Genomic DNA, 55281 nt, shown 5'->3' with positions numbered 1-55281 from the left:
ACACCACGTCGACGGTTTTATTCTTCTCTTCAGCCGCCGCCTGTTGCGTAACGCCAAACAGGCTGAGACTGAAAATCAGGACGAGTAATTTTCTCATTGAATTAAATCTCTTGTGTGTAAATTCTACTCATTGCAGGTGAAAGAATTTAGCGGGAGTTACCCTGGAAATAATGAAGCCGACCGCCCGGCGTGAGCCGATAGGCAGCAATAATGCCTTTTTGTTAATAGGGTTTTTAACGAAAAGTGAACTATTGCAGGCCGTCCGGGTGCAAATTGATCGGTTCACGTTACTGGCGGGGTATTATTGTTTGCGAGAATGTTAAAAACTACTTTTGTAACTAAAAAAAATGAATATAAGCAAAAATAGGCCGGTTGCTGTCGTAGTAATAAACAAAGAGGGAAGAAAGGTCGTATAACCGCGTTATTTTCGGGGGTTAATTGTCGCGCAATTAAACGTTATTTCGTTATCACACAATAATTGCGGTTAAATTGCAAATACCTATCGGTAACCAATAATAAATGGCCGCCGTTGCGGGCGGCCATCGTGCAGAAGGCGGTTACTTGATGCCCATCGCATCGCGCATGGTGAAGAACAGATCGGTCTGATCGGTCAATCCCACCACGTTGGCGGCGTGCGGGCCGTAGGCCGCGACGCGCAATTGGGTGCCGGTGTGCCCCTGCGACTCTTCTTCCGAGTTGCCGTAGCTGAGGGTCATCGGCGCGCCGTCTTTGGTGGTCAGCATCTGGGTCAGGCCCGGCGCTTTGGCGTCGGCGGCGACGATCTGGCTGGAGTGTGCATGGTCGGCGGTGACGATCACCAGCGTGTTGCCGTCGGCGCGGGCGAAGGCCAGCGCTTTTTGCACCGCTTCGTCCAGATCGACGGTTTCACCAATCTGCCCGCACGGGTTAGCGGCGTGATCCTGCTTATCGATCGACGCGCCCTCTACCTGCAGGAAGAAGCCGTTCGGGTTATCTTTCAACAGTGCGATCGCTTTTTCGGTCATCGCCGCCAGCGTTGGCGTGGCCGCGGTGCGCGCCGGGTTGTTTTCGCAGGTTACCGCCGGCTTGTCGAGGTTGCCGTGATAGCTGGCTTTCGGCCCCAGCCAGCGCACCGGCATGTTGCCGTCGGCGAACAGACCCAGCAGCGGTTTTTGCTGGTTGGCCAGCGTAACGGCCTGCAGCTCATCCGCGTTGCTCACCCACTGGTAACCTTGCGCCGCCGCCTGATCTTTCAGCGATTTTCCTCGCCATTCGCCGCTTTTCGCCAGCTGGTTGAAGGACTTCGCGCCGCCGCCCAGCGTGACGTCGGCGCGGGTTTTCAGCAACTGCTCGGTGATGGAGCCGCGGCCGCCGTTTTCCAGCGCGTTAGCGGCGCATTTCTCGCTGGTTTCCTCCGGGCCGTAGCATTTGCGCGAGGTGACGTGCGACACCAGCGCCGCCGGCGTAGCGTCTTGCAACTCGGCGGTGGAGACGTTGCCGGTGGCCTTGCCGGCCGCCTTGGCGATCTCCAGCAGCGTCGGCTGATCTTTGCCGTTCACGTCCACGCCGAGCGCGCCGTTATAGGTTTTCACCCCGGTGGTCCAGGCGGTGGCGGAGGCGGCGGAATCGGTCACGTAATCCGGCTTGTGGGTTTTCTTGTCCAGCGAGTAGTGGGTGTATTGCCCGGTCAGCGGCAGGGCGTCGATGCCCTTGAAGTAACCGCCTGCGCCTTCAGCGTAGTTGCGCGCGGCGGTGATCTCGGAATCCCCCATGCCGTCGCCGATCAGCAGAATCACGTTTTTCGCCGTTTTGTCCGACAGCGACGCCTTCAGCGCGGCGGTCTGATCGCCGGCCAGACGACGGGCGCCGCCCGGTTCGGCGAGGTTGCCGCGCGCGGCGCGTTCGGTCAGGCCATCGGCATTGGCCGAGGTTTCCGCCGCGATGGCGGAGGAACAGAGCAGGGCGGACAGCACGGCGCCGGCGATCAGGGATACAGCAGGTTGCATGGGGTAAGCTCCTTGTCGTAATACAACAATGTAAATAACATCAAATTGTTACGAAAGGAGAGTAGAGCAGAGGGATGACAATTTTATGACAATGAAAGACGGGATGGCCCGGCGGCCACCCCGTTTGACAATCAGGCCGCGCGCGCCGGAATAGCCAGCCCGCGCTGCACCGCCGGCCGCGCCAGACCGCGCTCCAGCCACTGCGCGACGCGCGGGAAACTGTCGAACGCCACCAGTTCGCGCGCCTCATAGAAGCCGATCAGGTTACGCACCCAGCCCAGCAGCGAAATATCGGCGATGGTGTAGTCCGCACCCATGATCCAGTCGCGGCCTTCAAGGCGCGTTTCCAATACGCCGAGCAGGCGTTTCGATTCGTTTTTGTAACGCTCCAGCGGCCGCTTGTCTTCATATTCGCGCCCGGCAAACTTGTGGAAGAAACCGAGCTGGCCGAACATTGGGCCGACGGCGGCCATCTGGAAGAACACCCACTGAATGGTTTCGTAACGCTGCGCCGGATCCTGCGGCAGGAAACGGCCGCTCTTTTCCGCCAGGTAGAGCAGAATGGCGCCGGATTCGAACAGCGGCAGCGGCCGGCCGCCGGGGCCGTCGGGATCGATGATCGCCGGGATCTTGCCGTTCGGGTTCAGCGCCAGGAATTCCGGCGTCCAGGTCTCGTTGTTGCCGATGTCGATCAGGTGCGCTTCATAAGGCAGGCCGATCTCTTCCAGCATGATGGACACTTTGACGCCGTTCGGCGTCGGCAGAGAGTAGAGCTGCAGCCGTTCCGGGTGCTGAGCCGGCCAGCGTTTGACGATCGGGAATTGGGTGGAATCGAGCATGGAAACTCCTCGGGTTGGCGGGGTTGCTTAAGCGTACCCCTTGAGTATTGCAGTAAAACTACCCCGCCGCCGGGTTACACCGTGAGGTCAAAATGTGCGGCCAGCGCTTTTTTACCGGCGGGGGGCAGCTGCAGTTCGCGGCTGTCGAGCCGGCGGACGATCCAGCCGCGTTGGATAAAGGCGGCTAACAGCGCGGCGCCCAGCGCGCCACCGAGGTGAGAGCGGCGTTCGCTCCAGTCCAGGCAGCCGCAGGCGAAGCGGCGGCGGGTGGGAGCGGGGGAGCAATCGACGCCCAGCCGCGCCAGCGCGGCCTGACCGATGTCGCTTAACCGGTAGTCTTCCTCGCCGGTCAGCCAGTTCAGCGCATGCAGCCGATCGTGCAGCTTCACCGCCACCTCGCCCGCCATATGGTCGTAACAGGTGCGAGCATATTGCAGCGAGGTGGGCGTGCTGCTTTTCACCGACGGGCGCGGCACGCCCGCCAGCGCCATCAGACCCTCCAGCGCTGCGGCCACCGGTTGCCCGGCCAGCCGAAAATAGCGATAGCGCCCCTGTTTGACGCAGGCAATCAGCCGCTGCTCCAGCAGCTTCGCCAGATGTGCGCTGGCGGTAGACGGGGCGACCTCGACCGCCGCGCTGAGCTCGGTGGCGGTGTAGGCGCGCCCATCCATCAACAGGCACAGCATGCGCGCCCGGGTGCGGTCGGCGATGGCGGCGCTCAGCGCCGCTAAACGATCTTCTATCTCGATGTTATGCATACTTCGAGGTTAGACGAAGTATGACGGCGCGTCCATCGCTAGCCTGTAGCTATCGCAGTCTGGTGCTGTGCGTCCGTGTCCGCTGGATATTGATGAGCGGGCGTTGAAATCGGTGCAGTGGCGCCGTTCACTGAATGCGCGCGTGCCGGAATTTTACCGTTGAGAGGAGACGAGGATGATTGCCGTGATTTTTGAACTGCAGGCCGCCGACGGGCTGCGCGATACCTACCTGACGTTGGCGGCGGAGCTGAAGCCGCTGCTGGCGCAGATCGATGGATTCATTTCCATCGAGCGGTTTCAAAGCCTGGCCGATCCTGCGCGCCTGCTGTCGCTCTCCTTCTGGCGCGACGAGGCGGCGGTGCAGCAGTGGCGCAATCTCGAGCAGCACCGGGCGGCGCAGGCGCGCGGCCGTGGCGAAGTGCTGGCGCAGTATCGGCTGCGGGTGGCGGAGGTGGTGCGGGACTACGGGCTGGAAAGTCGCGACCAGGTGCCGCAGGATAGCCGTTGTTATCACCGTACCTGAGAAAAAGCCCGCCGCCGGCGGGCTTTCACCCGCTATTTCGCCTCGCTGCCCACCTTCATCGCCCCGGCGTAGCTGGCGCCCATCCCCCAGGCGGCGCCGTGGTCGCGAGCGATCTGCAATACGCCCCCCGCCGTGGCTTTACGGCTCCAGTCCTGCTGCCATTCCAGCATCAACGCTACCCAGTTGATGGGCGTGGCGCCCGCCTGAACCAGACGCTGCATGGCGTTGTTTTGGCTGTCTGGCGTAATGTCGCCGGTGACGTCCGACAGGATATAAACCTCATAACCCTCGCCCAGGGCGGACAGCGCCGGCAGCATCACGCAGCTGGCGGTCCACAGCCCGCCGATGATGATTTTCTTGCGGCCGGATTGTTTGATCAGATCCACCACGCGCCGATCCTGCCAGACGTTGATGGCGGTGCGGTCGTACACCTGCAGGTCCGGGCGCGCCTGCGTCACCTGCTGGAATACCGGCCCGGCGAAGCTTTTGGCGTTGGCCGAGGCCAGAATGGTCGGCACGTTGAACACTTTGGCGGCCTTGGCGATGCCGGCGGCGTTATTCACCAGATTGGTTTGATCGATAGAGGAAATGGTCATGCCGAACATGTCCTGCAGATCGACCAACAGCAACAGGCTGTTGTCGGCGGTCAGCGGCTGCACATAACCCGCCTGGCGGCTATCGGCGGCGGGGGATTGCGCCAGCGCGGCGACGGGGGCGGTGGCGGCGCTCAGGCCGAGCATCAGGGCGAACAGGGTCTTTTTCATTATTAACTCCATTATTATCAGTAGATTAAATTCACTTACCACTCAGGGAAGCGGTTGGATAAAGTCTACTTAGGTTGTTGGGGTTAATAATCTGTGTTTTATTGAATTTATAATTAACTATCAGGACATAATATGGACGTGCTACTGACGATGCGCGCCTTTCGCCGCGTGGTTGAGCGCAACAGTTTCTATAAGGCGGCGGAGGATCTGGCGATCACGCCGGCGGCGTTGAGCAAGCAGATTAAGCAGTTGGAAAGTCGGTTGGGGACGCTGTTGCTCGTGCGCACCACCCGCAGCATGAGCCTGACCGAAGCCGGGCAGATCTATTACCAGGAAGCCTGTCGGTTGCTCGGCGAGTTCGACGCGCTGGAACAGACGGTTGCCGCCAGCGCGCAGCAGGTCTCCGGCACGCTGCGGGTCAATGCGCCGCTCTCATTCGGCCTGACGGTGCTGTCGCCGCTGTTGCCGCTGTTTATGCAACGTTACCCGCAGTTGCAGGTGGAACTGACGCTGGACGACAGGGTATTGGACGTAGTGGCGGCTGGTTTCGATATTTCCTTGCGCATTCGCCGACGGCTGCCGGACTCTTCCCTCAGCGCCCGGGCGCTGGGTGAAGTGCACCAGCGAATTTGCGCCGCGCCCGGCTATTTGGCGCAGCACGGCATGCCGCAAACGCCGAATGAATTACAGCGACACAGCTGTCTGGCCTATTCCCTGGCGGAAAGGCCGGGGCAGTGGCAGTTCACCGCCGGCGAGGAGAGCCTGAGCGTGGCGTTCACGCCCCGGTTGATCGCCAACAACAGCCTGATGCTGCGGGATATGTTGGTGGCGGGATTGGGCATCGGTTCGCTGCCGTCGTTCGTGGCGGATCCCGAGATCGCCGCCGGCAGGCTGGTGCGGCTGTTCCCTGAACAGATTGCCGACGTGCATCAGGTCTTCGCGGTTTACCCGACGCGCCGGCATGTGCAGCAGAAAGTGAGTTTATTCACCGAGTTTGTGCGAGAGCATGGATTGATGACGGCGAATTGACAACGGCGTACGGTTGTCATATTCATTAGCTATGAAAAAATCCTACCGCCCATTCGCGCAAATTATTATCACCCTTCTCCAGAGGGTGGGGTAGCGCGTGTGTCGCCAATAAAAACCCGCCGGCAGGCGGGTTTTTTTATCCCCTTCCGGCAACGACCGGAGAACGTCATGAAAACCTACCCTGCAGTTTTACACCTGATGTGCGGCAAGGCCGGCGCAGGCAAATCGACGTTGGCGCAGCGTTTGGCCCAGCAGCCGCAAACGCTGTTGCTGAGCGAAGATGCGTGGCTGGCGACGCTGTATGAACAGGAGATGGCCAGCCTGCAAGACTACGCGCGCTGCTCCGACCGGTTGCGGCGGGCGCTGGGCGGGCACCTCGTTCAGCTGCTGCGCGGCGGTTGGTCCGTGGCGCTCGATTTCCCGATGAATACGCCGGACAGGCGGCGCTGGGCCAAAGCCTTGGCGGAGGAGGCCGGCGTCGCGCACTGCCTGCACTTTCTCGACGTCAGCCATGCGCAGTGCCTGAACCGGATAACGCTGAGAAATGCGCGCGGCGAACACCCGTTTACACTGAGCGAGGCGGAGTTTGAGCACCTGGCGCAGTATTTTGTTCCCCCGGCGGAAGAGGAAGGGATGACTATCTTGCGTTATGGCGAACGGGACTGAAAACCGGCGCCATGACGGCGCCGGCAACAGGGTTAGGCTTCGGCGTTAAACGCGTTGTGGAATGCGACTTCCGCGCACGGCAGCGCGCCCTGGAAGGCGATGGCGCGGAAGTAGTCTTGTGGCACGCCCGGCAGGGTCAGCGCGTCCTGCGCCTGGAAGCCGAAACGGCCGTAATAGCTCGGCTCGCCCAGCACCACGCAGCCTGCGGCGCCGCGTTCCTGCAGCTCGGCCAGCAGCCGGCGAATAAGCCGGCTGCCGATCCCCAGGTTCTGACAGGCCGGCAGCACCGATACCGGCGCCAGCCCGAACCAACCGACGGCGCCGTTGCTGAGTGCGACCGGTGAGACGGACGCGTGCCCGAGCGGTGTGCCATTGTGCTCGGCGACCAGCGACAGGGTGAGGGCTCCCGCCGCGCGCAGCGCATTGACGATAAACTGCTCGGTGTGGCTGCTGTGTTCGGCGTGCAGGAATGCGGCGGCGGTCAGGGTGGCGATGGCGCCGACGTCGGCCGGCGTTTCGTGGCGTAACGTGATGTTCATGGTTGTATCCTGATTCAATAACGCTGTGCCGACCGGGCTGCCTGCCCGGCCGGTATCGATGATTAACGGTTATCCAGCTGCGCCCGCACGGCCTTGAGCCCGGCGAAGGTGACGCGATAAGGGCGCCCCTGGCGAGAGAGGATCAGGCGTTTGGTTTTGAGCTTGGTGAAAACGGCCAGCGAGCAGTCGGCCAGGCCGAGCCCTTCGCGGGTGTAGCATTCGACGTGGGTGACGCGACCGGCGTCGTTGCGGGTGAAGGCGATATAGCCGCCTTTGGCCAACACGTGCAGCACGCGTTGTTCCGCTTTGGAAATGTTCATGTTGGGAGATCCTGTAATAACCCCAGATACGCGCATCCCCGCGCAAACGCGCGTCGGATACGTCAGAGTCCCTCGCCATGCGGCAAGGAAGCGACTATCGGGTGGTTACAATCTCCAACATACAGGCCTCGGGCAGTGAAAAACGCCAGGACGGCGTTTAAGCGCAGTTAATGTAGCCAATGGCCGGTTGGCTGTCAATTTGCCGGCGACGCGGGTCGCCGGCGCAAGGCCAATCAGAAAGGTTTGGTCGGCAGGTATTTGCCGTCCAGGGTGATCACCGCGCGTTCGCCGCCGTCCGGATCGGCGACCTTCTTGATATCCAGCTTGAAGTTGATGGCGCTGATGATGCCGTCGCCAAACTGCTCGTGCACCAGCGCTTTCAGCGTGGAGCCGTAGACCTGCAGCATTTCATAGAAACGATAAATGGTCGGGTCGGTCGGCACGCCGCCGGGAATGCTGCCGCGCAGCGGGATGGTTTGCAGCAGCTGCACCGCTTCTTCATCCAGCCCCAGCTTGGCCGCCACGGTGCGCGCTGCCGGTTCCGGCAGCGCATGCTGCCCGAGTAGGGCGGCGGTGACAAACGCCAGGCTGAGGCCGGTGCCCTCGGCCAGCGCTTCGAACGTCAGGTTATGGCGGATCTTGGCGGCCATGATGGTGTCGGTGAGCGCTTCGCGCGGGGCGGCGTTATGCAGAGAGTGTGTCATGTTGGCTCCTTTTGTTGGCTTAAAAACGGGCGATCGCCGGCGTGGCGGTCACCTCGGGATGGGTGGCGAGCGGCACGAAGCGGCGGGTTTCGCCGTCCAGCGCCTCGATAGCGCCGCTGGCGATGTCATAGACCCAGCCGTGCAGCGTCAGGCGGCCCTGATCCAGCGCCAGGGCGACGGAAGGGTGCGTTTTGATGTTGTTGAGTTGGGCGATGACGTTCTCGCGCACCATCGACGCGACCCGCGCTTCGTCGCAGGCGTGCGGATAAGCCTGATTGACCGCCTTGGCGGAATCGGCGTAACGCAGCCAGCCGGCGACCGTTGGCAGGTGATCCAGACATTGGCAGGTGGCGATGGCGGTCATCGCGCCGCAGTCGGAATGGCCGCAGATCACGATATCTTCCACGCCCAGCGCGGCGACCGCGTACTCGACCGAGGCGGTCACCCCGCCGGGTTCGGGGCCGAAAGAAGGCACGATGTTGCCGGCATTGCGGATAACGAACAGATCGCCCGGCTCGCGCTGGGTGACCAGCTCCGGCACCAGGCGGCTGTCGGAACACGAGATAAACAGCGTACGCGGATTTTGGCGGGTCGCCAGCCGCTGAAACAGCGCCGTGCGTTCAACAAAGGCTTCGCGCTGGAACTTCAGGAAGCCCTCAATTACCTCTTTCATTGTTTTTCTCCCAGGGGGTAAGCGATGACGGCATGATGAACGCTTCTGGCTATAGGGTCTAAGACCCATTTATAATGCTGGCTATAGGTTTTACTAATAGTTGGGGCGCTATGCTGCTGCGACATATCCGTTATTTTCTGGCCGTGGCCGAACAGGGCAATTTCACCCGTGCCGCCGAAGCGCTGCACGTCTCGCAACCAACCTTGTCGCAGCAGATCAAACAGCTGGAGGATGCGCTGGGAGCGCCGCTGTTCGATCGCAGCGGCAGAAGGGTGCAGCTGACCGACGCCGGTGAGGCCTGGATGCGCTATGCGCGCCTGGCGCTGCAGGATCTGGACGCCGGCGCGCGGGCGATCCATGACGTGGCGACGCTGGCGCGCGGCCATCTGCGGCTGGCGATGACCCCGACCTTCACCGCCTATCTGGTGGGGCCGACGATCGATGCGTTCTACCGCCGCTACCCGGGGATTACGCTGAGCATTGAGGAGATGGCGCAAGAGCGGATTGAGGCGCTGCTGGCGCAGGATCGGCTGGATCTGGGCATCGCCTTTGAGATGGCGCAGTCGGTGGAGGTGGAAGCGACGCCGTTGTTCAGTGAGACGCTGGAGCTGATGGTCGGCGCCGAACATCCCCTGGCGGCGCGGCGCCGGCCGCTGACGCTGGCGGAATGGCGGCATCTGCCGCTGGCCTTGCTGAGCGGCGATTTCGCCACGCGCCAGTTTATCGATCGCTACTGCACGCAGCTCGGTTTCCGGCCGCTGGTGGCGGTGGAGGCCAATGCGTTGGGCGCTATCGTCGAGATCGTGCGGCGCGGGCAGCTCGCCACGCTGTTGCCGGCCGCCATTGCACGCGAGAACCGGCAGTTGAAAAAAGTGGCGCTGGACAACGCCATGCCGGCTCGGCAGGCGGTGTTGCTGCAGCGCCAAGGCGCTTACCGCAGCGCCGCCGCACAGGCGTTTATCGCCGTTTTGCAGCAACAGGGCGTTACGCCAACGCCCCCCAGCGCTGCGTCATCCCCAGCAGATGCACCAGCCCGAAGCCGAGGCAAATCAGCGAGCTGACGATGATAAAGCGTTGGCTGCGGCCGGTGTCGCGCAGGGCGAAAGGGCCGGCGACGCCGCGCAGCAGGTAGATAAAGGTGATGATAAACAGCGCGGGCCGCAGCAGCGGCAGCGGCGCGATCAGGCCCGCGCCGGACAGCGCATACAGCGCCCAAATAAACAGCACCAGCGCGATACCGGCGGTGACGACGGCCGGGAACTTTTTACCCGCTTCCGCCGCCTTAATGAAGCGATCGCCGGCGCCGCACAGCCGATAGCCGCCGGCGCCGCACAGCCGATAGCCGCGCGGCCCGGCGGTGATCACCCAAATATGCAGCAGGGCGGCGATGGCGCTCAGCGCAGCGCCGATCAGCAGCGCGGTGTTATAGAGGTGTGGCATGGTTCAGCATCCTTGTCATCAACATGTCTGGCATCAAGCGTAGACCAGAATGGGTAAGTCAGGCCGGGGGGAGCTCAACGGCCGACATTTGCAGCGCGTCTTCAGGCACCACGCGGGCCTGCGCATCGATAAATGCCAGCTGCACCGGCAGCCCGCTGTGTTTATCCACCAGTTGAACGTGGGGGCTGTCATGCAGAATATGCCGGTGGCCCCATGCCATCAGCGCAACCAGGATGGGCCCCAGGCTGCGCCCCTTGTCCGTCAAGACATATTCATGTCGCTCACGCTCGCCCGGCTCCCGGTAAGCGCGTTTGGCCAACAGTTCTTGTTCTACCATGGCATTCAGACGGTTGCTCAGCGCCTGGCGCGAAGCGCCGATATTCTCGCGCAGCTCTTCAAAACGGCGAACGCCGTAGAATGATTCGCGCAGGATCAGCAACGTCCAGCGATCGCCAAGCAGGTCCGCGGCCTGCGCCAGCCCGCACAGGGCAAGAGAAACGGTAGGGAGATCGGGAGATTTTGACATGGGCATTTTCCTTCGCTAGTCTAAGTCTTGTTTTTAGACTTATCTATATTCAAGGAGAGTATAATGCCATTTGTTAATGTGCAAACGGTGAAAGGCATGCTGGATGAACGGCAAAAAAGCGAATTGCTGTCCCGCATTACCGATCTGTTGGTGGAGATAGAAGGGCGAGGCGATCCGGCGTTCAGACAGTCGGTTTGGGTCAGAATCGATGAACATGCGCCCGAACAATGGAGCCTGGGCGGTGTGAAGCCGACGGCGGCGATGATTGCCGCGAAGTTCCCGCCGCGTTAATTCAACTATGCCGCCTGCGAAAAGGATAGGATGCCGCAGGCGCTCAAAATGTCACCGAAACTTCCCGCGATCTCTGTACCCCGTTGTGGCATAATGCGCGCCAAATCACATTCCCTATGTATAAAGAGCGAGCGCTGTGTTAAGCACTAACAACATCACCATGCAGTTCGGCAGCAAGCCGTTGTTTGAAAACATCTCTGTCAAATTCGGCGGCGGCAACCGTTACGGCCTGATCGGCGCCAACGGCTGCGGCAAGTCCACCTTTATGAAAATCCTCGGCGGCGATCTGGCGCCGAGCGGCGGCAACGTGTTCCTCGATCCGAACGAGCGCCTGGGTAAACTGCGTCAGGATCAGTTCGCCTTCGAGCAGTACAGCGTGCTGGACACCGTGATCATGGGCCACACCGAACTGTGGGCGGTGAAGGAAGAGCGCGACCGCATCTACGCCATGGCGGAGATGAGCGAAGAAGACGGCTATAAAGTGGCCGATCTGGAAGTGGCCTACGGCGAAATGGACGGCTACAGCGCCGAAGCGCGCGCCGGCGAACTGTTGCTCGGCGTGGGTATTCCGGTGGAGCAGCACTACGGCCCGATGAGCGAAATCGCGCCGGGCTGGAAGCTGCGCGTGTTGCTGGCGCAGGCGCTGTTCTCCGATCCGGAAATCCTGCTGCTCGACGAACCGACCAACAACCTGGACATCGACACCATTCGCTGGCTGGAAAACGTGCTCAACGAGCGCAACAGCACCATGATCATCATTTCGCACGACCGTCACTTCCTGAACATGGTCTGCACCCACATGGCGGATCTGGACTACGGCGAACTGCGCGTTTATCCGGGCAATTACGACGAATACATGACAGCCGCCACCCAGGCGCGCGAGCGTCTGCTGGCGGACAACGCCAAGAAGAAGGCGCAGATCAGCGAGCTGCAATCGTTCGTCAGCCGCTTCAGCGCCAACGCCTCCAAATCCAAGCAGGCCACCTCCCGCGCCCGCCAGATCGACAAGATCCAGCTGGAAGAGGTGAAAGCCTCCAGCCGCCAGAACCCGTTCATCCGTTTCGAACAGGACAAGAAGCTGTTCCGTAACGCGCTGGAAGTGGAAGCGCTCACCAAGGGCTTCGACGAAGGCCCGTTGTTCAGCAAGCTGAACCTGATGGTGGAAGTGGGCGAGAAGGTCGCGGTGCTGGGCGCCAACGGTATCGGTAAAACCACCCTGCTGAAAACGCTGGTGGGCGACGCGCAGCCGGACAGCGGTACCGTGAAGTGGTCGGAAAACGCCCGTATCGGTTACTACGCGCAGGATCACGAATACGAGTTCGACGACACCCTGAGCGTGTTCGACTGGATGAGCCAGTGGAAGCAGGAAAAAGACGACGAGCAGGCGGTGCGCAGCGTGCTGGGCCGTCTGCTGTTCAGCCAGGACGACATCAAGAAGAAAGTGAAGGTGCTGTCCGGTGGCGAGAAGGGCCGCATGCTGTTCGGCAAGCTGATGATGCAACGCCCGAATATTCTGGTGATGGACGAACCGACCAACCACCTGGATATGGAATCCATCGAATCGCTGAACATGGCGCTGGAGATGTACGAAGGCACGCTGATCTTCGTCTCCCACGACCGTGAGTTCGTCAGCTCGCTAGCGACGCGCATTCTGGAAATCACCCCGAACAAGGTGATCGACTTTACCGGCAACTACGAAGACTATCTGCGCAGCCAGGGCATCGTGTAAGCCTCGCGGCAACGCATCAGGGCGGGAATTATCCCGCCCTTTTTTTATCCGTCATTCCCCGCCGCACACCTCGCAGTGCGGATCCTTCGGCAGCTTTATCTCGCGGAACTGCATGCTCATCGCATCGAACATCAACAGTTTGCCGCGCAGCGGCTGACCGTAGTCGGCCAGCAGCTTGATGGCTTCCATCGCCTGCAGGGTGCCGATGGTGCCGACCAGCGGCGCCATCACGCCCGCTTCGACGCAGGTGAGGGCGCTGTCGCCGAACAGCCGGCTCAGGCAGCGGTAGCAGGGCTCGCCCGGCTGATAGGTGAACACGCTGAGCTGGCCTTCCATGCGGATCGCCGCGCCGGAAACCAGCGGTTTGCGCAGTGCGTGGCACAGGCGGTTCAGGGCGTCGCGCGCCGCCACGTTGTCGGTGCAGTCCAGCACCAGATCGCAGGCGGCGATCTCTGCCGCGACCGCGTCATCTTCCAGACGACCGTCGATGGCATCGATGCGGATATGCGGATTGATGGCGCTCAGCTCCTGCCTGGCGGAGCTGACTTTGCTCTGGCCGATGCGATCGTCGCGGTGCAGGATCTGGCGCTGCAGGTTGGAGAGCGAGACGGTGTCGAAATCCACCAGCACCAGATGGCCGACGCCGGCCGCCGCCAGATAAGGCGCGGCGGCGCAGCCCAGCCCGCCCAGCCCGGCGATCAGCACGCGGGCGGCCTTCAGCTTCTCCTGGCCGTCGAAGTCAAAGCCGCGCAGGACGATCTGGCGGTTGTAGCGCAGCGCTTCGGCGTCGGTCAATTCCGGCAACATGTTCAGCTCCTCAGCAGGGCGTTGAACGGCTCGATCTCCACCGTTTCACCCGCCGCCACCGAACCGCGTTCGCGCTCCAGCACGATGAAACAGTTGCCCTGGCTGTAGGAGCTGAAGACGTGCGAGCCCTGGTGGCCGGTGGTGCTGACCTCCAGTTCGCCCGCGGCGTTGCTGCTGAACACGCCGCGCTGAAAATCGAGGCGCCCCGGCGATTTCTTCAGCGGCGTCAGCGCGCGGGCGTGCAGGCGCGGCGGCAGGCGCCAGTCGCTGTGGCCGGCCAGCTTCGCCAGCAGCGGTTGCACCAGCTGGTAGAAGGTCAGGGCGGCGGAAACCGGGTTGCCCGGCAGGCCGCAGAACCAGGCGTGGCCCAGTTTGCCGAAGGCGAACGGTTTGCCGGGTTTGATCGCCAGCTTCCAGAAGCTGACCTGGCCCAGTTCGTCGAGCATCTGTTTGGTGTAGTCGGCTTCGCCGACCGAGACGCCGCCGCTGCTGATCACCACGTCAGCCTGGCTGTCCGCCTGTGTAAAGGCGGCGCGCAGCGCATCGCGATCGTCGCGGATAATGCCGAGATCGAGCACTTCACAGCCCATCTGCTCCAGCATCAGGCGCACCGCGAAGCGGTTGGTGTCGTAGATCTGGCCTGCCTGCAGCGGCTGGCCGACCGGCTGCAGTTCGTCGCCGGTGGAGAACACCGCGACCTTCAGCTTACGCATCACCTGCACTTCGGCGACGCCGAGCGAAGCCAGCAGCGGCAGCTGCGCGGCGCCCAGCTTCACGCCGGCCGGCAACACGCTGGCGCCTTGGCGAATGTCTTCACCCGCTAAACGGATATTCTGGCCGGCTTCTACCGGGGCGGTAAAACGCACGCCCTGGTCGCTTACTTCGGCCTGCTCTTGCATGACAACCGCTTCCGCCCCGGCCGGGATCGGCGCGCCGGTCATGATGCGCACGCAGCTGTTGGCCGGCCATTGGCCGTCGAACGGCGCGCCGGCGAAGGCTTTCCCGGCGACCGGCAACGGCGCATTGGCCGCCAGATCGGCGAGGCGTACCGCATAGCCGTCCATCGCCGAGTTGGCGAACGGCGGCACGTCGAGCGGTGAGACCACCGGCGCGGCGGTGATGCGGCCGGCGGCGGCGGTCAGCGCGACGGATTCGGTCTGTTGCAGCGGGGCGATCTGCCCGAGCATTTTTTCCAGCGCTTGCTCCAGGGAGATGAGATCGGAAGTATGGCAATGATCCATAAGGGGAACTCCGTAATCAGGGTGCGCAATGATAGCGACAAAGTGCGGCTATTATGGCAGAGAACGCCGGGGGGGAGAACGGGGTATGCCCGCCATCTTTCGCACTGCGCCGGAAGCGTGAACGGGTATAAACTGCGTAAAACAGAGGAGGATCATGATGCATAAACAGGTTATCGAGTTCTGGTTCGACGAGATCGAACCGGTGATGTGGTTCAAAAAGGACGATGATTTCGATCGTCTGCTGCATAGCCGCTTCGGCGAAATCTGGCGGGCGGCGGCGGCGGGGGAACTGGCGCACTGGCGCGACACCATCGAAGGGCGCCTGGCGGAGGTGATCGTGCTCGATCAGTTCAGCCGTAACCTGTTTCGCGGCACGCCGCAGTCGTTCGCCTGCGACGGCATGGCGCTGGTCCTGGCGCAGGAGGCGATCCGCAGCGGCGAGTGCGAACGGCTGAGCCGTGAGCAGCGCGGCTTCCTTTATCTGCCGTTCATGCATTCGGAATCACCGCTGATCCACCAGCAGGCGCTGGTGTTATATACCGAACTTAATAACGGCGACCAGCTGGAGTTCGAGCTACGGCATAAGGCGATCATCGATCGTTTCGGCCGCTACCCGCATCGCAACGCAATATTGGGGCGCATCAGCACGCCGGAAGAAGAGGCCTTTTTACGGCAGCCCGGCTCGGGTTTTTAATCGTCGGATCATCTGCGCCCGGCCGGGGAAAAAACAGCAGGTCGGGCGACACAATAAGCGTGACTCAGCGCGAACGTTTATTTCATTATGCCATGCCGCTATTTCCTCTTGCGAAATTACCAATAATCCCAGCCGCACTGTCAGCGGTTTGCCGCTTTTTATAACCTGCTGTTTTTATTCCAATAAGCTATTTCAAGGTGCGAAATGGTCTAAGCGCGCTACGCTAAAAGCGGGACGTGGACGTTATGCTGTACTTCCACTGTAGGACTAAATAGAGTCGAAAAAGACTGAATAATAATGATACCGCGCTCAGCTTATTCGCTGCGCAACGGCGGGATTAACACAGGGTGTCAGGCAAATGAGCAAACCAGTGATTGCCATTCATGGCGGCGCGGGCGCAATTACCCGGGCGGCGCTGAGTGCGGAAAAAGAACGGCAGTATATCCAGGCGCTGTCCGAGATCGTGGCCGCCGGGCAGGCGGTACTGGCGCAGGGCGGCAGCGCGCTGGACGCGGTGACCGAAGCGGTGCGGCTGCTGGAGGAATGCCCGCTGTTCAACGCCGGCAAAGGCTCGGTGTTTACCCATCAGGGCACCCACGAACTGGACGCCTGCGTGATGGACGGCCGCACCTGCGACGCCGGCGCCGTCGCCGGCGTCAGCCGCGTCCGCAACCCGGTGCTGGCGGCGCGCGCGGTGCTGGAAAACAGCGAGCACGTGCTGTTTGCCGCCGAAGGCGCCGAGAAGTTTGCCGCCGCCCACGGCCTGGAAATGGTTACTCCCGACTTCTTCTTTACCCAGGAACGCTTTGATCAGTTGCACCGCGCCCAGGCGGAGCAGGGGCGGGTGCTGCTCGATCACGACGGCGCGACGCAGGCCGGCGATCCGCTCGATCCCGATCGCAAATTCGGCACCGTCGGCGCGGTGGCGCTGGATGCGCTGGGCAACCTCGCCGCCGCCACTTCCACCGGTGGCATGACCAACAAGCAGGCCGGGCGGGTAGGCGACACGCCGATCATCGGCGCCGGTTGCTATGCCAACAACGCCACGGTGGCGGTCTCCAGCACCGGCACCGGCGAAATCTTCATGCGCGGCGTGGCGGCCTATGACGTCTCCGCCCTGATCGAATACGGCGGCCTCAGCCTGCAAGAGGCCAGCGATCGGGTGGTGATGGAGAAGCTGCCGGCGCTGGGCGGCAGCGGCGGCATGATCGCCGTCGATCGTCACGGCAATATCGCGCTGCCGTTCAACAGCGAGGGGATGTACCGCGGTTTTGGCTATGTCGGCGATGCGCCGTCCGTCGGGATTTATCGCTAAGCGTTCACCGGGAGGGTGTATGACCGACGTTTCATTTCGGCCCGTTGGCGATGGGTTGTCATTGCCGCCGCAGCGTGTGCTGTCGGTGCGCGATCTGAGCATCAGTTTTCCTCAATCGGAAGGTGCCGTGGAAGCGGTGCGCAACCTGTCGTTCGAGCTCGATCGCAGCGAGACGCTGGCGATCGTCGGCGAGTCCGGCTCCGGCAAATCGGTGACTTCACTGGGGCTGATGCGGCTGGTGGAGCAGGGCGGCGGGCGCATCGTCGGCGGCGCCATGACGCTGCGCCGGCGCGACGGCGCGCTGCTCGATCTGGCGCGCGCCTCGCAGAGCACGCTGCGCACGGTGCGCGGCGCCGACATGGCGATGATCTTCCAGGAACCGATGACCTCGCTCAACCCGGTGTTTCCGGTCGGCGAGCAGATCGCCGAATCGCTGCGTTTGCATCAGGGCATGGATCACCGCAGCGCGCGCCAGGAGGCGCTGCGCATGCTCGATCTGGTGCGTATTCCGGAGGCTAAAGAGGTGTTGGGGCGCTACCCGCACCAGCTTTCCGGCGGCATGCGCCAGCGGGTGATGATCGCCATGGCGCTCTCCTGCAAGCCGGCGCTGTTGATCGCCGATGAGCCCACCACCGCCCTCGACGTCACCATTCAGGCGCAGATCCTGCAGCTGATCCGCGTGCTACAACAGGAGATGCAGATGGGGGTGATCTTCATCACTCACGACATGGGCGTGGTGGCGGAGATCGCTGACCGGGTGCTGGTGATGCGCCGCGGTGAGCAGGTGGAGCAAAATCGGGTGCGCGAGCTGTTTGCCACGCCGCAGCAGGCCTATACCCAGGCGCTGTTGGCGGCGGTGCCGAAGCTGGGGGCGATGGCCGATCGGCCGCTGCCGGCAAAGTTTCCGCTGCCGGGTGGCGAGGGCGATGAAGCACCGCAGGATAACGTGCCGTTAAACGCCGCGCCGATCCTGCGGGTGGAGCATCTGGTCACGCGTTTTGATCTGCGCGGCGGGCTGTTCAATCGGGTCACTCGCCGGGTGCACGCGGTGGAAAACGTCAGTTTCGATCTTTACCCCGGCGAGACGCTGGGGCTGGTGGGCGAGTCCGGCTGCGGCAAGTCCACCACCGGGCGCTCTTTGCTGAAGCTGGTGGACAGCCAAAGCGGCACCATCACCTTCGCCGGGCGGCGAATCGATCGGTTGAAGGGATCGGCGCTGCAGCACCTGCGGCGCGATATTCAGTTCATTTTTCAAGATCCTTACGCCTCGCTCGATCCGCGCCTGACGGTCGGTTTCTCCATCATGGAGCCGCTGCTGGTGCACAACGTGATGCGCGGCCGCGAGGCGGAACGGCGGGTGGCCTGGCTATTGGAACGCGTCGGCCTGTTGCCGGAACATGCGCGCCGCTACCCGCACGAATTTTCCGGCGGTCAGCGCCAGCGCATCTGCATCGCGCGCGCGCTGGCGCTGAACCCGAAAGTGGTGATCGCCGATGAGGCGGTCTCGGCGCTGGACGTGTCGATTCAGGCGCAGATCGTCAATCTGTTGCTCGATCTGCAGCGCGAATTCGGCATCGCTTTCTTGTTCATTTCGCACGACATGGCGGTGGTGGAGCGGATCAGCCACCGGGTGGCGGTGATGTACCTCGGGCAGATCGTCGAGATCGGCCCGCGGCAGGCGGTGTTCGACAATCCGCAGCATCCCTACACCCGCAAGCTGATGGCGGCGGTGCCGGTGGCCGATCCCGCTCACGCCCACAAACGGCAGCCGCTGCCGGCCGATGAGATCCCCAGCCCGGTGCGCGCGCTGGGCGATGAACCCGTTACCGCACCGCTGGTGCAGGTTGGCGCCGGGCACTTTGTCGCCCGCCACCCGATCGCCGGTGCTTTTTAAAGACCTCAGGAGAGACAAGCGACATGAAGCACACATTCAAACGCAATGCGCTGTTGGCCGCCGTACTGCTGGCGGCGGGGACCGGCCCGGTCTGGGCGGCGAAGGACGCGGTGATCGCCGTGGCCTCCAACTTCACCACCCTCGATCCTTACGACGCCAACGACACGCTGTCGCAGGCGGTGGCCAAGTCTTTCTATCAGGGGCTGTTCGGCTTTGATAAGGACATGAAGCTGGTGAACGTGCTTGCGGACAGCTATGAGGTCAGCAAAGACGGCCTGACCTACACCGTCAAACTGCGCCAGGGCATTAAATTCCACGACGGCACCGCGTTCAACGCCGAGGCGGTGAAAGTCAACCTCGACCGCGCCAGCAACCCGGACAGCCACCTCAAGCGCTACAACCTGTTCAAGATGATCGACAAAACCGAGGCGGTGGACGCCAATACGGTGAAGATCGTGCTGAAGGCGCCGTTCTCGGCGTTCGTCAACAATCTGGCGCACCCGGCGGCGGCGATCATCTCGCCGGCGGCGCTGAAACAATACGGCAAGGAGATCGGTTTCCACCCGGTCGGCACCGGGCCGTATCAGTTCGTGACCTGGAACCAGACCGATTTCGTCAAGGTGAAGAAGTTCGACGGCTACTGGCAGCCGGGGCTGCCGAAGCTCGACAGCATCACCTGGCGCCCGGTGGTGGATAACAACACCCGCGCGGCGATGCTGCAGACCGGCGAGGCGACCTTCGCCTTCCCGATCCCTTACGAGCAGGCCAAGGTGCTGGAAGGCAACGCCAAGCTGGACGTGGTGGCCGCGCCGTCGATCCTGCAGCGTTACATCAGCATGAACGTCACCCAAAAGCCGTTCGACAACCCGAAGGTACGTCAGGCGCTGAACTACGCCATCAATAAGGACGCGCTGATCAAGGTGGCATTCGCCGGTTACGCGGTGCCGGCGGAAGGGCCGGTGCCGCCGGCCATCGATTTCGCCGCCCGCTACAAGCCGTGGCCGTACGATCCGGCCAAGGCGCGCGAGCTGCTGAAAGAGGCCGGCTACCCGAACGGCTTCACCACCACGCTGTGGTCTTCCCACAACCACAGCACCGCGCAGAAAGTGCTGCAGTTCACCCAACAGCAGCTGGCGCAGGTGGGGGTGAAAGTGACGGTGACGGCGATGGATGCCGGGCAGCGCGCGGCGCAGGTGGAGAGCGTCGGGGTGAAAGACACCGGCGTGCGGCTGTTCTATACCGGCTGGTCGGCCTCGACCGGGGAAGCGGACTGGGCGCTGTCGCCGCTGTTCTCCACCCAGGCGGCGCCGCCGAAGCAGTTCAACACCGCGTTCTACAGCAATCCGCAGGTGGACAAGGATCTGACCGACGCGCTGGCGACCACCGATCGCGCCGAGAAGCAGAAACTGTATCAGGACGCGCAGGATCGTATCTGGGCCGACGCGCCCTGGATCTTCCTGGCGACCGAACGTCTGTTGTCGGCCAACAGCAAACAGCTGAGTGGTTTCTACGTGATGCCGGATACCTCGTTCAACTTTGATAACGCCGATCTGAAATAAGGCGCCCATCCCCGCCCGTGGCCACGCGGCTGCGGGCGGGGGAAGGAATGAGATGCTCAATTATTTTCTGAAACGACTGCTGGGCCTGATCCCGACGCTGCTGATCGTGGCGGTGCTGGTGTTCCTGTTCGTCCACCTGCTGCCGGGCGATCCGGCGCGGCTGGCGGCGGGGCCGGAGGCCGACGAGGCGGTGGTGCAGCTGGTGCGCAAGGATTTGGGGCTGGATAAGCCGCTGCCGCAGCAGTTCGCGCACTTTTTCGTCAACGCGCTGCGGGGCGACTTCGGCATCTCGATGGTGTCCAAACGCCCGGTGAGCGAAGAGATCGCCTCGCGCTTTCTGCCGACCTTCTGGCTGACCGTCGCCAGCATGCTGTGGGCGGTGGCGTTCGGTCTGGCGATCGGCGTGGTGTCGGCGGTGTGGCGTAACCGTTGGCCGGATCGCCTCGGCATGACGCTGGCGGTATCGGGGATCTCGTTCCCGGCCTTTGCGCTCGGCATGCTGCTGATGCAGGTGTTCTCGGTCGAGCTGGGGTGGCTGCCGACGGTGGGCGCCGACAGCTGGCGGCACTACATTCTGCCTTCGGTAACCCTGGGGGCGGCGGTGGCGGCGGTGATGGCGCGTTTCACCCGCGCTTCGTTCGTCGAGGTGCTGCAGGAAGACTACATGCGCACCGCGCGCGCCAAGGGCGTGAGAGAAAGCGTGGTGGTGATGAAACACGGCCTGCGCAATGCGATGATCCCGGTGGTGACCATGATGGGGCTGCAGTTCGGCTTCCTGCTCGGCGGTTCGATCGTGGTGGAGAAGGTGTTCAACTGGCCGGGGCTGGGGCGCTTGCTGGTGGACTCGGTGGAGATGCGCGATTACCCGGTGATCCAGGCCGAGGTGCTGTTGTTCTCGCTGGAGTTCATCCTGATCAACCTGCTGGTGGATATGCTGTACGCGGCGATCAACCCGGCGATTCGTTACCAATGAGGATGCGGCATGATTAAGCATTGGCGGCGCAACGCTGCACTGAAGGCGATGCCGCTTATTGACCCCAACGCGGTACGCACGCCGTGGGGTGAGTTTTGGCGGCGTTTTCGCCGCCAGCGGGCGGCGCTGGTCGCCGGTCTGTTGGTGCTGCTGCTGATTGCGGCGGCGCTGCTGGCGCCTTATCTGGCACCGTTCGATGCGGAAAACTATTTCGATTACGATCGGCTGAACGAGGGGCCTTCGCTGATGCACTGGCTGGGGGTGGATTCCCTCGGGCGCGATATCTTCAGCCGCATCCTGATGGGCACGCGCATTTCGCTGGCGGCCGGGGTGTTCTCGGTGCTGGCGGGCGGGGCGATCGGCACCTTGCTGGGGCTGCTGGCTGGCTACTATGAGGGCTGGTGGGATCGCCTCACCATGCGCGTCTGCGACGTGCTGTTCGCGTTTCCCGGCATTCTGCTGGCGATCGGCGTGGTGGCGATCATGGGCAGCGGCATGGCCAACGTGATCGTCGCGGTGGCGATCTTCAGCATTCCGGCCTTTGCCCGCCTGGTGCGCGGCAACACGCTGGTGCTGAAGCACCTGACCTATATCGAGTCGGCGCGCAGCATCGGCGCCTCGGACTGGACTATCATTCTGCGGCACATTCTGCCGGGCACGTTGTCGTCGATCGTAGTCTATTTCACCCTGCGCATCGGCACCTCGATCATCACCGCCGCCAGCCTGTCGTTTTTGGGGCTGGGCGCCCAGCCGCCGACGCCGGAGTGGGGGGCGATGCTCAATGAGGCACGCGCCGATATGGTGATCGCGCCGCACGTGGCGATCTTCCCCAGCCTGGCGATATTCATCACCGTGCTGGCGTTCAACCTGTTGGGGGACGGATTGCGCGACGCGCTGGATCCGAAGCTGAAGGGGTGAGGGCATCGCTGAATTGGCATACCCCTGTTTTACGAGTATAATTGATGAAAATTTGACCCGTGTATATTACAGGGATGAGGAATGGATATGGCAAATAACAATGTGACGAAAAAGACAGTCAACGTAACCATCGATCGCGATCTTTTCCAGCGCGCAAAATCCCTGGGCGTCAATGTGTCATCCGTATTGACGGACGCATTGAGCGTTCGTGTCAGGGACATTGAGATTCAACAGTGGCGCGAGCAAAATCGTGCGGCGTTAGAAGAACTTAATCGTATCACTGAAGAAAATGGTTTGTTGTCTGATGAATATCGGACATTTTAAATATGCAGTTTACCGTATATGACAATACATATCCGGCATCAGCCTATCCCTACTTACTGGACGTTCAAAGCGATCTTATTGATGCCCTCTCGACCCGGTTAATGATTCCTCTTTATGCTTTGGATAACGTCAGGGTTAAAATTTCTGCACGCTTATGCCCGGAGATTGAGGTAAACGGCGAAAAGTTTCTCGTTATGACGCATGAGATGGCTGCCGTACGTATTTCACAGCTCGGGAAGGCCGTTGGTAATGCCAATGAGCACAGGAATCAAATTAAAGCTGCCATCGATTTTCTGATTGATGGCTTTTGAAGAAATCCGGGCGGTTTAACCGCCCGGACTTTTTTATCAGCGGAACAGGTGCTCGGCGTGGAAGCGCAGGTGATCTTCCACGAAGGTGGCGATGGTGAAGTAGCTGTGATCGTACCCCGGCTGAATGCGCAGCGTCAGCGGCCAGTCGCGCTGGCGCGCCAGTTCGGCCAGCCGCGCCGGCTGCAGCTGATCGGCCAGGAACTGGTCGTCGTCGCCCTGATCGATAAGGACCGGCATTTTCTCCGCGCCGCTGGCCAGCAGATGGCAGCTGTCGTACTGCAGCCACTGGCTTTCGTCGCTGCCCAGATAGGCAGTGAAGGCTTTGCGGCCCCACGGCACCTGGCACGGGTTGACGATCGGCGCGAAGGCCGATACCGAGCGGAAGCGCTGCGGATTGCGAAACGCCATCATCAGCGCGCCGTGGCCGCCCATCGAGTGGCCGAAGATCGACTGACGATCGCTGACGCTGAAGTGCTGTGCGATCAGCGCCGGCAGTTCGGCGCTGATGTAGTCGTACATGCGGAAGTGACGATCCCACGGCGCCTGGGTGGCGTTCAGGTAGAATCCGGCGCCCTGGCCCAGATCGTAGCCTTCATCGTTCGGCACCTCGTCGCCGCGCGGGCTGGTGTCCGGCATCACCAGCACCAGGCCCAGCTCGGCGGCGATGCGCTGCGCGCCGGCTTTCAACGTGAAGTTCTCGTCGTTGCAGGTCAGCCCCGACAGCCAGTACAGCACCGGCGGCGGGTTATCATCGCGCGGCGGCGGCAGGTAGATGCTGAATGTCATGTTGCAATTCAGGCTCTGCGCCGCGTGGCGATAACGCTGTTGCCAGCCGCCGAACATGCGGTGCTCTTCGAGAAGTTCCAATGACAACGTCATCTCTGCCTCCTGGCTTATTGGTCGAAGTGGATGACGGTGCGGATCGATTTGCCTTCGTGCATCAAATCGAACGCTTCGTTGATCTGCTCCAGCCCCATGGTGTGGGTGATAAAGTCGTTCAGCGCGAATTCGCCGTCCAGATAGCGCTCGACGATGCCCGGCAGCTGCGAACGGCCCTTGACGCCGCCGAATGCCGAGCCGCGCCAGACGCGGCCGGTGACCAGCTGGAACGGCCGGGTCGAGATCTCTTCGCCGGCGCCCGCGACGCCGATGATCACCGATTCCCCCCAGCCCTTGTGGCAGCATTCCAGCGCGGAACGCATCACGTTGACGTTGCCGATGCACTCGAAGGAGAAGTCGACGCCGCCGTCGGTCAGCTCGACGATCACCTCCTGAATCGGTTTGTCATAGTCTTTCGGGTTGATCAGATCGGTAGCGCCCAGCTTGCGCGCCAGATCGAACTTGCTGGTGTTGATGTCGATGCCGATGATGCGGCCTGCGCCGGCCATCTGCGCGCCGATGATCGCCGACAGGCCGATGCCGCCCAGGCCGAAGATCGCCACGGTGTCGCCCGGTTGCACTTTGGCGGTGTTCATCACCGCACCCATGCCGGTAGTGACGCCGCAGCCCAGCAGGCACACTTCCTCCAGCGGCGCTTCCTTGTTGATTTTCGCCAGTGAAATTTCCGGCACCACGGTGTATTCGGAGAAGGTGGAGGTGCCCATGTAGTGGAAGATCGGCTTGCCGTCCTTGAAGAAGCGGGTGGTGCCGTCCGGCATCAGGCCTTTACCCTGAGTGGCGCGGATCGCCTGGCACAGGTTGGTCTTGCCGGATTTACAGAATTTGCACTCGCCGCATTCCGGGGTATAGAGCGGGATCACGTGGTCGCCGACCGCCACGCTGGTGACGCCTTCACCGACCGCTTCCACCACGCCGCCGCCCTCATGGCCGAGGATCGCCGGGAACACGCCTTCCGGATCTTTGCCGGACAGGGTGTAGGCGTCGGTATGGCAGACGCCGGTAGCGACGATCCGCACCAGCACTTCGCCTTTTTGCGGTGGCATCAGATCGACTTCTTCGATCTTCAGCGGCTGGTTCGGGCCCCAGGCAACGGCGGCGCGGGTTTTGATCATCTCCATCATAGTCTCCTCAGTGGTTTTCTTTTAAATCAGGCGATATCGCTAACGTCTGATAAATCGTTGGGGGTGCTTTCATCAACAGCGGCGGTTTCCGTCTGTTCAATAATCAATTCTTTCAGCGCGCGCACGTTCGGCCCGAACGCGTCGCGGCGCCACAGCAGCCAGGTGGCGGTGTCGGCCACGTCCGGCGGCAGGGTATGAACCCGAACCCGCTCATGGCCCGGCAGCAGGCTGAGCACCGAATGCGGGATCATCGCCAGCCCGGCGCCGCTGGCGACGCAGGCCAGCATGGCGTGATAGGACTGGATCTCCATGATCTGCCCCGGCCGCGCGCCTTCGCGCTTGAACCAGGCCTCCAGCCGCAGGCGGTAAGAGCAGCTGGCGCGAAAGGCGAACAGCGTCTCGCCGTTGGCGTCTTTGGCGCTGTGGATCGGCGCGTGATCGAGACAGGAGATCACCACCATATGTTCAGGATAGGCGATACAGCCGTTCAACTCGTCATAAGGCACCGGGCCGTCGACCAGCGCCGCCGCCAGCGTGCCGGCGCGCACCCGATCGGCGATTTCGCCGGAGGTGCCGGTGGTCAGCGACAGTGAAACCTGCGAGAAGCGCTGGTGATAAGCCGCCAACAGCGAGGGCAGGCGGGTCGCGGCGGTGCTCTCCATCGAGCCGAGGGCGAAGTTGCCCGCCGGTTCGCCGGCGTGGGTGATGCTCATCGCCTCGTCGCTCAGCGCCAGGATGCGGTTGGCGTAGCACAGAAAGTTATGGCCCATCGGCGACAGGCGCAGGCGCTGTTTTTCGCGGATAAACAGATCGGCGCCCAGCTCCTGCTCGAGCTGGCGCAGCCGGGTGGTCAGATTCGACGGCACGCGGTGCAGCTGCTCGGCGGCGCGGGCGACCGAGCCGGTTTCCGCTACGCAGCAGAACATGCGAAGCTGGGTCAGATCCATAATGTTCTCGTTTCGTGATGAACTTGATTAGTATTATTCAGTTTTTGTGAGTTTAATACTGCGGCATGATACTGGCAACTTTCTTTTAACCTTTTGGATGCCGATATGGCTTTACGTATTGCCTTGAGCGGGTTTGCCGCGCTGATCGTGGCGATGGGCATTGGCCGCTTCGCTTTCACCCCTCAGGTGCCGCTGATGATCGCGGAACATCAGTTCAGCCTGACCGGTGCTGGGCTGGTGGCGGCGATCAACTATTTGGGCTACCTGTGCGGCGCCTACGACGCGATGCGCGCCACGCGCCACGTCGAGCGGCGCCTGTGGCTGGGCGTATGGGGCGCGATGGCGCTGACGCTACTGTCGGCGCTGGCGCAGGATGAATGGACGCACGGCGCGCTGCGCTTCGTCATCGGCTGGGCCAGCGGCTGGGCGATGGTGCTGGTGGCGGCCTGGACCAACGAGCGGTTGGCACACTACGGCCGGCCGGCGCTGAGCGCAGCGGTGTTCGCCGGGCCGGGCGCCGGCATCTTCCTCAGCGGCATGCTGGCGGTGGGCATCAACGCGCTGGGGCTGACGGCGGCGCAGGCCTGGTTGGTGTATGGCGGGCTGGCGCTGGTGCTGGTCGGGGGGATTAGCGCCTTTCTGCCGCGCAGCGGCGAGCTGCATCGCCCGGACGTGGCCCCGAAGCCGCTGCTGCTGACGCCGGCGCTCAAACGCCTGGTGTGGAGCTACAGCCTGGCCGGCTTTGGCTACATCCTGCCGGCGACCTTCTTGTCGCAGATGGCGGCGGCGCGCTTTCCCGCCAGCCTGTTCGCGCAGTTCGTCTGGCCGGTGTTCGGCGGCGCGGCGGTGCTGGGGATTGTCATCGGCATTCTGACCCGCCATCGGCTGACCACCCAGACCCGGCTGGCGATCACGCTGTGGATACAGGCGCTCGGCGTACTGAGCGCCGAAGTGGTGCCGGGCGTGGCCGGCCTGGCGCTCGGGGCGTTGCTGACCGGCGGCGGTTTCCTTTGCGTGGTGCAGCTTGCTCTTCAGCACGGGCGTGAGCTGGCGCCGCGTCATGCGCGTTACATGGCCGGATTGCTGACCACCGGTTATGCGATTGGCCAACTGGTCGGGCCGATGCTGTCGGCGCTGTCGACCGCCTTGACCCATCGGCTGGAGCCGGCGCTGTATGTGGCGGTGGCGGCGCTGTTGGCGGCCGGAGGGCTGGTGGTGAATACCCCGGCGCGGCGGTTGGCGCAAAAAACGGCGACTCGGTGATTAAAAACCATACAAAAAGCGTGGATACCCGCAGCCGGCCTGATTGTGCTAAATGCGAAGATTTCACCTCTGGATGAAGTACTATCACTGGATAATCGCCGCGCTCTCATCTACAGTGGGGGCAAAATCTTGACCGGGTTCACGTTATCCACCACGAAAACTCTGCCGTCACGAGAGCAAGCAATTCGCCGGCCGCACGCCCTATCAGGCCGCCGGCGGGTTCCGTCCGCAGGAGAACAAATACATGACATCATTAAGTAAAGAAGCCGCGCTGGTGCATGCGGCACTGGAAGAGCGTGGTCTGGAGACACCGCTGCGCGGGGAAGTGCTGGATCGCGAAACGCGCAAGCGTCGCATCAAAGAGCACATGACCGAAATCATGCAGCTGCTGAATCTCGATCTGTCTGACGACAGCCTGGCGGAAACGCCGCATCGCATCGCCAAAATGTATGTCGACGAGATCTTCTCCGGGCTGGACTACGCCAACTTCCCGAAAATCACCGTCATCGAGAACAAGATGAAGGTGGATGAGATGGTGACGGTGCGCGATATCACGCTGACCAGCACCTGTGAACACCACTTCGTGACCATCGACGGCAAGGCTACCGTGGCCTATATCCCGAAAGACTCGGTGATCGGCCTGTCGAAGATCAACCGCATCGTGCAGTTCTTCTCCCAGCGTCCGCAGGTGCAAGAGCGCCTGACCCAGCAGATCCTGGTGGCGCTGCAGACCCTGCTCGGCACCAATAACGTGGCGGTATCGATCGATGCGGTCCATTATTGTGTCAAGGCGCGCGGTATCCGCGACGCGACCAGCGCCACCACCACTACCTCGCTGGGGGGGCTGTTCAAGTCCAGCCAGAATACCCGCCAGGAGTTCCTGCGTGCGGTGCGTCACCACCAGGGGTGATGGCGTTGCGGGGCGACCCGCAAGACGACAACAGGCGCCTGCGGGCGCCTTTTTCATGAGCGGAAGACAGCGATAAAAAATGAACAGTCATCCTCTGCCGCGCATTGCCACGCTGGACTGCGTGCGCGGCATCGCCATCCTCGGCATTTTATTGCTGAACATCAGCGCCTTCGGCTTGCCGAAGGCCGCCTACCTCAATCCGGCCTATCTGGGGATGCCGTCATCGCGCGATGCCTGGACCTGGGCGCTGCTGGATCTCTTCGCCCAGGCCAAGTTCCTGGCGATGTTCGCGCTGCTGTTCGGTGCCGGGCTGCAAATGCTGCTGCGGCGCGGCAAAAGCTGGATCCGCGCGCGGCTGTCGTGGCTGGTGTTGTTCGGCCTCGCGCACGCCATCTTCCTGTGGGACGGTGACATTCTGCTGGCCTACGGGCTGATCGGCCTGGTGTGCTGGCGCATGATCCGCGAGGCCAAAGACACCTTCCAACTGCTGAAAACCGGCGTCGTGCTGTACCTGATCGGCGTGGCGGTGCTGCTGCTGCTCGGTTTTGTCTCGCACGGTGAGCCGGGCAGCTTCTGGCAGCCGGGCGTGGCGGAGTTGCAGTACGAGAAGTTTTGGAAGCTGCAGGGCGGTTTCGAAGCCTGGCGCAGCCGCGCCGATCTGCTCTCGTCCAGCCTGCTGGCCATCGGCGCGCAGTATGGCTGGGAGCTGGCGGGGCTGATGCTGTTCGGCGCCGGGCTGATGCGCAGCGGCTGGCTGCGCGGCAGCTATTCCTCCGGCTATTACCTGCGGCAGGCGGCGTGGCTGTTGCCGCTGTCCGTGCTGATCCAACTGCCGGCGGTGGCGCTGCAATGGCAGGTGCACTGGGACTATCGCTGGAGCGGTTTCCTGCTGCAGGTGCCGCGCGAGCTGGGCGCGCCGCTGCAGGCGATGGGCTATCTGGCGCTGTGTTACGGTTTCTGGCCCGCGCTGTCGCGCCTGCGCATCGCCCGCTGGCTGAGCCAGGTGGGGCGTATGGCGTTAAGCAACTACCTGCTGCAAACGCTGATCTGCACCACGCTGTTTTATCGCTTTGGCCTCTATGAGCAGTTTGACCGGCTGCAGCTGTTGGCGTTTGTGCCGCTGGTCTGGTTGGTCAACCTGGTCTTTTCCGCACTGTGGCTGCGTTACTTCGAACAGGGGCCGATGGAATGGCTGTGGCGCAAATTGACGCAGATGGCCGCCGGCGAAGCGGAATCCAAAGCGCTGAAGTGAGCGCCCGTCGGCAGGTTAAAAAAATGTATGTAAACGTTTTCTTTCCTGTGACGTAATTCACGCAGAGCAGCGGGCCAATCGGGGTAGGATAGCGCCACCGGCCACTACCCCGATTTCAGGATCCCGCATGCCTCCAGTTCATCCGATCACTATTCGCGACGTGGCGAAACGCGCCGGGGTCTCCGTAGCGACCGTCTCCCGCGTGCTGAACCACAGCGCGCTGACCAGCAAAGAGACGCGCGAGCAGGTGCTGCAGGCGGTGGCGGATCTGGGCTATCGCCCCAATGCCAACGCGCAGGCGTTGGCGACCCAAAGCAGCGATACGTTGGGCGTGGTGGTGATGGACGTGTCCGATCCGTTCTTCGGCGCGCTGGTGAAAGCGGTAGACACGGTGGCGCAGAAACACCACAAGTATCTGCTGATCGGCAACAGCTATCATCAGGCGGACAAAGAGCGCCACGCGATCGAAGTGCTGATCCGCCAGCGCTGTAACGCCCTGATTGTTCACGCCAAAGCCCTGAGCGACGCCGAGCTGATCGGTTTTCTGGAGCAGGTGCCGGGCATGGTGCTGATCAACCGGATTATCCCCGGCTATGAGCCGCGCTGCGTCGGGCTGGATAACGTCTGCGGCGCAGAAATGGCGATGCGTCTTTTGCTGTCGCAGGGCCACCGGCGCATCGGCTATCTGGGCTCCAATCACCCGATCGAAGACGGGCCGCTGCGCCAGCAGGGCTATGCGCAGGCGATGGCCGCCGCCGGGCTGGCCACGCCCGACAACTGGCGTGCCTACGGTTCGCCGGATCTGCAGGGCGGCGAGGCGGCGATGGTCGAGCTGCTGGGGCGCAACTTACAGCTGAGCGCGGTGTTCGCCTACAACGACGCCATGGCCGCCGGCGCCATGGCGGTGCTGAAAGAAAACGGTATCACGGTGCCGCAGCATTTCTCGCTGATCGGCTTCGACGACATTCCCATCGCGCGCTACACCAGCCCCAAACTCACCACGGTGCGTTACCCGATCGTTTCGATGGCCACGTTGGCGACCGAGCTGGCATTGCAGGGCGCAGCAGGCCTGGCGGAGCCGCAGGCCGCTCATCTGTTCATGCCGACGCTGGTGCGGCGCCATTCTGTCGCCCCCTGGCAAAGTGAGGCGACGGTCACTCTCTGACGATTTAATCTTGTGTAACCGTTTTCAATCTGTGAGAAAATTCACAGAATATTAACATCGCGCCGTCTATGCTCTAGGCGTTTTCCGGCGCAAAGGCCCTTGCCGCTGCAACCTTTATCTCGCGCTGACACAGCATTTCTCGGAAATAACAAGATCCACGGACGACAGGTGTTGAGTGGAAATCGCCAGGCCTGGGGTGTACGCACTGCCGGTGACCATTGGCTCAAAGACGAGTAATACCCTACACAGAACCGGAGACTGACAATGAATAAGAAGGTTTTCACCCTGGCCGCCATGGCCGCAGCCATGATGTTTGGCGCCGCAGCCCATGCTGATACCCGTATTGGCGTCACGATTTACAAATACGACGACAACTTCATGTCGGTGGTGCGTAAGGCGATCGAGAAAGACGCCAAGGCTTCACCGGACGTTACCCTGTTGATGAATGACTCGCAGAACGACCAGTCCAAACAGAACGATCAGATCGACGTGCTGCTGGCCAAGGGCGTGAAAGCGCTGGCGATCAACCTGGTCGACCCGGCCGCTGCGCCGGTGGTCATCGATAAGGCGCGCGCAAACGATATCCCGGTGGTGTTCTACAACAAAGAACCTTCCCGCAAGGCGCTGGACAGCTATGACAAGGCATATTACGTCGGCACCGACTCCAAAGAATCCGGCGTGATCCAGGGTGAACTGATCGCCAAACACTGGCAAGCCAACCCGGCCTGGGATCTGAATAAAGACGGCCAGATCCAGTTCGTGCTGCTGAAGGGCGAGCCGGGCCACCCGGATGCCGAAGCGCGCACCACCTACGTGGTGAAAACGCTGAACGAAAAAGGCATCAAGACCCAGCAGCTGCAGATGGATACCGCGATGTGGGATACCGCGCAGGCGAAAGACAAGATGGATGCCTGGCTCTCCGGCCCGAACGCCAACAAGATCGAAGTGGTGATCGCCAACAACGACGCCATGGCGATGGGCGCGGTGGAAGCGCTGAAAGCGCACAACAAGACCAGTATTCCGGTGTTCGGCGTCGATGCGTTGCCTGAAGCGCTGGCGCTGGTGAAATCCGGCGCGATGGCGGGCACGGTGCTGAACGACGCCGACAACCAGGCGAAGGCCACCTTCGAGCTGGCGAAAAACCTGGCGGCGGGCAAGCCGGCCACCGAAGGCACCCAATATAAAATCGAAAATAAAGTCGTGCGTATTCCTTACGTCGGCGTAGATAAAGACAACCTGTCTCAGTTTGTTAAATAAGAATTGAGATCCCGCTAAGACCCCGCCTGCGGCGCCAACACCAGGGATACCGCCGGCGGGGATGTTTACGACTGCAAGATCGTTAAGCCAGGTGTATTTATGGCCGATAGCTCACGCGAATTTTTGCTGGAAATGACGGATATCTGTAAGTCATTTCCCGGCGTCAAAGCCTTGGACAATGTCAATTTACGCGTCCGTCCGCACTCGATTCACGCCCTGATGGGGGAGAACGGCGCGGGGAAATCGACGTTGTTGAAATGCCTGTTCGGCATTTACAAAAAAGACAGCGGCAGCATTGTATTTCAGGGCCGGGAAATCGATTTCAAGAGCTCGAAGGAAGCGCTGGAACACGGCGTTTCGATGGTGCATCAGGAGCTGAACCTGGTGCTGCAACGCACCGTGATGGACAACATGTGGCTGGGGCGCTACCCGACCAAAGGCCTGTTCGTCGATCAGGACAAGATGTTCAAAGACACTCAGGCGATCTTCGACGAGCTGGATATTGACATCAACCCGCGCGAAAAGGTGGGCAACCTGTCGGTGTCGCAGATGCAGATGATCGAGATTGCCAAGGCGTTTTCCTATGACGCCAAGATCGTCATCATGGACGAACCGACCTCTTCGTTGACGGAGAAGGAGGTCAATCACCTGTTCACCATCATCCGCAAGCTGAAAGAGCGCGGCTGCGGCATCGTCTATATCTCGCACAAGATGGAAGAGATCTTCCAGCTGTGCGACGAGATAACGGTGCTGCGCGACGGCCAGTGGATCGCCACCCAGCCGCTGGAAGGGCTGGACATGGACAAGATCATCGCCATGATGGTCGGCCGCTCGCTGAGCCAGCGTTTCCCCGACAGGCAGAACACGCCGGGTGAGGTGATCCTCGAGGTGAAGAACCTGACATCGCTGCGCCAGCCTTCGATCCGCGATGTGTCCTTCGATCTGCATCAGGGCGAGATCCTCGGCATCGCCGGGCTGGTGGGCGCCAAACGCACCGATATCGTCGAGACGCTGTTCGGCATTCGTGAAAAGGTGGCGGGCACCATCAAGCTGCACGGCAAGGCGATCGACAACCACAGCGCCAACGAAGCGATCAACCACGGCTTTGCGCTGGTGACCGAAGAGCGGCGATCCACCGGGATTTACGCCTACCTCGACGTGGGTTTCAACTCGCTGATCTCCAATATCCGCAATTATAAAAACAAGCTCGGCCTGCTGGATAACGCGCGGATGAAGAGCGACACCCAATGGGTGATCGACGCCATGCGGGTGAAAACGCCGGGGCATCACACCCATATCGGCTCGCTGTCCGGCGGCAATCAGCAGAAGGTGATCATCGGCCGCTGGCTGCTGACGCAGCCGGAGATCCTGATGCTGGATGAACCGACGCGCGGCATTGACGTGGGCGCCAAGTTCGAGATCTATCAGCTGATGACCGAGCTAGCGAAGAAGGGCAAGGGGATCATTATCGTCTCGTCCGAAATGCCGGAGCTGTTGGGGATCACCGACCGTATTTTGGTGATGAGCAATGGTCAGGTTGCGGGCATCGTTAACACCAAACAGACCTCGCAAAATGAAATCTTACGTCTCGCCTCCCTGCACCTTTAAGGATCGGAATTATGAACGCGCTAAATAAAAAAACCTTATTTACCTATTTCAAGGAAGGCGGCATTTACGTGGTGTTGCTGGTGCTGTTGGCCATCATCATCATTCAGGACCCGACTTTCCTTAGCCTGATGAACCTGAGCAACATCCTGACGCAGTCTTCGGTGCGCATCATCATCGCGCTGGGCGTGGCGGGGCTGATCGTCACCCAGGGCACCGACCTGTCCGCCGGGCGGCAGGTGGGGTTGGCGGCGGTGGTGGCGGCCACGCTGCTGCAATCGATGGATAACGTCAACAAGGTGTTCCCTCACATGGAAACCTGGTCGATTCCCCTGGTCATCCTGCTGGTGTGTGCGGTCGGCGCGGTGATCGGCCTGGTTAACGGCCTGATTATCGCCTATCTCAACGTGACGCCGTTCATCACCACCTTGGGCACCATGATCATCGTCTACGGCATCAACTCGCTGTATTACGATTCGGTCGGCGCGTCGCCGGTCGCGGGCTTTGATCCGAAGTTTTCCACCTTTGCCCAAGGCTTCTTGCGCTTCGGCGATTTTAAGCTGTCGTATATTACCTTCTACGCGCTGATTGCCATCATTTTCGTCTGGATCCTGTGGACCAAGACCCGCTTCGGCAAGAACATCTTCGCCATCGGCGGCAACCCGGAAGCGGCCAAGGTCTCCGGCGTTAACGTACCGCTGAACCTGATCATGATCTATGCGCTGTCCGGCGTGTTCTACGCCTTCGGCGGCCTGCTGGAAGCGGGGCGTATCGGCAGCGCCACCAATAACCTTGGCTTTATGTATGAGCTGGACGCCATCGCCGCCTGCGTGGTGGGGGGCGTCTCCTTCGCCGGCGGCGTGGGTACGGTGTGGGGCGTGGTGACAGGGGTGATCATCTTCACCGTCATCAACTACGGCCTGACCTATATCGGCATCAACCCGTACTGGCAGTACATCATCAAGGGCAGCATCATCATCTTCGCCGTGGCGCTGGATTCGTTGAAATACGCCAAGAAGAAGTAGAGCTACCGCAGCACAGACGACAAGGCCGGCAAAATATGCCGGCCTTTCTTTTTGGGGCATTACCCGTCAGGGCTGTTTGGCTTTCTGCTTCTCTTCTTTCAGCTTGTGCTCCAGCTCAACCAACTGTTCCGGCGAGACGGCGGGATAGCCCTGGGCGTCTTCCGGCACGGTGTGCATGGCGGAGATCGGGATCAGCGGGCCGAGGAAGCGCGGTTCACGCTTGAGGATATACAGATCGGTCAGTGCGCCCAGGCGGGCGAAGATCTCGCGGGCGCGCACCGTCATCATGTCCTTCGGCGACGGCACCGCGTAACACTGCGCCTGAATGCCCATGTGCAGGGCGATGAACAGCGCGCGCTCGCAGTGGAAGCGCTGGGTGATGATGATGAAATCGTTGGTGTCGAACACCTTGCGGGTGCGCACGATGGAATCCAGGGTGCGGAAGCCGGCGTAGTCCAGCACGATATCGCTCGGCGCCACGCCGGCGGCGATCAGATCGCGCCGCATGGTCATCGGTTCGTTATAGCTTTGCTGGGCGTTGTCGCCGCTCAGCAGCAGGTATTTTACCTTGCCGCTGTTATAAGCGTTGATCGCTCCCTGAATGCGGTAACGGTAATACTGGTTGATCACCCCGGTGCGGTAATACTTGGCGGTGCCGAGCACCACGCCGACCTGGCGATGCGGCAATTCCTGCAGTTCGTCGTAGACGTAAGGCGCGGTTTTCCAACTGATCCAGCGATCGAGCGCAATAGCCGAACCCATCAACACCGCAATGATGATGAACAGGCTGATGATCAGGCGTTTCCACATGTTGTTGCCTTACGCGCGCCGGGCTGAAAAAGATGGATCAAGGCTACTTTACCTGACCGACCGACGCAAGACGCGAACCGCCTGAAGCACGCGCGCCGCCGCATTTTTCGGCGGTTTTGCCGCACAAAAAAGCCCGGCGGAGCCGGGCTGGGTCATTTCAGCTCACCATTCAGAACGAGGTGCGCTTGTAGCTGCGGTACTGCGGCCGCCAGAAGTTGTGCTCGATGGCTTTCGACAGCGCATCTTCGGAGGTGACGATCGCCACGCCCTGCAGCTGGGCGGCTTTACCCACTTCCATGGCGATGCACTTCGACACGCCCTGAATATCGTCGATATTCGGCAGCAGCGCGCCGTGGCCGTCGGTAGCCAGCGGCGAACAATCCGCCAGCGCGCGGCTGGCGGCCATCAGCATGGCGTCGGTGACGCGGGTGGCGCCGGAGGCCAGCACGCCCAAACCGATGCCCGGGAAGATGTAGGAGTTGTTGCACTGAGCAATCGGGTACAGCTGCTCTTTGTAGCTTACCGGCGCGAACGGGCTGCCGGTCGCCACCAGGGCGGCGCCGTCGGTCCAGTTGATGATGTCTTCCGGACGGGCTTCCACGCGCGAGGTCGGGTTGGACAGCGGCATCACGATAGGGCGCTCGCAGTGCTTGTGCATCTCGCGGATCAGCTCTTCGGTAAACAGCCCCGGCTGGCCGGACACGCCGATCAGAATGGTTGGCTTGGCGTTGCGCACCACGTCCAGCAGCGAGATGGCGTCGCTGGCGGTTTCCCAGCCGGCCAGGTTGTCGCTCTTCTGCACCAGCTTGCTCTGGAAGTCGAGCAGGTTCGGCAGTTTGTCGGTCAGCAGGCCGAAGCGGTCAACCATGAATACGCGGGCGCGCGCTTCGTCTTCGCTCAACCCCTCGGACTTCATCTGCGCGATGATCTGCTCGGCGATGCCGCAGCCGGCGGAACCGGCGCCGAGGAAGGTGACGGTCTGATCGCGCAGCTGGCTGCCGGCGGCGCGGCTGGCGGCGATCAGGCTGCCGAGGGTGACCGCGGCGGTGCCCTGGATGTCGTCGTTAAAGCAGCAAATCTCGTCGCGGTAGCGGTTCAACAGCGGGGTGGCGTTGTTCTGCGCGAAGTCTTCGAACTGCAGCAGCACGTTCGGCCAGCGGCGTTTGACCGCCTGAATAAACTCTTCGACGAAGGCGTGGTACTCCTCGCCGGAGATACGTGGATGGCGCCAGCCCATGTACAGCGGATCGTTGAGGCGCTGCGGGTTGTTGGTGCCGACGTCCAGCACTACCGGCAGGGTATAGGCCGGGCTGATGCCGCCGCAGGCGGTGTACAGTGACAGCTTGCCAATTGGAATCCCCATGCCGCCGATGCCCTGATCGCCCAGGCCGAGAATGCGCTCGCCGTCGGTGACCACGATCACCTTGACGTTCTGCTTGGTGGCGTTTTGCAGCATGTCATCGATGCGATCGCGGTTCGGGTAGGAGATGAACAGCCCGCGCGCGCGGCGGTAGATATCGGAGAAGTGTTCGCAGGCCTCGCCGACGGTCGGGGTGTAGATGATCGGCATCATCTCGCTCAGGTGCGAGTCCAGCAGGCGATAGAACAGGGTTTCGTTGGTGTCCTGGATGTTGCGCAGGTAGATGTGCTTATCGTTATCGTTCTTGAAATCCTGATACTGACGGTAGGCGCGTTCCACCTGTTCTTCGATGGTCTCCACCGCTTCCGGCAGCAGGCCGTGCAGGTTGAAGTGGCTACGTTCTTCCTCGGTGAAAGCGCTGCCTTTGTTCAGCAGCGGAAATTCCAGCAGAATCGGGCCGGCGTAAGGGATGTAGAGCGGGCGTTTGCTTTCGTATTCTAGTTCCATCAGTTTTACTCTTCACGTATCAGATAACTGTATTGCCGACGATCCTAAAAGATAAAGAGAAGATGTACAGCATTTGTTGCCCGATGATGAACCAGGTTGGCGTAATTATCGACAATCAAATGATTTTTTAACTAAAGAAAGTGTCTCTGGCGGCGTCGGGGCATTGTATTTGGCGGGCGGTGCTGTTAACGGCGGAACCGGATGGCCCCGCCGTCGTGCGCTTAGAAGGCGGCGCGGCTGACGTTTTGGCAACCCAGCGCCGCCAGGGTGACGCGGGTGGCATCCCATTGGCTGATGCTCGCGTCCTGCGGTTCGGCCAGCACGGCGCGGCGAATGTTCTGGCAGTCGCCGCCGGAGAGGTTCAGCAGGATCAGCGCGGCCTGCAGCGGTGGCAGGCTCGGGTTGAAAGCGGCGTTTTCCGCATAGCGGCCGGCGTAGAGGCTGCCGTCCTGCGTTTCCAGCGCTACGCCGCTGTGGGCGTTGCTGTACGGAGCATGGCTCTGATTGGCCGCCGCCAGCGCCGCTTGCGTCAGCGCATCGTTCAGCGGCAGTTGATGCCCGTGATCGACCTCGTCCATCAGCAGCGAAGCGATATCCAGATCTTTCGGGCCGAAGGCGTCCGGCAGATAGTCCGCCAGCGTGGCCGGCGCGCGGCCCGGCAGACGGATCTGCAGCTCGCCACCGCTGTTCAGTTCATTCATAAACTGGCGGCAATGGCCGCACGGCGTGTAGTTGACGGTGACCGAGGCCAGCGCCGGCTCGCCGCGCAGCCAGGCATGGGTAACCGCGCACTGCTCTGCATGCACGGTTTGCTGCAGCGGCGCGCCGCTGAACTCCATATTGGCGCCGAAATAGAGGTTGCCGCTTTGCCCGCGCGCGATGGCGCCGACGTGAAAGTGCGATATCGGGGTTAACGAGCAGGCCGCCGCCAGCGGCAGCAGCGCGAATGCCAGCGCATCATCGTCCAACCCGCAGCCTGTGCGGATCGCCGCCGCTTGCTCGGCCGTGAACATCGCCGGAAAGTCTGGCGCGTCCAGATAAGGCCGCAGGGCGGATTGCAGTGTCGCGGGCAGTGCGCTGAAAGCGGTGTGAAAACGCGGATGCATAGAAAGTCTCTCTACGGGTTAACGGGATAACATTCTAGGCAGGCCAGAGACATTAAAGTGTGATTTATGTCTCTTAATTGATGAAATTAATGCAATGAAATACATAAATGCGAGATGTATCGCAAGTTTCACCCTGTTCAGCCGAACAGGCGCAGCAGCACCGGGAACAGGAACGGTGCCAGCAGCGAGGTGATGATGCCGCAGATCACCAACGCCAGCGAGCCGAAAGCGCCTTCCTGGTAGTCCATCTCGGCGCAGCGTGCGGTGCCCAGCGCGTGGGATGCCGTGCCCATCGCCAGGCCGCGCGCCGAGTGGGTGGTGATTTTCAACAGGTTGAACAACGTATGGCCGAACACGGCGCCGAGGATACCGACGAAAATGACGCAGACTGCGCTGATCGCCGGAATGCCGCCGAGCGAGTCCGCGACGGCCATGGCGATCGGCGTAGTGACCGATTTCGGCAGGATAGAGGCGGCGATTTCCGGCGTGGCGCCCAGCCACAGGGCGATGGCGCCGCCGCTGATCATGGCGGTCAGGCTGCCGATGAAGCACACCGCGATAATCGACTTCCAGCGCGCGCGGATCTGGTGCAGCTGCTCATAGAGCGGGAAGGCCAGCGCGACGACCGCCGGCTGCAGCAGATCGTTGAGGATTTTGCTGCCCTGAAAGTAGCGTTCATAGGGAATACCGGTGAGCAGCAGCAGCGGGATGATCACCGCCATGGACACCAGCAGCGGGTTGAGCAGCGGCATATTCAGCTTGCGCGCCAGCCAGCGCGCGGCGAAATAGACCGCCAGCGTCAGCGGCAACGACCACCAGATTTCATGGATCATGAATTGCCCTCCGTGTCGTCGGGCTTGCCGGCGATGCGGCGCTCGCGATGAAAATAGTGTGAGGTATAGCCGACCACCACCAACACCATCAGCGTGCTGATGAGGCAAGAGATAACCAGCGGGCCCAGATGCGCGACGATCTGGTCGTAGTATTTCATCACCCCGACGCCGATCGGCACGAACAGCAGCACCATATAGCGGATCAGCAAATGGCAGCCGGGTTTAACCCATTTGGCCGGCATAATCTGGGTAGAGAGCAGGGCGAACAGCAGCAGCATGCCAATGATGCTGCCGGGAATGGCGAACGGCAGCAGCGCCGCCACCGCGTTGCCGACGAACAGACACAGGTAGATAAGGAGCAGGGCCCTCAGGTATTTCCAGCACAGTGTGAGCACGTTGGCCATTGTCTTTTCCCGTTTAACTGATGTATTCATCATACAATTAAACTGTGAGCCATGCCACAGATCGCACCATGAATTCTCGCTATGGGTGCTATGCCCGAGCGGCGGGTTGACAGCCCGTATAGGCCGCTGCCTGCGGGATCAGCGCGCGTCTTCGGCCGTTGCCGCAGAACGTTCCGCCAGCCGGTGGCCGAGGAAGAAAAATAGCAGGCTGAGCAGGGCGGCGACGATCAGCATCACGAACATCAAGGGCGGCGCGGCATAGCTGAGCAGCACCCCGCACAGCACCGGGTTGATGGCGCCGCCCAGCGCGCTGAGGTTTTGTACTCCATAGTAACTGCCTTTCAGGTGCGGCGGCGCAATAAAGTCGATGAACATGTATTCCACCGGGATAACGATGATCTCGCCTAAGGTAAACACCGCCATCGCCGCCAGCCACAGCCAGACCGCCTGGCCGGCCGCCATGAAACCGAGCAGCCCGACGATGAAAAACAGCGTGCCCAGCACCAGCCAGCGCAGCATGTTTTCCTGGCGCATGCCGCGGCTGAGCAGGTATTGCAGGGCGATGACGATGCCGGCGTTGACGATCATCACCAACCCAATGATTTTGTAGGCGAACTCGGCGCTGGAGACGGTGATCAGATACTGCGACAGATAGCCGGTGAACTGACCGAACACCACGGCGCCCAGGGTGCTGCCGAGGGTGAAGTAGATAAGCCGCCGATCGTTTCGCAAGATGGTCAGCGTCTGACGGAAGTTGGGGAGTGCCGCCGGTGCGGCGGCGGTTGTTGTCGGGCGCTGTTCCCGGCCGCGCAAGCGCAGGCTTAGCGCCGTCACCGTCGCCAGCGCCAATCCCCCCGACAGGTAAAACGGCAGCAGCGGGCTAAGCCCGGCCACCAGAACGCCGAGCGCAGAGCCGATCGCCCAGCCGACGTTGACCAGCGTGTAGTTGATTGAGAAAGCCTTGATGCGCTGCTCGACCGGCAGCCAGTCGGCGAAGCAGGCCTTTATGGTGATGCCTAACACCGAATAACAGGTATGCAGGATCGCCAGCACCACGATCACGCCGCCGGGGCGCGGGATCCAGGGAATGGCGAAGAAACTCAGCGCGAACAATAAAATCGACAGCAGGATCAGGCGGTTTTTGCTGAATTTGTCCACCAGATAGCCGCCGTACAGGCTGGCAAGGATGCCGAGGGTCAGGCTGACGCCCAGGATCACGCCCACGCTCTTCGGCAGCAGATGGAAATGTTCGGTGAGGTAGATGGTGATGAACGGCAGCGTAACGCCGCGGCCGATGGTCAACACCAGCGAACTGGCCAGCAGTACGTTGATCAGCGAGGGGAATCCCTTCATTTGAGGCCTGTTTATGCATACAGTTATTGGGCGATGCAGATAACATAGCGCATTTTGGCGGGGACGGAAGGGGAAAGCCGATAATTAGTTTAAAAACAGAGGCTGCGTCGGCAGCCTCGTCAAAAACAGCATTATTTACCGTGTTCGGCCTGCAGCGTGGCGAACCATGGCTGAACGAAATCGCTGCTGGTGCCCCAGCCGGGGATGATCTTAGCCAGCCCGGCGACGTTGACCGGCCCCGGCTGCGCCAGCAGCAGCGCCTGCGGAATGACCGCCGCTTTGAACTGATAGTTGTCCGGCGTGCTTTCCCCGGCGATCTTGTTGGCCACCAGGCGCAGGTTGACCGCGCCGATCAGCTTCGGATCCACCGCCACGCTGACCTGCCACGGGCTGCCGGCCTCGCGCATCAGCTGCAAATCCTGGTTGGAGATATCGATGCTGTACAGTTTGATTTCGGTGCGGCCGTTCTCTTTCAACGCCTTGTAAGCCCCTTGGGTAAAGGCATCCCAGGTGCCCCAGATGGCGTCAATCTTGCCTTTCGGGTATTTCGCCAGCACCGCGCCCACTTTATTGGCGGTATCTCCCTGCACGTCGGATGAAACTGCGCCAATCGATTCCAGCTCGTGAATGCCCGGATGCTGTTTCAGCAACTGCTGGTAAGCGGCCTGGCGGCGCTCCATCGGCGGGAAGCCTGCCACCCAGAGTTTGATGATGTTGGCCTGGCCGTTGAAATCCTTCACCAACTGGCCGAACGAGGCGTTAGCCAGCGAAGCGTCGTCCTGCTGCGAGACGGTGACGCCGGGAACGCGGCCGCTGACGTCGGTATCGAAAGCCGCGACGGCGATGCCGGCCGCCGCGATGCGCTTGACCAGGTCGGTGGAATAGGGAGCCCGCCCCTGCGAGAGAATGATGCCGTCATATTTCTGGCTGATAGCCTGGTTGACGAAGTCCTGAAAACGCGCGTCGTCGCCGTTGCTGAGGAAGGTGTCCACCTTGAAGCCCAGCTTGCGCCCTTCCTGAATGGCGCCCGCCAAAAATTGCGTGGTGTTGTCGTCGGATCCGAGGTTGCGGATCACCGCGATGCGCACCGGCCCCTGATGTTGAGCGATGGCGGCCGGCACGGCGGCGTTTTCCGCCGCCTGCAGTGGCAGGGCAGCCAGCAGACTGAGGGCGAGCAGCGAAGTCTTGAGGTTTTTCATTATTATAGGCTCCAAAAAAGCAGGGAAACGATCCCGGTGAAGGTCTGTTATAGCAGTCTTTCTGTCTGGACGTCTATTTTGGGTTTCGGAGCATCATAGCCGGATGCGGCGGGCAGGGGAATCAGGGCGGTTATGACTTTTTCTTCATGCTTATAACGTGGGGATTGGGGCATAAAAAAAGGGCCGAGCAAGCTCGACCCTCCCTATGCCACGCATCTGCGCGATTACTTGACCTGCATGCCAGGCTGCGCGCCGCTGTCCGGGCTCAGCAGGAAGATCTCTTTCCCGCCGGGGCCCGCCGCCATCACCATGCCTTCTGACACGCCGAAGCGCATTTTACGCGGCGCCAGGTTGGCGACCATGATGGTCAGACGGCCTTCCAGCGCTTTCGGATCCGGGTAAGCGGAGCGAATGCCGGAGAAGATTTGGCGCGATTCGCCGCCCAGATCCAGCTGCAGCTTCAGCAGCTTGTCGGAGCCCTCGACAAAGTCGGCGCTCTTGATCAGGGCGATACGCATGTCGACCTTGGCGAAGTCGTCGAAGGTGATGGTTTCCTGGATCGGATCGTCAGCCAGCGGGCCGGTCACCGGCTTGGCGGCGGCCATGTCTTCCTTCGAGGCATTGACCATCTCGTTGACCTTGTCCAGATCGATGCGGTTGAACAGCGCTTTGAACGCGTTCACCTGATGGCCCAGCAGCGGCTGCGGGATCGCGTCCCAGCTCAGCTCGGCATTGAGGAACGTTTCGGCGCGTTCGGTCAGCGAAGGCAGCACCGGCTTCAGGTAAGTCATCAGCACGCGGAACAGGTTGATGCCCATTGAACAGATGGCCTGCAGATCGGCGTCGCGGCCTTCTTCCTTCGCCACTACCCACGGTGCCTGCTCATCCACATAACGGTTGGCCAGATCGGCCAGCGCCATGATTTCGCGGATCGCGCGGCTGAACTCGCGGCCGGCGTAGGCTTCGGCGATGCTCTGCGCCGCGTCGACGAAGGTCTGGTACAGCGCCGGATCGGCCAGGCTGTCGGCCAGCTTGCCGCCGAAGCGCTTGTTGATAAAGCCGGCGTTGCGTGACGCCAGGTTCACCACCTTGTTGACGATGTCGGCGTTCACGCGCTGCACGAAGTCTTCCAGATTGAGATCGATGTCATCAATGCGTGAAGAGAGCTTGGCGGCGTAGTAATAACGCAGGCAGTCGGCGTCCAGATGCTGCAGGTAGGTGCCGGCCTTGATGAAGGTGCCGCGCGATTTTGACATCTTGGCGCCGTTCACCGTCACGTAGCCGTGCACGAACAGGTTGGTCGGTTTGCGGAAGTTGCTGCCTTCCAGCATCGCCGGCCAGAACAGGCTGTGGAAGTAGACGATGTCCTTGCCGATAAAGTGGTACAGCTCGGTGGTGGAGTCTTTGCGCCAGAACTCGTCGAAGTCCAGATCGCCGCGCTTGTCGCACAGGTTCTTGAAGGAACCCATGTAGCCGATCGGCGCGTCCAGCCAGACGTAGAAGTATTTGCCCGGCGCATCCGGGATTTCGAAGCCGAAGTAAGGCGCATCGCGGGAGATGTCCCACTGCTGCAGACCGGATTCGAACCACTCCTGCATCTTGTTCGCCACCTGCTCCTGCAGCGCGCCGGAGCGCGTCCACGCCTGCAGCATTTCGCTGAAGGCCGGCAGATCGAAGAAGAAGTGCTCCGAGTCTCGCATCACCGGCGTCGCGCCGGAAACGACGGACTTCGGATCGATCAGTTCCGTCGGGCTGTAGGTGGCGCCGCACACTTCGCAGTTGTCACCGTACTGATCCGGCGATTTGCATTTAGGGCAGGTGCCTTTCACGAAACGGTCCGGCAGGAACATGCCTTTCTCCGGATCGTACAGCTGAGAAATGGTGCGGTTCTTGATAAACCCGTTTTCTTTCAGGCGGCTGTAAATCAGGGTGGACAGCTCACGGTTTTCATCGCTATGGGTCGAATGATAGTTGTCATAGCTGATGCCAAAGCCGGCGAAATCCTGTTGGTGCTCCTGGCTCATCTCCGCGATCATTTCTTCCGGTTTAACGCCCAGTTGCTGCGCTTTCAGCATGATCGGCGTGCCGTGCGCGTCGTCCGCGCAGATGAAATGCACTTCGTGGCCGCGCATTCGTTGGTAACGCACCCAGATATCCGCCTGGATGTGCTCGAGCATGTGGCCGAGATGGATGGAACCATTTGCGTACGGTAGCGCGCACGTCACCAATAATTTTTTCGCGACTTGAGCCATAGTGAGAACTTGCTTTCTGTAATGAATAAAAGGGCCTTCGATGTTAACCGATCGCGCCCTTCGCTGCTAGGGCGGTTTCTTACAGGTTATACGCGCCAGCCGCCGCGCAGTTCTGGTATGCTTAGCCGGAAGCTACCCATTCAAAATCAAGGAGCCGGGATGAACGCAAAATCCCCTGAGCAGACCAACCCCGAAGTTCTGCGCGCCCTGGTGACCGGTGTACTGGCCGCCTTTGAACACCCGACGTTGAAAAACAACCTGACTGCGCTGAAGGCTATTCATCACTGCGCATTATTGGACGACGTACTGCATATCGAACTGACGATGCCGTTTGCCTGGCAGAGCGGTTTTGAAGCGCTGCAGGCGAGCGTCGGCCCTGAGCTGTTGCGCGTGACCGGCGCCGCCGCCATCGACTGGAAGCTGAAACACGATATCACGACGCTGAAACGCGCCAACGGCCAAGCCGGGATCAAAGGCGTGCGCAACATCATCGCCGTCAGCTCCGGCAAAGGCGGGGTGGGGAAATCCAGCACCGCCGTCAATCTGGCGCTGGCGCTGGCCGCCGAAGGCGCCAAGGTCGGTATTCTGGACGCCGACATTTACGGCCCGTCGATCCCCAATATGCTGGGCACCGAACATGAGCGGCCGACTTCGCCGGACGGGCAGCACATGGCGCCGATCATGGCGCACGGCCTGGCGACCAACTCCATCGGTTATCTGGTGACCGACGACAACGCCATGGTGTGGCGCGGCCCGATGGCCAGCAAGGCGCTGATGCAGCTGCTGCAGGATACGCTGTGGCCGGATCTGGATTACCTGGTGCTGGACATGCCGCCGGGTACCGGCGACATCCAGCTGACGCTGTCGCAGAACATTCCGGTGACCGGCGCGCTGGTAGTCACCACGCCGCAGGATATCGCCCTGCTGGATGCCGCCAAGGGCATCGTGATGTTCGAGAAGGTGCATGTGCCGGTGCTGGGCATCGTGGAAAACATGAGCGTGCACATCTGCAGTAACTGCGGCCACCATGAACCGATCTTTGGCACCGGCGGCGCCGAGAAGTTGGTGCAGAAATATAACAGCCGTCTGCTGGGGCAGATGCCGCTGCATATCTCGCTGCGCGAAGATCTGGATCGCGGTACGCCGACGGTGATCAGCCGTCCGGAGAGCGAATTCGCCGACATGTATCGTCAACTGGCCGGCCGTGTGGCGGCGCAGATGTATTGGCAGGGAGAAGCGATCCCGACGGAGATTGCCTTCCGCGCGCTGTAATCTATTTGCGGCAGTGAAAGAACCCGGCTTAAGCGCCGGGTTTTTTTATCGGATAGGGGTAGGCTTGTGCAGGTCGGCACGGGTATAAGGGCGTTCGATCTGCGCCAGCGTTTTGGCGATATGCTCCAGCAATCCCTGGGTGGGGGCCGGCTGCCGCTGCCCCATCAGCGCCAACGGCAAGGCCAGCGCGATGGCGAAGTGTGGCCAGGAGAGATGCGGGCGCGTTTTGTTCCGCTGCAACCGCAGGAACAGGGCGCTGGCCAGGTAGCCTAGAATCAGCCCGCTGATCACCTCGGATACCGAGTGCACGCGAATTTCCAGCCGCGAAACGCCGATGGCGAAAGGCAATATCCACCCGGTCAGCAAAGCGATGCTACGTATCGGGTGGGAAAATCGGCCGGTCAACGTCCAGAGCAGAGGCGGCCAGATGCAGGCCGCGAGGGCGGAATGACCGCTGAATCCGGTGAAATCATAGCGCTCGCTGCCGATGCCCCAGCCCATAAAGGCCAGTTTAGACAGGCAGACCACCCCGCCGGTGAACCCGAAGAGCAGCGCCCACTGCCAACCCGCCGCGCGGGTGGCGGGAGACATGAGCAGCAATAAAAACAGAATCAGCGCGCAGGGCAGCAGCAACATGCTGTCGCCGAAAAAAGTCAGAAAATACCAATCCAACACATCAATCTCCGATGAAAGGGGGCGGGGAGCAAAAGTCAGCGCCGGGGAGTGTAACCCGTTACGGTGCGTTGCCCTAGCTGCGAGATTCTTAAAATGCCGCGTGCCCGTGGCGTGGCAGCCCGAATTCGCCCGCCGCCGCGCAATATCAATATACAGTGGCGCAATCCCCGGCGACTCCCTATAATTGTCGCGTTTTAGTTCCCCCCCTTCACACTATGAAATCAGGTCTTTAATTTTATGACTGACAATCCGCATCAGTGCGTCATTATTGGTATAGCTGGCGCATCTGCCTCCGGAAAAAGCCTTATCGCCAGCACGTTGTACCGCGAACTCCGCGAGCAAGTCGGCGATGAGCACATCGGCGTTATTCCAGAAGACAGTTACTATAAAGACCAGACTCACCTGACCATGGAAGAACGGGTCAAAACCAACTATGACCACCCGAGCGCCATGGATCACAACCTGCTGTTCCAGCATCTGCAGATGCTGAAGGCCGGTAAGGCGATCGAGCTGCCGCTGTACAGTTACACCGAACACACGCGCAAGAAAGAAACCGTCCACCTGGAACCTAAAAAAGTGATCATTCTGGAAGGGATCTTGCTGCTGACGGATATCCGTTTGCGCCAGGAGATGAACTTCTCGATCTTCGTCGACACGCCGCTGGATATCTGCCTGATGCGCCGCATGAAGCGCGACGTCAACGAGCGCGGCCGCTCGATGGATTCGGTGATGGCGCAATACCAGAAGACCGTGCGCCCGATGTTCCTGCAGTTTATCGAACCTTCCAAACAATACGCCGATATCATCGTTCCGCGCGGCGGCAAAAACCGCATCGCGATCGATATTCTGAAAGCCAAAATCAGCCAATTCTTTGAATAATGCCGCTTAATGGCCGGAAATGCGCATTTCCGGCCGACGGCCAACTATTTGCACCCCGGCGTAGACCTTTCGCCCGTTGTGTGGCAATTTTTGTTTAGTTACGCGTTTTGATGGAGAAGAAAGACATGAGACTGTGCGACCGCGATATAGAAGCCTGGCTGGATAGCGAGAAACTGGTGATTTCGCCGCGCCCGCCGCTCGAACGCATCAACGGGGCCACAGTAGATGTCCGTTTGGGCAATCAGTTCCGCGTGTTCCGCGGCCATACCGCGCCGTTTATCGATCTCAGCGGGCCGAAAGATGAAGTCAGCGCCGCGCTGGATCGCGTGATGAGCGACGAGATTGTCCTGCCGGAAGGCGAGGCGTTCTTCCTTCATCCCGGCGAACTGGCCCTGGCGGTGACGTTCGAATCCGTGACGCTGCCGAACGATCTCGTGGGTTGGCTCGACGGCCGTTCTTCTCTGGCGCGTCTGGGGCTGATGGTGCACGTGACCGCGCACCGGATCGATCCGGGCTGGCACGGGCGCATCGTGCTGGAGTTTTACAACTCCGGCAAGCTGCCGCTGGCGCTGCGGCCGGGGATGCTGATTGGCGCCTTGAGCTTTGAGCCGTTGTCCGGCCCGGCGGCCCGGCCATATAACAGCCGGCAGGACGCAAAATATCGCGATCAGCAGGGCGCAGTAGCCAGTCGAATCGACAAGGACTAACGGCGCGAGATGCACCGTCGGTGTGGCGCTGACAAGAGGGTGGCATGAGAAGATTACTGACGACATTGGCGATTTTACTGGTGGTCGTGGTGGCGGGAATGTCCGCGCTGGTACTGCTGGTCAATCCGAATGATTTTCGCGGTTACATGGTCAAAAAGGTCGAGCAGAAGAGCGGCTACCAGCTAACGCTTGAAGGCGACCTGCGTTGGCATATCTGGCCGCAGCTCAGTATTTTGGCCGGGCGCATGACGCTGACCGCGCCGGGCGCCAAGACGCCGGTGGTGAGCGCGGAAAACATGCGCCTTGACGTCAAACTGTTGCCGCTGCTGTCGCATCAGCTGTTTGTGAAACAGGTGATGTTGAAAAATGCCGTCATTCGCCTCACGCCCGACAGTGAAGAGCACTCGCAAGTGGACGCCCCGATTGCGCCGGCCGGCAGCGGCGCTGATGCGGCAGACACGGCCTGGAAGTTCGACGTCGATAACTTGCGCGTCGTGGACAGCTTGCTGATTTGGCAGCGCGCCGACAACGCGCAAATCAATGTCCGGGACATCAATCTTACCCTGCAGCAAACGGAGAAACGGCAGGCGCAGCTGGACATTTCCAGCCGGGTCAACCGCGATCAGCGCGACCTGGCCTTCAGCATGGCGGCCGATATCGATCTGCAGCAGTTCCCGCACCAGATCGGCGCCAAGGTGACCCAGTTCAATTACCAATTGGTGGGAGCAGATATTCCGAACGGCGGTATTCAAGGCGAGGGGAATGCTCAGGTGGTCTATCAACAGACGCCGGCGCACATTGCCGTCACCCAGCTGAACGTCAGCGCCAATAACAGCCAGTTGACCGGCGATATCAGCGCCAGCCTGGGAGCGGTGCCCGGCTATGTGGTGAACCTGAATTCGGCTAATCTCGATCTCGACGCGCTTTCCGGTTGGCAATCCAGCACCAATACCGCCGAACAGCCCGCCGTGACCGCCGCGCCGGTGATCGCCAGCCAGGTCGACGATCGGCAGCAGAACCTGGAAGCGCTGCGCGATTTCAATGCACAGTTGAATCTGCAGGCGGCGCAGTTGACCTACCGCGGTATGAACGTTACCCAGTTAGCCGTCGCGGCAGATAATCAACGCGGCCTGCTGACGCTGCATAAACTTGCCGGGCAATTGGCCGGCGGTGATTTCTCCTTGCCGGGATCGCTCGACGCACGCGGCAATAAACCGGTGATAAACGTGCAGCCGATCCTGAACCAGGTTGAGCTCGGCGCGGTGCTCAAAGCCTTCGAGATGCCGCAGATGCTGACCGGAAAATTCAGCATGAAAGGGGATTTGACCGGCGATCGTCTTTCTTCAGAGTCATTTGAGCACCGTTGGAGCGGTACGGCGCAGCTGGCGATGCAGGATGCGCAGCTGCACGGCCTGAACATTCAGCAATTGATCCAACAGGCGGTGGCGCGTAACGATAACAGCGTGCGCGGGCAAGACAGCTATCAGCGCTATACCGAAGTCAAAAGCGTCTCGGCGCGGGCCAGCCTGAGCCAAGGCACTGTCAAGCTCAGCAGCCTGACGGCGGATTCGCCGTTGCTGGCGCTGACCGGCGCCGGCAGTATCGATATGCCGGGAAAACAGTGCGATATGGCGCTTAATGTGCGCGTCACTGGCGGTTGGCAAGGGCGCGGCGAACTGATCGAGCAACTGCAAAAAACGCCGATCCCGCTGCGGGTCTATGGGCCTTGGCAACAGCTGAATTACCAACTGCAGGTCGATCAGGTGCTGCGTAAAACGCTGCACGATCGGGCCAAAGATGCGCTGAACAAATGGGCTGAAAAGAACAAGGATTCACGCGAGGGTCAGGATCTGAAAAAGCTGCTCGACAAGCTGTAATCCCTCCTGACGCGGGCCGTCTTGCGGCCCGCGTCAGTATCGACGTTTCCCGCGATAATTTCCCTCCGTTACCTTGATGAAGGTCATGAAGACCCGCGCTCAATTTGTGCAGAGTAAGGGCGCATTCTGCTATGACTATGCGCCTGAGCGCGAAAAAATGACGAGTTGAGGAAACATGATAGAGCTTCTTATTGGCGCGGCGGTGGCGGCGGGCGTGGGCCGTTACATCATCAAAGGGTATTCCGCCACGGGCGTCTTGATGGTGGGAGGGCTGCTGCTGCTAGGCATCAGCGCCCTGATGGGAAAAACGCTGTTGCCGTCCGGCGCCGCATCTACCGGCTGGCGCGCGACCGATATGATCGAGTACGTCAAGATTTTGCTGATGAGCCGCGGCGGCGATCTGGGCATGATGATCATGATGCTGTGCGGTTTCGCCGCCTATATGACGCATATCGGCGCCAACGACGTGGTCGTCAAGCTGGCCTCGCGCCCATTGCAGATGATCAATTCGCCTTATCTGCTGATGGTGGCGGCCTATTTTGTCGCTTGTCTGATGTCATTGGCGGTCTCTTCCGCTACCGGGCTCGGCGTATTGCTGATGGCGACGCTGTTCCCATTGATGGTGAACGTTGGCATTAGCCGCGGCGCCGCGGCGGCCATTTGCGCTTCGCCGGCGGCGATTATCCTGGCGCCGACTTCCGGCGACGTGGTACTGGCAGCCAAGGCGGCGGAAATGCCGCTGGTGGACTTCGCGTTCAAAACCACGCTGCCTATCTCGATTGCCGCCATCGTCTGCATGGCCGTAGCGCACTTTTTCTGGCAGCGTTATCTCGATAAGAAGAGTGATGAACAGCACCACATTATGGACGTCAGCGAGATCAAAACCCATGCGCCGGGGTTCTACGCGATATTGCCGTTTACGCCGATCCTCGGCGTGCTGATCTTCGACGGTAAATGGGGGCCGGAACTGCACATTATTACCGTGCTGGTAGGGTGCATACTGTTGGCGGCAGCGATCGAGTTTGTGCGCAGCTTCAGCGCCAAACAGGTATTCAGCGGCCTGGAAGTGGCGTATCGCGGTATGGCGGACGCTTTCGCCAGCGTGGTGATGCTGTTGGTGGCCGCGGGTGTCTTCGCGCAAGGGTTGAGCACCGTCGGCTTTATCAGCGGGTTGATCGGGTTGGCGCAGTCGTTCGGTACCGGCGGTTTGATTATGATGCTGGTGTTGGTGGTGATCACCATGCTGGCGGCCATGACAACCGGCTCCGGCAATGCGCCGTTCTATGCGTTTGTCGAACTGATCCCGAAACTGGCGGCACAGATGGGCGTGAATCCTGCCTATCTGGTGATCCCGATGCTGCAGGCCTCGAATCTCGGCCGTACGCTGTCGCCGGTTTCCGGCGTGGTGGTGGCGGTCTCCGGCATGGCGAAAATCTCGCCGTTTGATGTGGTGAAGCGTACTTCAGTGCCGGTAATTGTCGGGTTGGTGGTGGTGATCGTGGCGACGGAGCTGCTGGTTCCCCAGTAAAGGAAGGCCGGGCGATGCCCGGCCTCGATGTTAAACCTCGTACTCCTCCGGTGGGGGAGGCGGGGTGATCTTCACTTTCAGGATGCGGTGGCTGTTGACCTCCAATGGTTCGAACAGGTAGTCACCGATCTTGATTTGTTCTCCTTCTTGTGGCACGCGCTGGCTGTGTTCCATCAACAGCCCCGCCAGCGTATGGTATTCGCGCTTTTCTTCCAACGGCATCGGCAGGTACAACACCAGATCTTCCAGCGGCATATAGCCGTTGGCGATCCAGCTGCCGTCCTCGTTTTGCTGAATGTCGTGGCGTGCGTCCACCTCTTCACCGGCCTCCGGCAGGTTGCCGGCGATGGTTTCCATCACGTCCGTCAGGGTGACGACGCCTTCGACGGAGCCGAACTCATCGACCACAAAGGCAAAATGCGTCTGCGCCTGGCGGAATTGCTCCAGGGCGCTTAACAGCGTGAGCTGCTCCGGGAAGATCAACGGTTGGCGTATCAGCGCACGCAGATCCAGCGGCGCCTGCGCCAGTTGCTGTTTGAGAACGTCGATGGTGTGGATCACGCCCAGCGGTTCGTCGCTGGCGCTGCTTTCCACCACCACGATGCGCGTGTGCTGATTACGTTCCAGCAACTGCGTCAGCTTTTCCTGCGGATCGTTCAGCTCAAGGTATTCGACGTCGTGACGCGAGGTCATGATGCTACTGACCGTGCGCTGCGCCATGCCGAGTACGCGTTCGATCATGCGCCGCTCTTGCTGATTGAAGATCTCGCCGTTTTCGCTGTCGCTGTCCGCCAGCAGGTTGGCGGAATGGCTGTCGACTTCCGCTTCTTCATGTTTGCCGCTCAGCATGCGCAGCACCGCTTCGGCGGTGCGTTCACGTAGTGGCCGGACCTTCGACAGGAAGCGACGGCGGTTGAACTGCGCCAGCTGGTTCAGCGCCTCGATCATGACCGAGAAGCCGATCGCCGCGTAGAGGTAGCCTTTAGGAATGTGATAGCCGAAGCCCTCCGCCACCAGGCTAAAGCCAATCATCAGCAGGAAGCTCAGGCACAGGATAACGATAGTCGGGTGCGCGTTGACGAAGCGCGTCAGCGGTTTGCTGGCCAGCAGCATCAGGCCGATGGCGATACAGACCGCGATCATCATCACCGCCAGGTGATCGACCATCCCCACCGCGGTGATCACCGAGTCGAGCGAGAAAACGGCGTCCAGCACCACGATCTGCGCCACGACCGGCCAGAAACGTGCGCCTTTGCGCGCGCCGTGCTGCTCTTCGTCCTTGCCTTCCAGCCGCTCATTGAGCTCCATGGTGGCTTTGAACAGCAGGAATATCCCGCCGACCAGCATGATCAGATCGCGGCCGCTGAAGGGGTGCTCCGCGACGATGAACATCGGTTTGGTCAGCGTCGCCAGCCACGAGATGGAGGCGAGCAGCGCCAGACGCATGACCAGCGCCAGCAACAAACCGACGACACGGGCCTTATCTCTTTGTTGTTTTGGTAATTTGTCCGCCAGAATGGCGATGAAGACAAGGTTGTCTATACCCAGCACGATTTCCAGCACGACCAAAGTGGCCAGGCCGGCCCAAATTGTTGGATCAGCGATCCATTCCATACGCCCAATTTCACCTGTAAGTTCTACGGCTTATGCCGCACGGGAATGATGGGCGTTGAGGCGGCAAAATTCAACTTTAATCGGGTGGATGTGGTTCAGAACAGGAGGATTACCATAAACATCGATCGGCGCCGAGCGGCCAAAGGAATCACGGGCCTGGGGAGCAAATATCTACCGGGATGCCATGCGCTCAGAAAAGAAACGCCTTATTAAATTTATTTAAATCAAAACATTAAAACAATTTTCTTTGACTATGATTCTTATCGGTATGCGGCACGAGTAGTCTTATTCTGAAAACGTCTGACTGGGGGGATCTAAGGCTTGTATCACTTAGACATTAGTATAAGAATCTTAGTCATATAACGGCAGTAACTAACATTGTTTGGTTATAAAGGCACCGTTTTTTTTATTTTTTTGTGAACAGCATGACAGTTCAAACTAAGAATGAGTGCCGCTTTGCATAAAAATTGCCTGGCTCATGCAATGACGTGGGGGGATACGCCATTAACAGTACTTTGGTAGCTGCAAGCCAAGGGCGGTAGCGTGCCCGATTGAATCCCCTTGTTCACGCTGCACAGATGAATGCAGCGCTACGATGAATTGGAATGAAAATGCAAACAAGACTTAAGGCAGTGATCCCCGTTGCGGGCTTGGGAACTCGTATGTTGCCGGCGACCAAGGCTATCCCTAAAGAAATGTTGCCCGTGGTCGATAAGCCCTTAATCCAGTACATTGTTGCTGAATGCGTGGCGGCGGGGATTAAAGATATCGTATTGGTCACGCATTCATCGAAAAACGCGATTGAAAACCATTTTGACACTTCGTTTGAGCTGGAGGCGATGCTCGAAGCGCGTGTGAAGCGCCAGCTCCTGAGCGAAGTGCAAAGCATTTGTCCGCCGGACGTTACCGTGATGCAGGTGCGTCAGGGACAGGCGAAAGGGTTGGGGCATGCGGTGCTGTGTGCCAAACCTATGGTAGGTGATTCTCCTTTCGTGGTGCTGCTTCCGGATGTTTTGCTGGATGATTCTACGGCGGATCTGCGCAAAGAAAATCTGGCTAAAATGATCCAACGTTTTGGCGATACGGGTTACAGCCAAATCATGGTTGAACCTGTGCCGGAACAAGATGTGTCCAAATACGGTGTGGTAGATTGCGCAGGTGCGACGATCGCAGCGGGAGAAAGCGCACCGATGACGGCGGTGGTTGAGAAGCCGGCCCGCGAGGATGCCCCTTCCAACCTGGCCGTCGTCGGCCGGTATGTGCTTGCCGCCGATATTTGGCCGTTACTTGAGAAAACCCCTCCCGGCGCGGGTGATGAGATTCAACTGACCGATGCGATTGCGATGCTGATGGATGAACAAACGGTGGAAGCGTTCCATATGAGCGGTAAGTCCCATGATTGTGGTGACAAGCTTGGCTATATGAAGGCGTTTGTGCAGTATGGGGTGCGTCACGGTTCCGAAGGCGAAAACTTCACCCGCTGGTTGAAGCAGACGTTGGGAAAGTAACAGGCTGTCGCCACTGCGGCTGAAAGCGATCACGAGATTGAATGAGGTCTACCATGACGAAGTTGAAAGCGGTTATTCCCGTTGCCGGATTGGGCATGCGTATGCTGCCGGCGACCAAAGCGATTCCGAAAGAGATGTTGCCAATCGTTGATAAACCGTTGATTCAATACATTGTCAACGAGTGCGTCGCGGCGGGGATTAAAGAGATCATCCTGGTGACGCATTCTTCCAAGAACGCCATTGAAAACCATTTCGATACCTCATTCGAGCTGGAGGCGATGCTGGAGGCACGCGTGAAACGGCAACTGCTGGATGAGGTACAGTCGATAACGCCAAAAGGCGTAACGCTGATGCACATTCGCCAGGGGCAGCCAAAAGGACTGGGACATGCCGTTCTCTGCGCTAAACCGTTGGTCGGTGATTCTCCATTTGTCGTTCTGTTGCCGGACATCTTGCTGGATGACGCAAAGGCCGATTTGAAGAAAGACAACCTGTCACACATGATTGCGCGCTTTGAGCAGACCGGTCTGAGCCAGGTTTTGGTGCAAAAGGCAGACGAACACGTGCTGCATGATTATTCCGTGGTTGAGTGTGAGGCCAGCAATCTGAAACCTGGCGAAAGTGCCCGTATCACATCGATTATTGAAAAACCGGCACCGGAAACCAAGTTGGAATCCAACTACTCTGCGGTAGGGCGCTATGTCTTGTCTGCCGATATTTGGCCACTGCTGGAGACCACGGAACCGGGAGCCTGGGGGCGTATTCAACTGACCGATGCGATTGCAGAATTGTTGAAACGCAAACCGGTCGAGGCGACAGAGCTGGTGGGTGAATCGTTCAACTGCGGTGAAAAACTGGGTTACCTTCGCGCTTTTGTCACTTATGGGTTGCGTCACCCAACTCAAGGCAAAGCTTTCCGTGAATGGGCAGAACGGCTTTCATTATAAATACGTTTGGCTGGAACGTTGTGCCCAGGCATAGCGCTTTCCAAAATCACCTCTCTCTGTGCGTATTGAGGTAATCGTGCGCTATTGCGAGGTAATTGTGTAATAATGCTTTTAAGCCATTTCCAGCATAGCGTATTGGGATTCAACGTGGGCTCAATGAAAGTTTAATCAGTATTGAAACCC

At 60.6% G+C, this 55281-nt stretch carries 54 protein-coding genes (1 of these 54 only partly in view); 28 read left to right on the top strand and 26 right to left on the bottom strand.

Going from position 1 to position 55281, the window contains the following annotated elements:
* The 4 genes from AC2CGQ_RS12085 to AC2CGQ_RS12070 all read right to left on the bottom strand — a co-directional run.
* On the bottom strand, positions 1-97 hold the beginning of the coding sequence (locus tag AC2CGQ_RS12085; RefSeq protein WP_015377186.1) for a malate:quinone oxidoreductase. The gene continues 1484 nt to the left of window position 1, outside the view; the window shows 97 of its 1581 coding nt (coding positions 1-97); it begins with the start codon at positions 95-97; the stop codon falls past the left edge of the window.
* 460 nt (positions 98-557) lie between these two features.
* Positions 558-1985, bottom strand: a complete 1428-nt coding sequence (gene phoA / locus AC2CGQ_RS12080) for an alkaline phosphatase (RefSeq protein ID WP_160125259.1) — start codon at positions 1983-1985, stop codon at positions 558-560.
* A gap of 131 nt (positions 1986-2116) precedes the next feature.
* On the bottom strand, positions 2117-2824 hold the full coding sequence (locus AC2CGQ_RS12075; protein WP_004939065.1) for a glutathione S-transferase N-terminal domain-containing protein: 708 nt from the start codon (positions 2822-2824) through the stop codon (positions 2117-2119).
* A gap of 74 nt (positions 2825-2898) precedes the next feature.
* Complete coding sequence (locus tag AC2CGQ_RS12070; protein ID WP_015377188.1) at positions 2899-3582, bottom strand: ArsR/SmtB family transcription factor; 684 nt, start codon at positions 3580-3582, stop codon at positions 2899-2901.
* Positions 3583-3757: 175 nt separating this feature from the next.
* Here AC2CGQ_RS12070 and AC2CGQ_RS12065 point away from each other — a divergent pair, with 175 nt between their 5' ends.
* Positions 3758-4105 (top strand): antibiotic biosynthesis monooxygenase family protein, encoded by a 348-nt coding sequence (locus tag AC2CGQ_RS12065; RefSeq protein ID WP_015377189.1) that lies wholly within the window; start codon positions 3758-3760, stop codon positions 4103-4105.
* 32 nt (positions 4106-4137) lie between these two features.
* On the opposite strand, the gene AC2CGQ_RS12060 is transcribed toward AC2CGQ_RS12065, so the two are convergent.
* The gene (locus tag AC2CGQ_RS12060; protein WP_015377190.1) at positions 4138-4869 is read right to left on the bottom strand and encodes an isochorismatase family protein; all 732 of its coding nucleotides are present in this window, start codon (positions 4867-4869) and stop codon (positions 4138-4140) included.
* A 132-nt stretch (positions 4870-5001) separates the two neighbouring features.
* Here AC2CGQ_RS12060 and AC2CGQ_RS12055 point away from each other — a divergent pair, with 132 nt between their 5' ends.
* Both AC2CGQ_RS12055 and AC2CGQ_RS12050 read left to right on the top strand, forming a co-directional pair.
* On the top strand, positions 5002-5898 hold the full coding sequence (locus tag AC2CGQ_RS12055; RefSeq protein ID WP_015377191.1) for a LysR family transcriptional regulator: 897 nt from the start codon (positions 5002-5004) through the stop codon (positions 5896-5898).
* Positions 5899-6066: 168 nt separating this feature from the next.
* Positions 6067-6564 (top strand): P-loop nucleotide/nucleoside kinase family protein, encoded by a 498-nt coding sequence (locus tag AC2CGQ_RS12050; protein WP_015377192.1) that lies wholly within the window; start codon positions 6067-6069, stop codon positions 6562-6564.
* A 32-nt stretch (positions 6565-6596) separates the two neighbouring features.
* Here the strand turns inward: AC2CGQ_RS12050 and AC2CGQ_RS12045 are convergent, their stop codons facing one another.
* From AC2CGQ_RS12045 to AC2CGQ_RS12030, 4 genes are all read right to left on the bottom strand, one after another.
* Entirely contained in the window at positions 6597-7103 is a 507-nt protein-coding gene (locus tag AC2CGQ_RS12045; RefSeq protein WP_156865359.1) for a GNAT family N-acetyltransferase, read from the bottom strand.
* A gap of 62 nt (positions 7104-7165) precedes the next feature.
* The gene (locus AC2CGQ_RS12040; RefSeq protein ID WP_004939031.1) at positions 7166-7423 is read right to left on the bottom strand and encodes a YjhX family toxin; all 258 of its coding nucleotides are present in this window, start codon (positions 7421-7423) and stop codon (positions 7166-7168) included.
* Between the two features lie 233 nt (positions 7424-7656).
* Entirely contained in the window at positions 7657-8127 is a 471-nt protein-coding gene (gene cynS, locus AC2CGQ_RS12035) for a cyanase (protein ID WP_004939029.1), read from the bottom strand.
* A 19-nt stretch (positions 8128-8146) separates the two neighbouring features.
* Positions 8147-8800, bottom strand: coding sequence for a carbonic anhydrase (locus AC2CGQ_RS12030; RefSeq protein ID WP_015377194.1), 654 nt, complete (start codon positions 8798-8800; stop codon positions 8147-8149).
* A 110-nt stretch (positions 8801-8910) separates the two neighbouring features.
* On the opposite strand from AC2CGQ_RS12030, the gene cynR reads away from it, so the two are divergent.
* Positions 8911-9861, top strand: a complete 951-nt coding sequence (gene cynR, locus AC2CGQ_RS12025) for a transcriptional regulator CynR (protein ID WP_015377195.1) — start codon at positions 8911-8913, stop codon at positions 9859-9861.
* Here cynR and AC2CGQ_RS12020 read toward each other — a convergent pair.
* Entirely contained in the window at positions 9785-10240 is a 456-nt protein-coding gene (locus AC2CGQ_RS12020; protein WP_166444984.1) for a hypothetical protein, read from the bottom strand. The two genes, cynR and AC2CGQ_RS12020, sit on opposite strands and share 77 nt — an antisense overlap.
* 58 nt (positions 10241-10298) lie before the next feature.
* Complete coding sequence (locus AC2CGQ_RS12015; protein WP_088381402.1) at positions 10299-10766, bottom strand: winged helix-turn-helix transcriptional regulator; 468 nt, start codon at positions 10764-10766, stop codon at positions 10299-10301.
* Positions 10767-10829: 63 nt separating this feature from the next.
* Here AC2CGQ_RS12015 and AC2CGQ_RS12010 point away from each other — a divergent pair, with 63 nt between their 5' ends.
* Both AC2CGQ_RS12010 and AC2CGQ_RS12005 read left to right on the top strand, forming a co-directional pair.
* Complete coding sequence (locus AC2CGQ_RS12010; RefSeq protein ID WP_015377198.1) at positions 10830-11057, top strand: tautomerase family protein; 228 nt, start codon at positions 10830-10832, stop codon at positions 11055-11057.
* 136 nt (positions 11058-11193) lie between these two features.
* Positions 11194-12786, top strand: coding sequence for an ABC-F family ATPase (locus AC2CGQ_RS12005; protein WP_048322591.1), 1593 nt, complete (start codon positions 11194-11196; stop codon positions 12784-12786).
* A 51-nt stretch (positions 12787-12837) separates the two neighbouring features.
* Here the strand turns inward: AC2CGQ_RS12005 and moeB are convergent, their stop codons facing one another.
* Positions 12838-13593, bottom strand: a complete 756-nt coding sequence (gene moeB / locus AC2CGQ_RS12000) for a molybdopterin-synthase adenylyltransferase MoeB (RefSeq protein WP_099981684.1) — start codon at positions 13591-13593, stop codon at positions 12838-12840.
* Positions 13594-13595: 2 nt separating this feature from the next.
* Entirely contained in the window at positions 13596-14834 is a 1239-nt protein-coding gene (gene moeA, locus AC2CGQ_RS11995) for a molybdopterin molybdotransferase MoeA (RefSeq protein ID WP_099981683.1), read from the bottom strand.
* Between the two features lie 157 nt (positions 14835-14991).
* Here moeA and AC2CGQ_RS11990 point away from each other — a divergent pair, with 157 nt between their 5' ends.
* The 8 genes from AC2CGQ_RS11990 to AC2CGQ_RS11955 all read left to right on the top strand — a co-directional run bounded on the left by AC2CGQ_RS11990 (position 14992) and on the right by AC2CGQ_RS11955 (position 22822).
* Complete coding sequence (locus AC2CGQ_RS11990) at positions 14992-15528, top strand: DUF924 family protein (protein ID WP_004938999.1); 537 nt, start codon at positions 14992-14994, stop codon at positions 15526-15528.
* A gap of 358 nt (positions 15529-15886) precedes the next feature.
* Positions 15887-16843, top strand: a complete 957-nt coding sequence (locus tag AC2CGQ_RS11985) for an isoaspartyl peptidase/L-asparaginase family protein (protein WP_099981682.1) — start codon at positions 15887-15889, stop codon at positions 16841-16843.
* Between the two features lie 19 nt (positions 16844-16862).
* Positions 16863-18737, top strand: a complete 1875-nt coding sequence (locus AC2CGQ_RS11980) for a dipeptide ABC transporter ATP-binding protein (protein ID WP_099981681.1) — start codon at positions 16863-16865, stop codon at positions 18735-18737.
* A gap of 23 nt (positions 18738-18760) precedes the next feature.
* The gene (gsiB, locus tag AC2CGQ_RS11975; RefSeq protein ID WP_004938996.1) at positions 18761-20296 is read left to right on the top strand and encodes a glutathione ABC transporter substrate-binding protein GsiB; all 1536 of its coding nucleotides are present in this window, start codon (positions 18761-18763) and stop codon (positions 20294-20296) included.
* Positions 20297-20348: 52 nt separating this feature from the next.
* Positions 20349-21269 carry a glutathione ABC transporter permease GsiC gene (gene gsiC, locus AC2CGQ_RS11970; protein ID WP_049241281.1) on the top strand — a complete coding sequence of 307 codons (921 nt, stop codon included), beginning with the start codon at positions 20349-20351 and terminating at the stop codon, positions 21267-21269.
* Between the two features lie 9 nt (positions 21270-21278).
* Entirely contained in the window at positions 21279-22187 is a 909-nt protein-coding gene (gene gsiD / locus AC2CGQ_RS11965) for a glutathione ABC transporter permease GsiD (protein ID WP_019454428.1), read from the top strand.
* 81 nt (positions 22188-22268) lie between these two features.
* Positions 22269-22511: a type II toxin-antitoxin system CcdA family antitoxin gene (locus AC2CGQ_RS11960; protein ID WP_078061989.1), complete on the top strand. Its 243-nt coding sequence runs from the start codon at positions 22269-22271 to the stop codon at positions 22509-22511.
* 2 nt (positions 22512-22513) lie between these two features.
* Positions 22514-22822: a CcdB family protein gene (locus tag AC2CGQ_RS11955; protein ID WP_033633716.1), complete on the top strand. Its 309-nt coding sequence runs from the start codon at positions 22514-22516 to the stop codon at positions 22820-22822.
* Positions 22823-22858: 36 nt separating this feature from the next.
* Here AC2CGQ_RS11955 and fghA read toward each other — a convergent pair whose 3' ends face one another.
* The 3 genes from fghA to ptrR are packed head-to-tail and all read right to left on the bottom strand — an operon-like array spanning position 22859 to position 25790.
* Positions 22859-23701, bottom strand: coding sequence for an S-formylglutathione hydrolase (gene fghA / locus AC2CGQ_RS11950; protein ID WP_048322602.1), 843 nt, complete (start codon positions 23699-23701; stop codon positions 22859-22861).
* 14 nt (positions 23702-23715) lie between these two features.
* Positions 23716-24840 carry an S-(hydroxymethyl)glutathione dehydrogenase/class III alcohol dehydrogenase gene (locus AC2CGQ_RS11945; protein WP_164122942.1) on the bottom strand — a complete coding sequence of 375 codons (1125 nt, stop codon included), beginning with the start codon at positions 24838-24840 and terminating at the stop codon, positions 23716-23718.
* 29 nt (positions 24841-24869) lie between these two features.
* The gene (gene ptrR / locus AC2CGQ_RS11940) at positions 24870-25790 is read right to left on the bottom strand and encodes a putrescine utilization regulator PtrR (RefSeq protein ID WP_004938975.1); all 921 of its coding nucleotides are present in this window, start codon (positions 25788-25790) and stop codon (positions 24870-24872) included.
* Between the two features lie 105 nt (positions 25791-25895).
* Here ptrR and AC2CGQ_RS11935 point away from each other — a divergent pair, with 105 nt between their 5' ends.
* The 7 genes from AC2CGQ_RS11935 (at position 25896) to mglC (ending at position 34267) form a co-directional block, all read left to right on the top strand.
* Positions 25896-27053, top strand: a complete 1158-nt coding sequence (locus tag AC2CGQ_RS11935) for a YbfB/YjiJ family MFS transporter (RefSeq protein ID WP_484593680.1) — start codon at positions 25896-25898, stop codon at positions 27051-27053.
* Positions 27054-27297: 244 nt separating this feature from the next.
* Positions 27298-27963 (top strand): GTP cyclohydrolase I FolE, encoded by a 666-nt coding sequence (gene folE, locus AC2CGQ_RS11930; protein ID WP_004938969.1) that lies wholly within the window; start codon positions 27298-27300, stop codon positions 27961-27963.
* Positions 27964-28042: 79 nt separating this feature from the next.
* Positions 28043-29215 (top strand): DUF418 domain-containing protein YeiB, encoded by a 1173-nt coding sequence (gene yeiB / locus AC2CGQ_RS11925; RefSeq protein ID WP_103085764.1) that lies wholly within the window; start codon positions 28043-28045, stop codon positions 29213-29215.
* Between the two features lie 127 nt (positions 29216-29342).
* Positions 29343-30380: an HTH-type transcriptional regulator GalS gene (gene galS / locus AC2CGQ_RS11920; protein WP_004938964.1), complete on the top strand. Its 1038-nt coding sequence runs from the start codon at positions 29343-29345 to the stop codon at positions 30378-30380.
* Positions 30381-30644: 264 nt separating this feature from the next.
* On the top strand, positions 30645-31637 hold the full coding sequence (gene mglB / locus AC2CGQ_RS11915) for a galactose/glucose ABC transporter substrate-binding protein MglB (RefSeq protein WP_004938962.1): 993 nt from the start codon (positions 30645-30647) through the stop codon (positions 31635-31637).
* A 99-nt stretch (positions 31638-31736) separates the two neighbouring features.
* Positions 31737-33245 carry a galactose/methyl galactoside ABC transporter ATP-binding protein MglA gene (gene mglA / locus AC2CGQ_RS11910; RefSeq protein ID WP_004938959.1) on the top strand — a complete coding sequence of 503 codons (1509 nt, stop codon included), beginning with the start codon at positions 31737-31739 and terminating at the stop codon, positions 33243-33245.
* Positions 33246-33256: 11 nt separating this feature from the next.
* Positions 33257-34267: a galactose/methyl galactoside ABC transporter permease MglC gene (gene mglC, locus AC2CGQ_RS11905; RefSeq protein ID WP_004938953.1), complete on the top strand. Its 1011-nt coding sequence runs from the start codon at positions 33257-33259 to the stop codon at positions 34265-34267.
* Between the two features lie 66 nt (positions 34268-34333).
* Here the strand turns inward: mglC and sanA are convergent, their stop codons facing one another.
* The 8 genes from sanA to metG form a co-directional block, all read right to left on the bottom strand.
* Entirely contained in the window at positions 34334-35077 is a 744-nt protein-coding gene (sanA, locus tag AC2CGQ_RS11900; protein WP_004938948.1) for an outer membrane permeability protein SanA, read from the bottom strand.
* A 169-nt stretch (positions 35078-35246) separates the two neighbouring features.
* On the bottom strand, positions 35247-36944 hold the full coding sequence (locus AC2CGQ_RS11895; RefSeq protein ID WP_004938945.1) for an NAD-dependent malic enzyme: 1698 nt from the start codon (positions 36942-36944) through the stop codon (positions 35247-35249).
* A 221-nt stretch (positions 36945-37165) separates the two neighbouring features.
* The gene (cdd, locus tag AC2CGQ_RS11890; RefSeq protein WP_484593679.1) at positions 37166-38050 is read right to left on the bottom strand and encodes a cytidine deaminase; all 885 of its coding nucleotides are present in this window, start codon (positions 38048-38050) and stop codon (positions 37166-37168) included.
* A gap of 137 nt (positions 38051-38187) precedes the next feature.
* Positions 38188-38883: a CidB/LrgB family autolysis modulator gene (locus AC2CGQ_RS11885; protein WP_004938941.1), complete on the bottom strand. Its 696-nt coding sequence runs from the start codon at positions 38881-38883 to the stop codon at positions 38188-38190.
* A complete protein-coding gene (locus AC2CGQ_RS11880; protein WP_004938939.1) occupies positions 38880-39287 on the bottom strand; it encodes a CidA/LrgA family protein in 408 nt (135 codons plus the stop codon). Before AC2CGQ_RS11880 ends, AC2CGQ_RS11885 begins: the two co-directional genes overlap by 4 nt.
* A 138-nt stretch (positions 39288-39425) precedes the next feature.
* Positions 39426-40640 (bottom strand): MFS transporter, encoded by a 1215-nt coding sequence (locus AC2CGQ_RS11875; protein WP_484593678.1) that lies wholly within the window; start codon positions 40638-40640, stop codon positions 39426-39428.
* A gap of 131 nt (positions 40641-40771) precedes the next feature.
* Positions 40772-41839: a sugar ABC transporter substrate-binding protein gene (locus AC2CGQ_RS11870; protein ID WP_414945821.1), complete on the bottom strand. Its 1068-nt coding sequence runs from the start codon at positions 41837-41839 to the stop codon at positions 40772-40774.
* Between the two features lie 224 nt (positions 41840-42063).
* Positions 42064-44091, bottom strand: a complete 2028-nt coding sequence (gene metG, locus AC2CGQ_RS11865) for a methionine--tRNA ligase (protein ID WP_277496250.1) — start codon at positions 44089-44091, stop codon at positions 42064-42066.
* Positions 44092-44250: 159 nt separating this feature from the next.
* On the opposite strand from metG, the gene apbC reads away from it, so the two are divergent.
* Positions 44251-45363, top strand: a complete 1113-nt coding sequence (gene apbC, locus AC2CGQ_RS11860) for an iron-sulfur cluster carrier protein ApbC (protein ID WP_004938926.1) — start codon at positions 44251-44253, stop codon at positions 45361-45363.
* A gap of 45 nt (positions 45364-45408) precedes the next feature.
* Here apbC and AC2CGQ_RS11855 read toward each other — a convergent pair whose 3' ends face one another.
* Positions 45409-46038 carry a phosphatase PAP2 family protein gene (locus AC2CGQ_RS11855; RefSeq protein WP_484593677.1) on the bottom strand — a complete coding sequence of 210 codons (630 nt, stop codon included), beginning with the start codon at positions 46036-46038 and terminating at the stop codon, positions 45409-45411.
* Positions 46039-46275: 237 nt separating this feature from the next.
* Here AC2CGQ_RS11855 and udk point away from each other — a divergent pair, with 237 nt between their 5' ends.
* From udk to dcuC, 4 genes are all read left to right on the top strand, one after another.
* The gene (gene udk / locus AC2CGQ_RS11850; RefSeq protein WP_004938922.1) at positions 46276-46917 is read left to right on the top strand and encodes a uridine kinase; all 642 of its coding nucleotides are present in this window, start codon (positions 46276-46278) and stop codon (positions 46915-46917) included.
* A 125-nt stretch (positions 46918-47042) separates the two neighbouring features.
* The gene (gene dcd / locus AC2CGQ_RS11845) at positions 47043-47624 is read left to right on the top strand and encodes a dCTP deaminase (protein ID WP_004938917.1); all 582 of its coding nucleotides are present in this window, start codon (positions 47043-47045) and stop codon (positions 47622-47624) included.
* 44 nt (positions 47625-47668) lie between these two features.
* A complete protein-coding gene (gene asmA / locus AC2CGQ_RS11840; protein WP_172574592.1) occupies positions 47669-49501 on the top strand; it encodes an outer membrane assembly protein AsmA in 1833 nt (610 codons plus the stop codon).
* A 175-nt stretch (positions 49502-49676) separates the two neighbouring features.
* Entirely contained in the window at positions 49677-51029 is a 1353-nt protein-coding gene (gene dcuC / locus AC2CGQ_RS11835) for an anaerobic C4-dicarboxylate transporter DcuC (protein WP_015377222.1), read from the top strand.
* A 30-nt stretch (positions 51030-51059) separates the two neighbouring features.
* On the opposite strand, the gene AC2CGQ_RS11830 is transcribed toward dcuC, so the two are convergent.
* On the bottom strand, positions 51060-52643 hold the full coding sequence (locus tag AC2CGQ_RS11830; RefSeq protein ID WP_033633706.1) for a TerC family protein: 1584 nt from the start codon (positions 52641-52643) through the stop codon (positions 51060-51062).
* Between the two features lie 611 nt (positions 52644-53254).
* Between AC2CGQ_RS11830 and galU (AC2CGQ_RS11825) the strand changes: the two genes are divergently transcribed.
* Positions 53255-54151 carry a UTP--glucose-1-phosphate uridylyltransferase GalU gene (gene galU / locus AC2CGQ_RS11825; protein ID WP_033634124.1) on the top strand — a complete coding sequence of 299 codons (897 nt, stop codon included), beginning with the start codon at positions 53255-53257 and terminating at the stop codon, positions 54149-54151.
* Between the two features lie 53 nt (positions 54152-54204).
* Positions 54205-55098: a UTP--glucose-1-phosphate uridylyltransferase GalU gene (galU, locus tag AC2CGQ_RS11820; protein WP_033633704.1), complete on the top strand. Its 894-nt coding sequence runs from the start codon at positions 54205-54207 to the stop codon at positions 55096-55098.
* Positions 55099-55281 lie beyond the last annotated feature (183 nt).

It is taken from the genome of Serratia sp. DFXYC6 (assembly GCF_057196085.1).
Note: the sequence above shows the minus strand (reverse complement) of the source record. Positions and strands in the feature narration are given on the sequence as shown.

Excerpts from the sequence above, each read along its gene's own strand:
- moeB (WP_099981684.1), bottom strand. The coding sequence starts at position 13,593 with ATGTTGCCGGAATTGACCGACGCCGAAGCGCTGCGCTACAACCGCCAG.
- fghA (WP_048322602.1), bottom strand. The coding sequence starts at position 23,701 with ATGACGTTGTCATTGGAACTTCTCGAAGAGCACCGCATGTTCGGCGGC.
- AC2CGQ_RS12055 (WP_015377191.1), top strand. The coding sequence starts at position 5,002 with ATGGACGTGCTACTGACGATGCGCGCCTTTCGCCGCGTGGTTGAGCGC.
- AC2CGQ_RS12065 (WP_015377189.1), top strand. The coding sequence starts at position 3,758 with ATGATTGCCGTGATTTTTGAACTGCAGGCCGCCGACGGGCTGCGCGAT.
- dcd (WP_004938917.1), top strand. The coding sequence starts at position 47,043 with ATGAGACTGTGCGACCGCGATATAGAAGCCTGGCTGGATAGCGAGAAA.
- sanA (WP_004938948.1), bottom strand. The coding sequence starts at position 35,077 with ATGTGGAAACGCCTGATCATCAGCCTGTTCATCATCATTGCGGTGTTG.
- AC2CGQ_RS11870 (WP_414945821.1), bottom strand. The coding sequence starts at position 41,839 with ATGAAAAACCTCAAGACTTCGCTGCTCGCCCTCAGTCTGCTGGCTGCC.
- folE (WP_004938969.1), top strand. The coding sequence starts at position 27,298 with ATGACATCATTAAGTAAAGAAGCCGCGCTGGTGCATGCGGCACTGGAA.
- AC2CGQ_RS11990 (WP_004938999.1), top strand. The coding sequence starts at position 14,992 with ATGCATAAACAGGTTATCGAGTTCTGGTTCGACGAGATCGAACCGGTG.
- phoA (WP_160125259.1), bottom strand. The coding sequence starts at position 1,985 with ATGCAACCTGCTGTATCCCTGATCGCCGGCGCCGTGCTGTCCGCCCTG.
- yeiB (WP_103085764.1), top strand. The coding sequence starts at position 28,043 with ATGAACAGTCATCCTCTGCCGCGCATTGCCACGCTGGACTGCGTGCGC.
- metG (WP_277496250.1), bottom strand. The coding sequence starts at position 44,091 with ATGGCTCAAGTCGCGAAAAAATTATTGGTGACGTGCGCGCTACCGTAC.
- AC2CGQ_RS12040 (WP_004939031.1), bottom strand. The coding sequence starts at position 7,423 with ATGAACATTTCCAAAGCGGAACAACGCGTGCTGCACGTGTTGGCCAAA.
- AC2CGQ_RS11885 (WP_004938941.1), bottom strand. The coding sequence starts at position 38,883 with ATGATCCATGAAATCTGGTGGTCGTTGCCGCTGACGCTGGCGGTCTAT.
- galS (WP_004938964.1), top strand. The coding sequence starts at position 29,343 with ATGCCTCCAGTTCATCCGATCACTATTCGCGACGTGGCGAAACGCGCC.
- AC2CGQ_RS12045 (WP_156865359.1), bottom strand. The coding sequence starts at position 7,103 with ATGAACATCACGTTACGCCACGAAACGCCGGCCGACGTCGGCGCCATC.
- mglB (WP_004938962.1), top strand. The coding sequence starts at position 30,645 with ATGAATAAGAAGGTTTTCACCCTGGCCGCCATGGCCGCAGCCATGATG.
- AC2CGQ_RS11880 (WP_004938939.1), bottom strand. The coding sequence starts at position 39,287 with ATGGCCAACGTGCTCACACTGTGCTGGAAATACCTGAGGGCCCTGCTC.
- dcuC (WP_015377222.1), top strand. The coding sequence starts at position 49,677 with ATGATAGAGCTTCTTATTGGCGCGGCGGTGGCGGCGGGCGTGGGCCGT.
- AC2CGQ_RS11895 (WP_004938945.1), bottom strand. The coding sequence starts at position 36,944 with ATGGAACTAGAATACGAAAGCAAACGCCCGCTCTACATCCCTTACGCC.
- gsiD (WP_019454428.1), top strand. The coding sequence starts at position 21,279 with ATGATTAAGCATTGGCGGCGCAACGCTGCACTGAAGGCGATGCCGCTT.
- AC2CGQ_RS12050 (WP_015377192.1), top strand. The coding sequence starts at position 6,067 with ATGAAAACCTACCCTGCAGTTTTACACCTGATGTGCGGCAAGGCCGGC.
- galU (WP_033634124.1), top strand. The coding sequence starts at position 53,255 with ATGCAAACAAGACTTAAGGCAGTGATCCCCGTTGCGGGCTTGGGAACT.
- AC2CGQ_RS11985 (WP_099981682.1), top strand. The coding sequence starts at position 15,887 with ATGAGCAAACCAGTGATTGCCATTCATGGCGGCGCGGGCGCAATTACC.
- mglA (WP_004938959.1), top strand. The coding sequence starts at position 31,737 with ATGGCCGATAGCTCACGCGAATTTTTGCTGGAAATGACGGATATCTGT.
- AC2CGQ_RS11830 (WP_033633706.1), bottom strand. The coding sequence starts at position 52,643 with ATGGAATGGATCGCTGATCCAACAATTTGGGCCGGCCTGGCCACTTTG.
- AC2CGQ_RS12030 (WP_015377194.1), bottom strand. The coding sequence starts at position 8,800 with ATGAAAGAGGTAATTGAGGGCTTCCTGAAGTTCCAGCGCGAAGCCTTT.
- AC2CGQ_RS11875 (WP_484593678.1), bottom strand. The coding sequence starts at position 40,640 with ATGAAGGGATTCCCCTCGCTGATCAACGTACTGCTGGCCAGTTCGCTG.
- AC2CGQ_RS11945 (WP_164122942.1), bottom strand. The coding sequence starts at position 24,840 with ATGGAGATGATCAAAACCCGCGCCGCCGTTGCCTGGGGCCCGAACCAG.
- apbC (WP_004938926.1), top strand. The coding sequence starts at position 44,251 with ATGAACGCAAAATCCCCTGAGCAGACCAACCCCGAAGTTCTGCGCGCC.
- AC2CGQ_RS12020 (WP_166444984.1), bottom strand. The coding sequence starts at position 10,240 with ATGCCACACCTCTATAACACCGCGCTGCTGATCGGCGCTGCGCTGAGC.
- AC2CGQ_RS12060 (WP_015377190.1), bottom strand. The coding sequence starts at position 4,869 with ATGAAAAAGACCCTGTTCGCCCTGATGCTCGGCCTGAGCGCCGCCACC.
- gsiC (WP_049241281.1), top strand. The coding sequence starts at position 20,349 with ATGCTCAATTATTTTCTGAAACGACTGCTGGGCCTGATCCCGACGCTG.
- cynR (WP_015377195.1), top strand. The coding sequence starts at position 8,911 with ATGCTGCTGCGACATATCCGTTATTTTCTGGCCGTGGCCGAACAGGGC.
- AC2CGQ_RS11980 (WP_099981681.1), top strand. The coding sequence starts at position 16,863 with ATGACCGACGTTTCATTTCGGCCCGTTGGCGATGGGTTGTCATTGCCG.
- AC2CGQ_RS11955 (WP_033633716.1), top strand. The coding sequence starts at position 22,514 with ATGCAGTTTACCGTATATGACAATACATATCCGGCATCAGCCTATCCC.
- asmA (WP_172574592.1), top strand. The coding sequence starts at position 47,669 with ATGAGAAGATTACTGACGACATTGGCGATTTTACTGGTGGTCGTGGTG.
- AC2CGQ_RS12070 (WP_015377188.1), bottom strand. The coding sequence starts at position 3,582 with ATGCATAACATCGAGATAGAAGATCGTTTAGCGGCGCTGAGCGCCGCC.
- moeA (WP_099981683.1), bottom strand. The coding sequence starts at position 14,834 with ATGGATCATTGCCATACTTCCGATCTCATCTCCCTGGAGCAAGCGCTG.
- mglC (WP_004938953.1), top strand. The coding sequence starts at position 33,257 with ATGAACGCGCTAAATAAAAAAACCTTATTTACCTATTTCAAGGAAGGC.
- AC2CGQ_RS12010 (WP_015377198.1), top strand. The coding sequence starts at position 10,830 with ATGCCATTTGTTAATGTGCAAACGGTGAAAGGCATGCTGGATGAACGG.
- ptrR (WP_004938975.1), bottom strand. The coding sequence starts at position 25,790 with ATGGATCTGACCCAGCTTCGCATGTTCTGCTGCGTAGCGGAAACCGGC.
- galU (WP_033633704.1), top strand. The coding sequence starts at position 54,205 with ATGACGAAGTTGAAAGCGGTTATTCCCGTTGCCGGATTGGGCATGCGT.
- AC2CGQ_RS12015 (WP_088381402.1), bottom strand. The coding sequence starts at position 10,766 with ATGTCAAAATCTCCCGATCTCCCTACCGTTTCTCTTGCCCTGTGCGGG.
- udk (WP_004938922.1), top strand. The coding sequence starts at position 46,276 with ATGACTGACAATCCGCATCAGTGCGTCATTATTGGTATAGCTGGCGCA.
- AC2CGQ_RS12075 (WP_004939065.1), bottom strand. The coding sequence starts at position 2,824 with ATGCTCGATTCCACCCAATTCCCGATCGTCAAACGCTGGCCGGCTCAG.
- gsiB (WP_004938996.1), top strand. The coding sequence starts at position 18,761 with ATGAAGCACACATTCAAACGCAATGCGCTGTTGGCCGCCGTACTGCTG.
- AC2CGQ_RS11960 (WP_078061989.1), top strand. The coding sequence starts at position 22,269 with ATGGATATGGCAAATAACAATGTGACGAAAAAGACAGTCAACGTAACC.
- cdd (WP_484593679.1), bottom strand. The coding sequence starts at position 38,050 with ATGCATCCGCGTTTTCACACCGCTTTCAGCGCACTGCCCGCGACACTG.
- cynS (WP_004939029.1), bottom strand. The coding sequence starts at position 8,127 with ATGACACACTCTCTGCATAACGCCGCCCCGCGCGAAGCGCTCACCGAC.
- AC2CGQ_RS11935 (WP_484593680.1), top strand. The coding sequence starts at position 25,896 with ATGGCTTTACGTATTGCCTTGAGCGGGTTTGCCGCGCTGATCGTGGCG.